Here is a 56,210-nt window from a genome sequence, read left to right on the forward strand (position 1 = left end):
GAAATCCTCTACGAACTCCGCGACCACGCCGCCGGACTCAACGCCGGCCGCTGGGACTACATCTTCTCCCTCATCAAAAACTTCCGCACCCGCGGCCCCCGCTTCGTCCTCCCGGACCGGGCCCAGGTCACCATGACGCAGCCCTTCATGCGCGCCTACACCGAACAGCTCGTCCGCGCCTGCCACAAACGCGGCGCCATGGCCATCGGCGGCATGGCCGCAGCCGTCCCCAACCGCAAAGACCCCGAAGCGAACACCAACGCCCTCGAAAAAGTCCGCGCGGACAAAACCCGCGAAGCCAACGACGGCTTCGACGGCTCCTGGGTGGCCCACCCGGACCTGGTGCCCGTCTGCCGCGAGGTGTTCGACGGCATCCTGGGCAGCAAGCCCAACCAGCTGGACCGCACCCGCGAGGACGTCACCCCCGACGACGCCGCCCTCATCAACGTCGCCGCGACCACCGGCACCATCACCGAACAAGGCATCCGGAACAACATCGAAGTAGGCATCCGCTACATCGAATCCTGGCTCCGCGGCAACGGCGCAGTAGCCATCCACAACCTCATGGAAGACGCCGCCACCGCCGAAATCTCCCGCTCCCAGCTCTGGCAATGGATCTACGCCCGCGCCATCACCGACCACGGCGAAATCATCACCCACCACTGGATCGAGGAACTCCTCGACGAGGAATTCGCACGGCTCGAACGCTTCGACGGCGACCGCTTCGAAGACGCCCGCGACATCTTCGAAGAAGTTACCCTGGCCCAGGACTTCCCGTCCTTCCTCACCCTCCCCGCCTACGCCCGCTACCTCACCGAAGCCCGCGAAAAGGCCACCGCCGAAGAACTCGCGGCAGCGTAGGTTCGAACAAGACTTCCGTCCGCCGGGCCGGCACGCCCTCCGCAACAGGCACCTCCGAAAGCCGGAGGGCCGGCCCGGCGACGGAGCACCTCCCTTACGTTTCCCGATCGCTCTCTCACTTGATGCGGGAAACCCCGGATCGCTCTCTCACTTTTCTTAGGAAAGTGAGAGAGCGATTCACTATTTCCCGCGTTAAGTGAGAGAGCGTCGGAAGGCACGGAGAGCTTACGACGACGGCGCCGCCCGCCTCAGCGGTTCTTCGGCACCTTCCGCACGGAAAGGGTGGTGGTCAGGAAGAACGTCAGCACCGACGCCAGGATCAACAGCATGGGCACGGTCCAGGAACCGGTCAGCCCGTGCAGGTACCCCAGCAGCGGAGGAGCGGCCGCACCGATTGCATAACCGGCGCCTTGGACGACGGCGGACATCTTCCCTGCCGACGCCTGGTCCCGCGCGATCTTGATGATGGCGATGAAGATCAACGTGATGCCGCCACCCTGGGCTACGCCGCCCAGGGAGCACCAAAGCCACCACCATTCGGGGGCCAGCAGCAGGCCCAAGGGGACCGTCAGCCACATCAGGCCAAGGGCCACGGCCACCGTAGTCGTACGGGCAAACCGCGCCGCCAGTGGCACACCCAGGCTGCCGGCGATCGCGAGGATCTGGAACAGCGAGGATCCGGCACCGGCCGCGGCAGGGGCCATTCCCAGCTCGTCGGCCAGGATCTTCGGCAGCCAGGCGGTTACCCCGTAATAGGAGAAGGCCTGTCCAGCGAAGCCGGCCGTCAGGCCGGCCGTGGTCCACCGCGCACCGTCGACCGGCGGCAACCGCGTGCCCTTGCCGTCGTCGGGGGCAATGAAGAAGGCGCGGCGCACGCCCACGGCGAGGGTCCAGAAAACTACCGCCACCACCGCCAGGACGGCAACCGATCCCAGCGCGAACCGCCAGCCGGCCAGGCTGGCCAGCGGTGCCGTGGCCACCGAGGTCAGGAACGAGCCAATGTTCAACGCCGCTGTGTAGATGCCCATCGCGGTCCCCTGCCGGGCCCGCCCGAAATCGCGGCGGATGATCAGCGGCACCGCGATGTTGCCCACCGTGATGGCCAGGCCAATCAGCACCGTCCCGGCCACAACCAGCACGGGCCCTCCCGCCGAACGCACCAGGACGCCGGCCAGCACGCCGAGGATGGTCAGCGTCACCGCGAACTCGGCACCGAATTTCCTCGCGGCCAGGGAGGCCAGCGGAGCGGCAAGGGAGAAGCACAGCACCGGGATGCTGGTCAGGAGCCCCAACACGACCGGCGAGAAGTTGAGTTCCGCCTGCATCAGGTCCACTACGGGGGCGACCGCCACAAAAGGGCCCCGCAGGTTCAGGGCCAGCAGGCCTATGCAGGCCAGCAGGATCCAGCTGTTGGGAATGCGGGCGAGGATCCGGCCGTTCACGGGGCCAGGAACCGGTTTGGGGGTGGTTTCATCACTCCCATTGCTATCACGCCGGAAGTGGCAGGGGTTCCAGGAAAGGCCAGGACCCGCTGCCTTACGATGAACATCACGCCAAGGTTACCCGGGACGAAGGACAACGCCATGAAGCACCGCCTCGCCATCCTCGACGACTACCAGGGCGTGGCCCATGGTTTTGCCGACTGGGCTGCCCTGGAAGCCGAGGGCGTCGCCACCATGACCTTCCGTGAACCCTTCGCCTCGCCGGAGGCCCTGGTGTCCGCGCTGGCGGATGTGACCATGGTGGTGGCCATGCGCGAGCGGACCGCCTTTCCGCGGGAGGTGCTGGAAAAACTTCCAAATCTCCAGCTCCTGGTGACCACCGGCATGGCGAATGCCGCCGTGGATGTGGCCGCCGCTGCCGAGCAGGGCATCACCGTTTGCGGCACACCGGGCTCGCCCGCCGCCGCCCCCGAACTGACGTGGGCCCTGCTGCTGGCCCTCGCCAGGAACCTGCCGGCCGAAGAGAACTCCCTGCGTGCAGGCTCCTGGCAGACCACCGTTGGCTTCGAGCTGGCCGGTAAGACCCTGGGCGTGGTGGGCCTTGGCAAGATTGGCCGACGGATCGCGGCGTACGGGCAGGCCTTTGGAATGGAGGTCCTGGCCTGGAGCCAGAACCTGACGGCCGCGGCAGCGGAGGAGGCCGGCGCCCGCCTGGTGTCCAAGGAGGAACTCTTCCGGCTCTCGGATGTTGCCACGCTCCACCTGCGGCTCTCCGAACGCTCCGAAAACATTGTGGCCGAGCCGGAACTCCGGCTGCTGGGACCTGAGGGCATCCTGGTGAATACCGCCCGGGGGCCCCTGGTCAACCAGGACGCCCTGCTGAAGGCCCTCGCCGAAGGCTGGATCCGCGGGGCGGCGCTGGATGTGTTCGACCAGGAACCGCTGCAGGCGGGGCACCCTCTGCTCGCGGCGCCCAACACCGTGTTGTCTCCGCACCTCGGCTACGTCACGCGGGAAAGCTACCGGCAGTTCTACGGCGGGGCTTTCGAGGACGTCACGGCCTGGCTGGCGGGCGCGCCTGTCCGCACGCTCACGCCTTACCCCCCGCGCCCCGGGGACGGAAACGACGACGGCGGCCCGGCCATCTAAAGGCAACCGGTCCGCCGTCGGACTTCTTTGGCAGTGCCTCAGGCGTCCTCGAGGTACCAGCCGCGCCGGGCGTTAGCCACCCCGGGTTGCTCGCGGAAGACGCCCGGCTGGGCGGCCCAGCGGACGCCGTTGGCCAGCACCTGCCGGATTTCAGCCTGGTGGTAAACCGGGTAGTCCTGGTCGCCGGGGCTGAAATAGAAAATCCGGCCCTTGCCGCGGGTGAAGGTCACGCCGGAGCGGAACACCTCGCCGCCTTCAAAGGAGCTGATGAAGATGAGGTCGTCCGGGTCCGGAATGTCAAAGAGTTCGCCGTACATCTCCTGTTTGGGAATGATCAGCGGATTGGGAACGCCCTGCGCGATGGGGTGGGACGGTTTGACCGTCCACACTGTCTCGCGTTCACCGTCGTTGCGCCACTTGAGCGAGCAGGTGGTGCCCAGGAGCCGGGTGAAGATCTTGGCGAAGTGGCCGGAGTGGAGGACCAACAGGCCCATTCCGCCCAGGACGTGGCGCTGCACCCGATCCACGACGTCGTCACTGACCTCGGCGTGGGCTTTGTGTCCCCACCACAGGAGGACGTCCGTTCCCGCCAGCGCCTCCTCGCTGAGTCCGTGCTCGGGGTCCGCAAGGGTTGCGGTGGCCACCTGCGAATCCGGCAGGTGTCCGCGCAGGCCCGCGGCAATGGCGCCGTGGATCCCGTCCGGGTACATCTCCGCCATGGAGGCTGGCGTATTCTGCGCCTCGTGGACGCCCTCGTTCCAGACCAGGATGTTGAGTTTGTCCGTCATGTCAGAGCGCAACTTCCCGGTGTTCGAGTGCGGACCGGTAGCAGGCGTCCAGGACCAGGGCCCGGCTGAGGGCCACCGAGCCGTCATGCGCGCCCCACGCCTCCGGGCCGCCGCGGACGGCGTTGACGAAGTCCTCGACGACGGCGTCGTGGGCGCGGCCGGGCTCAGCCACCACCTCGTAGTCGGCGTTTTCGCCGTCCTTCTCCTTGAAGATCCTCAGGTCCGCAACCGGTGCCATCGAAGCGCCTACAGCGCGCAGTTCGGCGCCGCCGTCGGTCCCGTACACGGTGAAGTCCAGGAGGTCCTTCTCTTCGCGGTAGGCCGCCCAGCCCGCCTCGAGGATGAGCGTGCCGCCGCCTTCGAGCCGGATGAACGCGGTGGCGAAATCCTCCACCTCGAATTTGTGGCTGGACTTCATCGCCGAGTAGCGGGCGTTGCCGCCCAGTCCGCGCGGGCCCAGTTCGGAGTGGGTGGCGGCGGAGACGGACAGGACCTTGGGTTCCCCCAGCAGGTGCAGGGAGTAGTCCAGCACGTGCACGCCGATGTCGGCCAGCGGACCGCCGCCGGCCAGCTCCGGATTGGTGAACCAGCTGCCCAGCATGGGGATGCCGGAGCGCCGGAGCCACGAGGCCTTCGCGTAGTATGGCCGGCCGAGCTCACCGTCGTCGATGATGCCCTTCAGCTTCTGGATGTCGCCGCGGCGGCGGTGGTTGAAGGCGACGTCCAGCACGCGGCCGGCCTTGCGTGCGGCGTCCACCATCGCCTGGCCTTCGACGCCGTTGCGAGCCAGCGGCTTTTCGCTCAGGACGTGCAGCCCCTTTTCCAAAGCCGCGATGGCGATGGGTGCGTGCAGGAAGGTGGGCACGGCCACGCTGACGGCGTCCAGCCCCTCCATGTCGATCAGGTCCTCCCAGCGGGCGAACGTGTGCGGGATGCCGTACTCGTCCTTCAGGTTGGCCAGGAGGTCCGCCTCCATGGCAGCGACCGCTACGAGTTCCACGCCATCCATGCCCTTGTAGGCCTTGATGTGCTGCTGGCCGGCCCATCCGATGCCAACCACCCCCACCTTCAGGGTTTCCGGCTGCTGATTGCTCACAGGTAGATCCTTCTCTTTTTCGTGCGATGGAAATGGGGTTGGGAAGTCAGCCCTTGACGGCCCCGGCGGTCATGCCCGAGACAATCCTCTTCTGGCAGACCAGGACCAGGATGACAAGGGGCAGTGTGATCAGGACGGACGCGGCGCTGATGGTGCCCATGGGCTGGTCGAACTCGCTGGCACCGTTGAAGAAGGCAATGGCAACCGGGACCGGGCGCGCGTCCGGCGACGTCGTCAGCGTGACGGCCAGGAGGAACTCGTTCCAGACGGAGATGAACACCAGGATGGCCGTGGTGGCCAGGCCCGGCACCGCAAGCGGCAGGATCACCTTTCGGAAAGCCTGGAAAGGGGAAGCTCCGTCCATGTACGCGGATTCCTCCAGCTCCCGCGGGATTTCCCGGAAGAAGGACGTCAGGGTGTAAATGGCCAGCGGCAGAGCGAAGGTCATCTTGGGGATGATGAGGCCGACGAGGGTGTCGTAGAGCCCGATCTCCCGCCAGATCGCGAACATGGGCGCTGCGATGGCGATCGCCGGAAAAGTGGTCACGGACAGGATCAGCGTCAGGATCAGCGCCTTCCGGCGCATCTTGAGCCGGGCCAGGGCGTAAGCGGCAAAGGATGCGAACACCAGCGCCAGCGTGGTGGTGACGACGGCGATAATCACCGAGTTCCGCAGCGCCAGCAGGAATTCGGCGTTCTGGAGGACCGTCAGGTAGTTATCCAGCGAGGGTTCGGCGGGGAACAGTTCCCCCTTGCCCAGGCTGGCGCCTTTCTTCAGGGACGTATTGACCAGCCAGTAGAACGGAACCAGCGAGAAGGCCATGACGGCCAGGACGAAGAGCCACGTCAGCGGGTGAAGTTTGGCTTCCCCCCGCAAACGTCGGCGAGGTGCCTTGGACCGGGCCGACGTATCGGCGGGACGGTCGGCAAGCAGGGTACCCATCAGTTCTCCTTGGCGACGGCGCGGATGTTGCTGCCTGCGAAGCGGATATAGACCATGGAGACCACCATGACCGTCAGGAACGTCAGGATGGACAGCGCTGAGCCCTCACCCACCAGTCGGTTTTCCCGCAGCTCCTTGTAGGCAAGCATCGACATTGATTCGGTACCGTTGGCGCCGCGGGTCAGGACGAACGGCAGGTCGAAGACGCGCAGGGAATCCATAGTGCGGAAGATCGCCGCCAGGACAATCGCGGGCTTCAGCAGGGGCAGGGTGACATCCCGGAAGGTCTGCCATTTGCTGGCGCCGTCCAGTTCAGCCGCCTCGTAGGTCTCATCCGGAATGACCTGCAGGCCGGCCAGGATGATGAGCGCCGCGAAGGGAGTGGTCTTCCAGACGTCAGCCAGGACAACCACGGCCATGGCGTAGCCAGGTTCACCCAGCCAGACGATGTCGCCGGCGGGCAGGCCCAGGCCGGAAAGGACCGTGGTCACCAGCCCCAGGTTTGGTTCGAACATGGTCTCCCAGGTGATGGCGCTGACCACTGTGACGATCGCGTACGGCAGCAGCACGATGGTGCGGAGCAGCGCACGGCCCCGGAAGGCAAGGTTCAGCAGCAGGGCCATGGCCGTTCCCAGCACCAGTTCCAGCGACACCGAGAGCCCGGCGAAGAGGAAGGTCTGGCCGAAGGCCGCCCACCACTCCTTGCTCGCCAATGCCGCGATGTAGTTATCGAGGCCGACGAAGCGGGACAGGCCGGCCTGGCGGACGCTGTACTGGTTCAGCGAGAGCCACAGTGCGTAGCCGATGGGCACAGCGGCCACCAGGGCCATCAGGATGAGGGACGGTGCCGTCATCCTGATGGCCAGGCGGCGTTCCGCCCGGTCGTGGCCGCTCACGCGGCCACGACCGGAAGTCAGGACAGGGGGTGCCATGGTCAGAAGGTCGCCTTGGCGGTCTTGATCTCTTCAGCCATCTGCTTGGTTGCGTCATCCGCTGTGGCCGTGCCGGACAGGACCGCGTAGACGTTCTTGTTGATGGCCTGGGAAATCTGCGGGTACACCGGGGAGACCGGCCTGGGCTTGGCACCCTTGACCGAGTCGAGCAGTTCCTTCGCGAACGGCATCTTGGCCAGGACTTCGGGGGCGGAGTAGGCGGCCTCGTTCACCGGCGCCTGGGAGTTGTCCATGGCCACGTGCTTCTGCCACTCCGGGGAGGTGGCGAACTTGATGTAGGCCACGGCTGCGCCCGGGTTGGTGGAGTGGGCGGAGATGGCGAAGTTCCAGCCGCCCAGGACGCCGCTTGGCTTGGCGGAGCCGTCAAAGGAGGGCAGCGGTGCCACGCCGAAGGTGCCTGCCAGGTTGGTGGCGTTCAGGAGGCGGTAGACGTGGGGCCAGTTGCGCTGGTATCCGAAGTTGCCGGACTCGTAGGCCAGGCGTGCGGGATCTTCGTTGTAGGTCAGCACGGCACGGTCCGCGGAACCGTTCTTGATGCCGTCGGCCATGAAGTTCAGGACCTTGCGGGTGGTGTCGTTGTCCACCGCCACTTCGCCGTTGGCATCCAGGACCTCGCCGCCGGCGCTGTAGAGGAGTTCGAGGAAGTTCACCGTCAGGCCTTCATACTGCTTGCCTTGGTAGACCAGCCCGTTGCCTGGGGCCTTGGCTGCCTCTTTGTAGAGCTGCTGCCAGGTTTCCGGCTTGGCCACCTTGTCCTTCTGGTAGTAGATCAGGCCGGCGTTCGTGTAGAAGGGTGCGGCCCAGTACTTGCCGTCGTACTTCACCGTCTCCGTCGTGGACGTGATGAGGTTGTCCTTGATTCCTTCGACCAGTTCGGTCTGGTCAAGCAGCCAGCCCTGCGAGGCGAACTCGGCCGTCCAGATCACGTCCGTCATGAAGATGTCGCACTCGGTGGACTTGCCTTCAAGGCGCTGGACGGCCTGCGTGCGGGATTCGTCCGTCGTGGCACCGATCTCCGTGTACTTCGCCGTCATGCCCGGGTTGGCGGCGTTGAAGGCCGCCGTGGTGTTCTTGTGGATGCCGCTCGCGTCTTTGCCGCCGCACAAATGGATGTTTCCCTTGGCGCCTTCTGCGCTCTTGGGATCGGCTACGGCCGCGGCCGGAGCCTGGGTCGATTCCGATTTCGACGCCGGCTGGTTTCCGCAGCCCGCGAGCATGACTCCCGCTACTACGGTTGCTGCAACACTCTGGGCAAGACGACGGCGTCTTGCTGGCATGGATGCCTTCACGAGTTTCCTTTCGGGGTGGCCTGGTCCGCCCATTCGGTCCACGGCCATAATCGGACGGCCGCAGGTACCGGACAGCGGGACGATGAAGCGGTCAGCCGCAACTTTCAACCGCTATAGGTCAAAAGTATGTAAACGAGCCGCTGTAAGCAGATTTCCATGGAGTGTGACCCATGTCAACAAGAATCGGATGGGATTTTTCGGTATCCGATTGGATCCCGGGATACATCTGCCGGTATTCGAGGGCATGCCGCGGCGAGGCCTGCGTGCTTGGGTGCTTGCGTGCCTACGCGCTTGGGTGCACGGACCGTACAGGCCTGGAATTTGGGGGGACGCGCCTAATCAGCCTGGGTGGACGTCCGGATGGCGGTTTCCACCGCTTCGGGCGAGAGGACGTGGTCAATCACCATCCGGCTGGCACCAAGTATTGCGGCGTCTGCCGGAGCTTTGGACTGCTCGATGCGGAGCCGGGACGTGGCAAGCGGCAGCGATCTGCGGTAAACCGCCTCGCGTACCCCCGCCAGCAGCTGGTCGCCGGCGCGCGCCAGGCTTCCGCCCACCACAATGACGGAAGGGTTGAGCAGGTTCACGCAAATTGCGAGTACCTCCCCCAGGTCCCGTCCGGCCTGCCGCAGCGCATGGATGGCCTGGACGTTTCCCTTGGCCGCGAGTTCCACCACGTCTGTACTGGTGGTGGCCTCGATTCCTTCCGCACGCAGCTTACCGGCCAAGGCAGGTCCGGATGCCAGGGCCTCGAGGCATCCGCTGTTGCCGCAGCGGCACAGCACGTCCTCGCCGTCGGGGACCCGGACGTGCCCAAGGTCGCCGGAAGTACCATCTGCGCCACGCTGGATTTGGCCGTTGCTGATGATGCCGGCACCGATGCCCGTGGCCACTTTGACCAGCAACACGTTCTGGAATTCCTGCCAGTAGGCGTACCGCTCACCGATCGCCATGATGTTCACGTCGTTATCCACCAGCACGACCGTGCCCAGCTGCCGGCCAACGAATCCGGCCACATCGAACCCGTCCCAGCCCGGCATGATGGGAGGTTTCACCGGCCGCCCCGTGCTGTGTTCCACAGGACCGGGGAGTCCTATCCCCACTCCGGCAAGATCGCCGACGCGGCGCCCGACGTCTTCCAACAGCTTGCGCCCTATTTCGATGACGCGGTTCAGGACGGGTTCGGGACCTTCCCCAATATCGATCGCTTCGGAGTGCCTGGCAAGGATGGTGGCATTCAGGTCCGTGGCCGCGACCGAGGCATGGGTTGCGCCTATGTCGGCGGCGAGCACCAGCCTGACCCCCGCGTTAAACGCAAATTTCGACGGCGGCCGCCCGCCGGAGGAGGCCGCTTCGCCGGCCGGACCCACCAGGCCCATGGCAAGGAGGGCATCAATCCGGGCGGCAACAGTGGTCCGGGCAAGGCCGGTCAGGTCCGCCAGTTCGGACCGCGTGCGGGGCTTGCCGTCACGGAGCAGCTGGAACAGGTCACCGGTGCGCGAAAGCAGCCCGGCTTCCTGCTGTAGACGCGGTTGTTGCCTCGGAACGATCGCCATACCTAAGGAATAGCACATTCGGAAATACTTTGGTTCGAGTAATCCTTGACTTTTGATTGACTTGCGCCAAAAGTCGCCGTAATTTGTAAAAAACCCAACTCATGTGCTGCGGCGCATGCAACATCGAGCAGCAAGGAATGGGCAGGCCATGGACTACTCGCTTCAGCTTTACACTCTTCGGCGGCCCTTGGAAGAGGACCTTCCCGGAACCATCCGCAGGGTCGCGGACATCGGTTTCACCCAGGTGGAGCCCTACAATTTCGTGGCCACCGCGAAGGAACTGGGCAGTGCCCTGAAAGAGAACGGACTGACGGCGCCGTCCGGCCATGCCCCGCTGCTCAGCCAGGACCAGGACGAAATCTTCGCAGCGGCCAGGGACCTGGGCATCACCACGGTGATCGACCCGTTCATCCCCGCCGACCGCTGGCAGACGGCCGAGGACATCCGTGCCACGGCGGAGAAGCTGAACGAAGCCGCCAAAAAGGGCGCCGAGTACGGCATCCGGGTTGGCTACCACAACCACCAGTGGGAGTTGGAGTCACTCGTCGAAGGCCGGACCGCCCTGGAATACTTCGCCGACCTGCTTGACCCGGAACTGGTCCTGGAAGTGGACACCTACTGGGTGGCCGTGGGCGGGCAGGATCCGGTGGACATCCTCGCCAGGCTTGGTGACCGGGTAAAGCTGATCCACATCAAGGACGGCCCCCTGACCACGGATACCAAGGCCCAGCAACCGGCCGGCAAGGGCAAGGTGCAGGTCCTTGACGTCATCGCCGCAGCAAAGGCCCTGGAGGTGGGCGTGGTGGAATTCGACGACTACGAGGGAGACATCTTCCAGGGCATCGCCGAGAGCCTGGCATTCCTCAACAGCGCAGGAGCCAGCGCATGAGCACCCCCTCCCCCAGCAAAGGCCCGGTGGGCGTCGGCGTCATCGGCGCGGGCAACATCAGCAAGCAGTACCTGGACAACCTCACCACGTTCCCCGACCTCAAGGTCCACGTCATCGCGGACCTCTTCGAGGAAGCCGCCGAAGCCCGGGCCAACGAATACGGCATCCCCGAGTGGGGCGGGGTGGAAAAAGCACTGCACCACCCCGACGTCGAGATCATCGTGAACCTGACCATTCCCGCAGCCCACGTCGAAGTGGCCACAGCAGCCGTACACGCCGGCAAGCACGTCTGGACCGAGAAGCCTTTTTCCCTTGACCGCGAATCAGGCCTGGGGCTCCTCAAAACCGCAGACTCCGCGGGGATTCGCCTTGGCTGCGCCCCGGACACGTTCCTGGGTGCCGGGCTCCAGACTGCACTGCGCCTGATCCAGCGCGGCGACATCGGCACGCCCCTGACCGGCATGACCACCTTCCAGACGCCGGGTCCGGAGTCCTGGCACCCCAACCCCGCCTTCCTGTTCCAGTACGGCGCCGGCCCCCTGTTCGACATGGGCCCCTACTACCTCACCACCCTGGTCCAGGCCTTCGGCTCCATCCGCAAGGTGGCCGCCGTCGGCTCCAAGGCCAAGGACATCCGCGTCATCGGTTCCGGACCCAAGGCCGGCGAGGAGTTCACCGTGGAAGTCCCCACGCACGTCTCGGCCATGGCGCAATTCGAAAGCGGCGCGTCCTCCCACAGCGTCTTCTCCTTCGAATCTCCCCGCACGCGGATGGGATTCGTGGAGATTACAGGCACGGAGGCCACTATCTCCCTGCCGGATCCCAACAACTTCGACGGCGACGTCAGGCTTTGGCGCGCGGGCGACGAAGCCTGGACCATCATCCCGGCCACGGGCCCGGCGAACGGCCGCGGCATGGGCGTCCTGGACATGGCGCGTTCGCTGCGTGCCGGCGTCCCCCACCGCGCCCCCGGCAGCCTGGCCTACCATGTGCTGGACGCCATGGTCTCCATCTCGGAATCCATGGACTCGGGCACCTTTGTGGACGTGGAAAGCTCCGCCCCGACCTCTGCTCCGCTCCCCGAGGACTGGGCACCGGAGACGCTGACCCTCGGAGGCTCCGCATGAGCCGGGAACCGGGAACCACGGCGCCACTGGGTGTGGCGATGATCGGCTACGCCTTCATGGGCAAGGCACATTCCAACGCGTGGCGGAACGTGGCCAGCTTCTTCGACGTCCCGGCGTTTGAACAAAAGGTCCTGGTTGGCCGCGATGCCGCCGCCGTCTCGGAGGCTGCCGGCAGGTACGGGTGGGCGGAAACGGCCACCGACTGGCGCACTGTCCTGGAGCGGGACGACATCCACATCATCGACGTCTGCGCCCCGGGCTGGATGCACGCCGAAATCGCCATCGCCGCCTTTGAGGCGGGCAAGCATGTGCTGCTGGAGAAGCCCCTCGCCAACACCGTGGCGGAGGCCGAGGCAATGACCGCTGCGGCGCAGGCCGCACGGGCCAGGGGCGTCCAGTCGATGGTCGGGTTCAACTACCGCAGGGTGCCTGCCCTTGCCCTTGCCAAGGAGCTGATCGCCGAGGGCAGGATCGGCACGGTACGGCACGTCCGTGCCGCCTACCTGCAGGACTGGCTGGCTGACGACCAGGCGCCCATGACCTGGCGGCTGAAGAAGGAAACAGCCGGCTCCGGCGCCCTGGGTGACATCGCCTCCCACGCCATCGACCAGGTGCTGTTCCTCCTGGGGGACCGGGTCACCGAGGTCACCGGCCGCCTGCACACCTTCGTGAACCGGCGCCCCGGCACGAGCGGTCCCGCAGGCGGCCTTGAGGATGTAACGGTCGACGACGCCGCCTGGGCAACATTGTCCCTCGCCTCGGGAGCAGTCGCCTCAGTGGAGGCCTCCAGGGTGGCCACCGGACGGAAGAACTCCCTCCAGCTTGAGGTCTACGGCGACAAGGGCGCCCTCCGGTTCGACCTGGAAAACCTCAATGAGCTTGCGTTCCTGGATGCCACCGCACCCGCCCGGGAGCAGGGCTTCCGCCGGATCCTGGTCAACGAGCCCGAGCACCCGTACCTTAAGGCGTGGTGGCCGCAGGGCCACATCATCGGCTGGGAGCACACCTTCACCCACGAAGTCCGCGACTTCCTGCTTGCCGTCAGCTCCGGAACCGCGCCGTCGCCGTCGTTCGAGGACGGGCTGGCCGTCCAGCGCATCCTGGACGCCGTGGAGGAATCCGCCGCCGCGAAGAGCGCCCTCATCCAACTGGCCCCCGCCAACCCGGCCGCCACCGCCACCCACCCGCAAGGAGACTGACATGCCCCGCCCGTTTACCCTGTTCACCGGCCAGTGGGCCGACCTGCCCTTCGAAGAGGTGGCCAAACTGGCCTCCGGCTGGGGCTACGACGGCCTGGAAATCGCCGTCTCCGGGGACCATCTGGACGCCTGGCGCTGGGACGAACCCGGCTACGTGGAGTCCAAGCTCGCCGTACTGGAAAAGTACAACCTGAAGGTTTGGGCCATTTCCAACCACCTCAAGGGCCAGGCCGTGTGCGATGACCCCATCGACTTCCGCCACCAGGACATCGTGGGCGCCAAGGTCTGGGGCGACGGCGACCCCGAAGGCGTCCGCCAGAGGGCCGCCGAGGAAATGAAGCACACCGCCCGGCTCGCCAAGGCACTCGGGGTGGACACCGTCGTCGGCTTCACCGGCTCCTCCATCTGGCAGTACGTGGCCATGTTCCCGCCCGTCCCGGAAAAGGTCATCGACGCCGGCTACCAGGACTTCGCCGACCGCTGGAACCCCATCCTGGATGTCTTCGACGAATGCGGCGTCCGGTTCGCCCACGAAGTCCACCCGTCCGAGATCGCCTACGACTACTGGACCACCGTCCGCACCCTCGAGGCGATCGGACACCGCGAAGCGTTCGGCCTGAACTGGGACCCCTCCCACATGATGTGGCAGGGAATGGACCCCGTTTCCTTCATCTGGGACTTCAAGGACCGGATCTACCACGTGGACTGCAAAGACACCAAGATCCGCCAGACCGGCCGCAACACGGTCCTGGGCTCCCACCTGCCCTGGGGCGATCCGCGCCGCGGGTGGGACTTCGTCTCCGCCGGCCGCGGCGACGTCCCCTGGGAAGCCTCGTTCCGCGCCCTGTCCGCGATCGGCTATGACGGGCCTATCTCCGTCGAATGGGAAGACGCCGGCATGGACCGCCTGCACGGCGCCCCCGAAGCCCTCGCGGCCCTCAAGAAGTTCGACTTCCCGCCATCGAGCACGTCCTTCGACGCCGCCTTCAAGCAGTAGCTCCCGGGGGCACGCACGTAGAATCCCTGCATGACCCACACCATCCGCCCGGCAACAACGGACGACGCCGGGGCGCTGGCAGCCCTGGCAACCGTCACCTTTCCGCTGGCCTGCCCTCCGTCGACGTCGCCTGAAGACATAGCCGCGCACCTGGCGAACACCCTCAGCGAACGGCACTTCCGGACGTACCTCGGTGACCCGGACGTCACCGTCCTGGTGATAGACGCGGAGGGTTCCCTCCGCGGGTACAGCCTCCTGGTGAACCGTCCCGCGGCGGACCCGGATGTCTCCTCGGCGCTCACAATCACGCCGTCCGTGGAGCTCAGCAAGTGCTACGTGCATCCCGGGCACCACGGCCTGGGCGCCGCTGCGGAGCTGATGCACGCCAGCCTCCAGGCGGCGGCCGGATCAGGCGCAGCCGGTGTGTGGCTCGGGGTCAACAGCCAAAACGCGCGGGCCATCCGCTTCTACGAGAAGTCAGGGTTCCGCAGGGTGGGAACCAAGTCTTTCCGGCTGGGAAATACCGTGGAGCACGATTTCGTGCTGGAGCGCGCCCTCCCGTGACCGGCCCCCCACTACCCTCTTACACGTACTCAGCCGGGTAAGCCAGTGGCGGGCGCGGTTCCGCCAGGAGCTTGAGGCCCGGCGGCAACCCCTCCACGGTGCCGTGGGTCCCGGACGCCCTGATGTTGATGCGGGCGGTGTCCAGCAGCACGTTTTCAGCCCGGAACTCGCCCACCTCCTCCGGAAGGATCGGCGCCAGGTGCACTACCCCGTGCGTGAAGACGGGGTCGAAGCGGAGCAGGGCCCGGACCAGTTGTATGGGCGCCGCCGCCGCCCATGCCTGCGGCGAGCAGGCGGTGGGGTATGCCACCGGTCCGGAGAACTCGCCGCGGTCGAAACCGCAGAACAGTTCGGGCAGCCTGCCGTCAAAATGCTCAGCTGCCTCGAAGATGCCGGTGGCCACCCGGCGCGCCTCTTCCACGAATCCGTAGCGCATCAGCCCGGTTGCCACCAGGGCCGTGTCATGCGGCCACACCGAGCCGTTGTGGTAGCTCACCGGGTTGTAGGCGCCCATGTCCGAGCTGAGGGTGCGGATTCCCCAGCCGGTGAACATCTGCGGGGACATCAGGTGCTCCACCACGGAAGCCGCCTTGTCCTCATCCACGATGCCCATCCAGAGGCAGTGCCCCATGTTTGAAGTACACGCGTCCACCGGCCGCTTGTCCTTATCCAGCGCCACGGCGAAGTAACCCTTGTCCGGCAGCCAGAACTTCTCGTTGAAGGCGGCCTTCAAATCCGCGGCGCGTTCAGCCCAGTGCTGTTCCAGGGCGCGGTCGCCGCTCCAGCGGGCCAGCAGTGACCGGCCCACATAGGCGGAGTAAACGTAGGCCTGGACTTCGCAGAGGGCAATGGGCGCCTCCGCCATGGTCCCGTCCGCGAAGTTGATGCCGTCCCAGGAATCCTTCCACCCCTGGTTGACGAGTCCATGGTCGTTGGGCCGGATGTACTCCACGAACCCGTCGCCGTCGCGGTCCCCGTACTTCTCGATCCACTCCAAAGCCCTGTCCACGTGGGGCACCAACGGCTCCACAATGTCCTTTGACTGCCCCCACCTGCTCAGCTCGCCAACCAGGGCCGCAAACAGCGGCGTGGCGTCAGCGGTGCCGTAGTAGGCGCTGCCCCCCAGCGCCAGCCCCGCGGTGACGCCCAACCTCACCTCGTGCGGGATGCGCCCCGGTTCTTCCTCGGAGTCCGTGTCCACCTTCGTCCCCTGGAGGCCGGCCAAGGTCTGCAACGTCCCGGCCGCCAGTTTGGGGTCCACCATCAGGCTCATGTAGGAGGAGAGGATGGAGTCGCGGCCGAAGAGCGCCATGAACCAGGGGGCGCCGGCGGCGACGGCTACCCGTTCCGGATGGTGCGGGTCGAAGATCCGCAGGGATCCCAGGTCGCTTTGGCTGCGGTTCAGCAGATCCTGCAGGTTGGCGTCCGACACGGTGATCAGCGGGACGTTCTGCTCCCAGTGCCGGTGCCGGCGGGCGCCCTCCCGGTGGTGCGGCAGCCCGTCCTCGCTGAAGGCGTCGGCGGGGGCCTGCCCGTTGATCAGGGGGACCACAATGATGCTGGTAGCCCACTTGCCGCGGGGTGGAATGGTGGCGCGGAAGCGGAGCCCGTCTGTGCTGACGGCGGCGCCGCGGGCCCGGACGGCCGTTCCCCGCCGTTGGCCGTTGCGGGCGCTTTCAATCACGAGCTGGCCGTCGCGGACCGTGCGGACGGCCTCGGCATGCTTTGACGTGCGGCCCACCTTGACGTCGAAAAGATCGTCCTGGTCTGCACCAACGAGGAGTTCGATGTCGCATTCCACAGGCTCAGCCGAGTAGTTCTCCAGCGTGATGTCGTCCTGCAGGCCGGGGCCGATGTGGCGGGTTTGACGGACCACCAGCGGGCTGTCGAACCGGCCGTCCGGCCACTGGGCCCTCCCAACGAAGGTGGCTTCGAAGGGCTTGGGCCGTTGCGCCGCCAACGGTTCACGCAAGGAGCCATTAACTCGGAGGATCCAGTGGGAAATGATGCGCGTGTCCTGGTAGAAAGCACCGTTCGTGCCGGTGTCTGAACTGATGTCCCCGGTGCCGGATGAGATGCAGAACGAGGATCCTTCCAGCACCGTCACCGAACCTGATTCGGATGCGGCGGCCTCGGTGTCGGCGTTCCATGCAGTCAAGGGAAAGGGCTCCTTCGCTAGGAGGCGGACTTACCGCGGTTCGGAAGACCGTCCCTTAAAGATTCTGGTGCAAACCGATCGCATCCGGAACCCCTGGGGGAGCCTCCCCTGCGACCAGCTTCTCGAAGAGCCGGAGGTGCTCGTTCACCATGCGTTCCTCGCTGAACCGTTCCGCGGCGGCCTTTCGGCAAGCTGCACGGCTGAGGCTCTCCGCCTCATGCACAAAGCCCGCCAGCTGCTCCGTGCTTCCCAGGTACCCGGTCCGGCCATGGTCGATAATTTCGGGTGCGGAACCTATCCGGGTGCCTATTACAGGGGTGCCTGTGGCAAGCGCCTCGATCATGACCAGCCCGAAAGGTTCAGACCACTGAATCGGGTTGAGGAAGGCCAGCGCCTCGCCCATCAGCCGATACTTGATGGCGTCGTCCACTTCGCCGACGAAGTCCTCATTGGGCCCCAGCATGGGCTCGATGACCTCACGGAAATACCGGATTTCGTCGGGGTCGCGCATCTTGACCGCTATCCGCAGCGGCAGTCCCGCCTCCCTGGCGATCATAATGGCCTCCAGCAGTCCCTTATCGGCGCAGGCCCGCCCGACGAAGCACAGGTAGCCGCCGGTCCCCGACCCCATCGGAACGGAGGAAACGTCCATCCCGTGGTGGATGACCCGCGTCACCGGCACCTCCGGTGCGCGCGAGCACTGGTCCCGGGAGATAGCGATCACAGCCGCCCTCCGGCCGATGGCACGGTAGATATCCACTGCGTCCGCACTGAGCGGGCCGTGGATTGTCGTTGCCACCGGGACCTGGTCAGGCCGCTCCACGTACAGGGGGCCGGTGAGGGTGTGGTCATGGATGATATCCACGTCCCCCATGGCTGCGTACGCCCGGACTACGTGGCTCAGCTCAGAGATGGCTAAACCGAGTCCGTCACTGTGGGCAGGCCGCATGCCCGGAGCCCGGGGGACAGCGCATGTGCTGTCCGAGGGAGCTGCCAACACGACGTCATGCCCGGCCGCCGCAAAGCCTCTGGCGAGGCTGTCCACTACTCTTTCAATGCCACCGTACGTTACCGGTGGAACAGGAATCCAAGGTCCTGCAACCAGTCCTATCCGCATTCCTGGCCTCGCCTAGAACGGGCCTGGCTCCCCAGCCGGGCCGGGCAATACTGTCCGCGGAACCTGATATGTCCCGCGGTCTAATTCAGAATCATCCGGTGGCATCTGCTTAGCCTTCAACTCAGACTATGGCGCAGGATTGGCGGCAGACAAGACCCACTGTGCGGCAACTAACACCGGGCTCCGGAATGGCGGCCCGAAATCCGCGGTTACGTCCAACATGAAGATAGAGATCTGGTCCGATGTTGCCTGCCCGTGGTGCTTTATTGGCAAGCGGCGCTTCGAAGCTGCCCTGGCCGCCTTCCCGCACCGTGATTACGTGGACGTGACCTGGCGCAGCTACCAGCTGGACCCCACCCTTCCCGAGCACTATGACGGCACGGAACTCGAGTACCTGAGTTCCCGCAAGGGCATCCCCGCAGAGCAGGTCTCGGCGATGTTCGGCCACGTTGCCGGCCAGGCGAAGGCCGAGGGCCTGAATTACCGGTTCGACTCGGTGGTGGTGGCCAACAGCTTCACCGCGCACCGCCTGATCCACCTTGCCGCTGCCCACGGCAAGCAGGATGCTGCAAAGGAACGCCTGCTCAGCGACCACTTCGAGCATGGCAAGGACATCGGCAGCCGGCAGTACCTTGCGTCGCTCGGCGTCGAACTCGGCATCGACCCCGGCGCAGTGGATGAGCTCTTCACCACGGACAAGTACGCGGACGCAGTCCGCTTCGATTTCGAGGAGGGCCGGTCCCTGGGCATCAGCGGCGTCCCGTTCTTCGTGATCGACCGGAAGTACGGACTCTCCGGGGCACAACCCGTTGGGACCTTCACTGCCGCCTTGAACCAGGCATGGCAGGAAGCCAATCCCCTTGTCATGGTCAACTCCGGCGAGGGGGAGGCCTGCGGACCGGACGGCTGCCCGGCGTAGGAAAGTACGGCAGGAAAGGGCGGGGCGTTTACTGACACATGGCGGTAAAGTGTCTGTATGCCCAGGATTTCAGCGGCCAGTAATGCCGAGCAGCGAGCGGACACCCAGCGCCGCATCCTTACGGCCTTCGGCGAACTCCTTTTCTCCCATGGCCTGCCCGGGCTGACCATGACGGACGTGGCACGGCACGCCGGGGTGGGCCGGACCGCCGTCTACAACTACTACGCGGACATCGAAGAGCTGCTGATTTCCTACGCCCTGGATGAGACTGAGAAGTTCCTCTCCGAACTGCGGGACTCCCTGGGACGACTGGACAACCCCGTGGACAGGCTCGCGCTGTACGTCCGCGCGCAGGTGGTGGACCTCAGCCGCCGCCACCTCCCGCCGGGGCCTGCCATGGGAGCGGTGCTCTCGCCGTCGTCCTTTGCCAAACTCGCCAACCACGTGGGCGAGCTAAGCGTCCTGCTGCAGGGGATCCTGCGGGACGGAATGGAGCAGGGCTACCTTCCTGTGGCGGACGTCAACCAGCAGGCACAGCTGATCCTGGGCACGCTGTCCTCCAGCGCGGCCAGGGGCAGCGATGAGCCCGCCGAACTGGAAGCCCGGGTGGCCAGGACGGTCCGCTTCATCCAGCTCGGGGCCGGGGCAAGGTTCGACGACGACGGCCGCCCCGTCCGGCTGGCCCCGCTTCCCGCGGTGGCTGGCTAAGCAGCACCACAGTGGGCGGGCGGCCAACCCCGCGTCACGGAGTGGGCGCTGCAGAGGGGATGACTGGCCATTTGTCGTCGTCGGCAACCCGGCGGCTTTCCCGCGGACAACCCAGCTTTCCGGGCGTCTGGTCAACGAGCTCGGGCGGGGCCAGCGCCTTGTAGTCCTGGGAGAGGATCACGTCCACGCTTCCGTCTGTCCTGCTGTCCTGGAAGTAGTCCGAACCCGGCAGGTTGCGCTGGACACTGAACGCAGCGGCCTGCCCGGCCGCCCCGGAAACCACGGCGGCAATGCCACGGTAGCCTGCGTCGATGTTGGACACCGCGCCCACTACGAACTTCCTGGCCAGGAACTCATCCGCCACCGAGCGGGCCAGCCCGGGCCTGCTGGTGGAGTTATAGACGTTGAGGTTGATCTGCTCGTGGGGGGTGTAGTCAAAGGTGGCGGCCGGGCAGGTGGAAACGGCCTCCTCGGCCGGCGCTGCGGCAGGAAACTTCAGCCGTTCATCGATGATGGCCAGCGCGGTGATGATGGCCGCAACGATCAGGCCGATCAGGAGGACCAGGACAACCCCGTGCAGCGCCCGGCGGCGCACGCGCGCTGTATCGTCGGCGTCGCGGGCCGCTTCAAAGGTGGCCCGCAGTTCGGGGCCGGTGACAACGTGGTGGCCGTGGAGGACACTGACGTCCTGCTGCTTTTTCCTAGCCATCTATCACCAGGACGCGAGCGTGGATTGCGGTGCGCTGGTGCAGGGCGGTGCGGACGGCGCGGTGCAGCCCGTCCTCCAGGTACAGGGTTCCCTGGTACTGCACCACGTGCGGGAAAAGGTCACCGAAAAAGGTGGAGTCCTCGGCCAGCAGCGCTTCCAGGTCAAGGGTGCGTTTGGTGGTCACCAGCTCATCCAGCCGGACGGGCCGCGGCGGGAGCGAGGCCCAGTCCTTCGGCGTCATGTAACCATGGTCGGGGTAAGGGCGGCCCTCGCCCACAGCTTTGAATATCACCTTGCCACACTAGGCATCCTGCCCGTCCAGCGAAAGTGCCCGGGCGTGCCTGTTGCAGGTTGTGGCCAAACAGTGACCATGTGTCACATGCGGTGCCCAAGGCCCGCCAGAACAGCCCGCCCCCGGCACTGCTGAGAGAATAGATGTATGACAGTATCCGAGTCCCCCGCCGTGCCCGCACCAGGAGCCCATGCACGAGCCACACCGCCTCTGGCACTCCTGCTCGACGTGGACGGGCCGGTGGCAAGTCCGGTCACCCGCGATGTGAAGCGGGAGATCATCGATGACCTGGTGGCCCTCGCCGCCGCCGGCATCCCCGTTGTTTTCAACACCGGGCGCTCTGACGCGTTCATCAGGGAACAGGTCATGGAACCCATGATCGCCGCCGGGATTCCGTCAGGCACCATCATCCACGCCGTCTGCGAGAAGGGCGCCGTCTGGTTCAGCTACACCGCGGCCGGGCCCGGCCCCATCCACGTGGACCGCGAACTCGCCGTGCCGGCAGCCTACGGGGACGACATCCGGCGGATGGTGGCAGAGGATTATGCAGCGCACATGTTCTTTGACGAAACCAAGCGGGCCATGGTGTCCGTGGAGCAGCACATCGAGGTGCCCAGCGCCGAGTACCTGGCGGAGCAAAAACTCTTCGACGCCGACGCCATGGACCTGATGGCCCGCCACGGGCTGGGAGTTGTGCGGCTGGACCACCACGCCCCCAATTCCGACGACGAGGTGGACTACCGGGTGGACCCCACCATCATTTCCACGGACATTGAATCGGTGCGGCTTGGGAAGGACCTGGGAGCCAGCCGGGCAGTGGAGCTGCTCGCGGCACAGGGCATCACCCCGGAGGCCTGGCGGACCGTTGGCGATTCGCGCACGGACTATGCCATGGCTGACTGGCTTCACCACAACGACCACCCGGTCAAGCACGTGGATGTCCGGCCCGCGGACGGCATCCCGGAAAAACCTTACGCAGTCCTGACCGCCGAGGACCTGGGGCTTCCGGCGTCCGTAATCCATGACGACGCCGGCGGTGCTTTCCTGCGCAGCTGGCGGGAGGCGCTGGGCGACTGAGCCCCTTCCGGGCATCGGCTGCCCGAACCCCTGCCGTTTTACCGGCGGGGCTATCATGCACATAGGAACGCTAACTAATACGCAGCACGGAGACCACCATTACAGAAGCACCGGTTCAAGACGAGGTCTACTACGGCGGCCAGGCATCCGTAGAGGAACAATTTCACGCAGAGATCACCTCCGCAGAAGCTGAGCAGCGACTCAACCCGCGCCCTGACGTCATTACGCACAAGGGCCGCATCGCCCTGATCAACTACAACAGGACTCCCTACCAGGCCATGGTGGAGGACCTGCTGTTCGTCAGGAATGTGCTGGCCAACGCCGGGCTGGCATACCTGCTGGTCAGGGGCAACAACGACCGCCCTGTCATTGCCTTGGACTGGAAAGACAGGAAGAAGCTCCGGGCCGCCCTGGTGGAAGCCTGCCAGGACGAACCCTTCTACTCCATGACCGTGGACGCCAAGAAGAAAACCTCCCTCCTGGTTGCGGACGGTGAACTCTCCTCCAACCGGCAGGCGCGCATCTTCCGCCTGTACCGGCCGCGGGTGGAGCCGGCCGGCGGCTTCGAGTTCGGTGCCTCCGCGGGTGTCCAGATTGAGCTTTGGTCCTTCAAGGGCGACGAGATCATCCTGCCGATCGAGAACTCCCTCACACGCAGGACCCTGCTCCGGCAGGACGCCGTCCGAGGCACCGTTGAACGCTACGGCCACACCTGGCCCACCATCGAGAACATGTTCGCGGACCACGCGAGCGACATCAGCTTCGACATCGACCTGGTGTTCTCCTGGGTGGACGGCAGCTCCCCTGAGTACATAGCCGCCCGGCGGGCCCAACAGAAGGACGTTGTCCTGGGCGAGGGCGATGACCACGAGGCCCGCTTCCGGCAGATCAACGAGCTCAAGTACGCGCTGCGGTCCGTCTACATGTTTGCGCCCTGGATCCGCCGCATTTTCATTGCCACGGATTCACCGGCACCCGCGTGGCTGGCGGAACACCCGTCCGTGACCATCGTCCGCAGTGAGGAGTTCTTCTCGGATCCCTCCGTGCTGCCCACGCACAACTCCCAGGCGGTGGAGTGCCAGCTCCACAACATCGAAGGCCTGTCCGAGCACTTCCTGTACTCCAATGACGACATGTTTTTCGGCCGGCCGGTCAGCCCGGACCTGTTCTTCACCCCGGGAGGCATCACCAAGTTCATCGAGGCCGAAACCCGGATCGGCCTGGGCGAGAACGCTGCAGAGCGCAGCGGGTTCGAGAACGCGGCCCGCGTCAACCGCAAGCTGTTGTGGAACAGGTTCGGCCGCATCACCACCCGGCACCTGGAGCACACCGCAGCGCCGCTGCGGCGCAGCGTGGTGGCGAAGATGGAGCGCGAGTTCCCGGAGGAATTCCGGAAGACGGCGGCCAGCCGCTTCAGGGCGGCGGACAACATCTCCGTGACCAACTCCTTCTACCACTACTACGCCCTGCTCACGGGCCGGGCGGTAACCCAGACGGCGGCGAAGGTCCGTTACGTGGACACCACCATGCGGACGGGACTGAACTACCTGCCCAAGCTGCTGGCCAAGCGGAACATGGATTTCTTCTGCCTGAACGATGGCAGCTTCCCCGAGGTGGATGCCGACGAGCGCGCCGCACTGGTGACGGACTTCCTGGAGAAGTACTTCCCCATCAAGGCGCCCTGGGAAAAGTAGGCGGGCGGCCTACCGGCTTGTGGGGAGCCCGAGCTTCGCGCTGTTCGGCTGCTTGAGCTTCGCGCTGTTCCGCTGCTTGGCGGTTTCCGGAATCCGGATCCCGGCTGAGGCCAGCCGGAACTCGGTCTCTTCCGGCGAGACGTACTCCCCCACTGTCGTGGACCTTCCCAGCGGAACCACCGAGTGGACGATGGTGTGCTCGTACACATGCACCAGGTTGAAGGATTGCCCGCCGTCCTGGCCCCGGGTGCCGCCAACGGGAACATTGAGGTCCTGGGTGTAACAACTGGCCGACGCCACCGATACAGGGATGCCGGCGAAGCTCGCCGTCGTCGAATAATGCAGGTGGCCCGCGAGGATGGTGCGGACATCAGAGTTCCGGACTACTGCCTCCAGCGATGCCTGGTCACGCAGCTCCACCAGGACCGAGAGATCCAGGACGGAGGGTATGGGCGGGTGGTGCAGCGCCAGGATGGTGCCGTCAGGAGCGGGCGTGTCCAGCTCCCGCGTCAGCCAGTCCAGCTGCGCCGGGCTCAGCTCGCCGTGGTGATAACCGGGAACTGAGGTGTCCATGGTGATGACGCGCAGCCCGTTGACGAAGTAGCTCTTGTCCACCGGCGCGTCATTGGGGGCTTCGTCCAACAGTCCCGCCCGGAAGTTTTCGCGGTTGTCGTGGTTCCCCATCGCCCAGATCACCTCGGCGCCGAGTTCCTCGCAGGCGGGCTCAACGATTGCCCGCAGTTTCACGTAGGCTCCCGGATCGCCCTTGTCGGCGAGGTCGCCGGTGAAGATCACGGCCTCCGGACGCGCCCCGGACGCCTTCACCTCTTCGAAGAGCTGGATAAGGCGTGCTTCGCTGTCAACGACGCCGTAAAGGGGATCCGGACCTCCCATCAAGTGGGGATCGCTCAGGTGGAGTAGGAAGTGGCGTGGCCGGGGATGTTCGGCCTCGATGTGCTCCATTGCTGCCTCTGTGGTCGGTGGGAAACGGCGCTTCCCTTGTACCCTTCAGTAATGTTTATCCAATCAGACATTTGGCAAACTTTGGGTGAATCGCCGTAGTTGATGTGAAAAAAAATGAAAGAACTGCGCTTTTCGGCCGTCCGGTTCGGCGAAGCGCCCCTTTTTCAACAGAGGGCCTCCTCGACGGCGTCGATAACCTCCGCCGAATCGGGCTCCACGGTTGGCGCGAAGCGGTTCACCACCTGGCCGTCCCTGTTGACCAGGAACTTCTCAAAGTTCCATTTCACCAATCCGGGCAGAAGCCCGCTTTTGAACTTGGTGAGCTCCGCGTAAAGGGGGTGCTGGTTCCTGCCGCGGACGTCCGCCTTGAGGGTGAGGGGGAAGGTGACCCCGAAGTTGCGCTGGCAGAATTCGGCGATTTCGCTGTCGCTGCCCGGTTCCTGCCCTGCGAACTGGTTGCACGGGACGCCGAGTACTTCAAACCCCCGGTCCCGGAACTTTTGATACAGCGTCTCCAGCCCCGTGTACTGGGGCGTGAACCCGCAGTTGGAGGCAACGTTGACCACCATCACCACTTTGCCCTTGAACCTGCCAAAATCGGTCGGGGAACCGTCGTTCAGGGTCAGCGGAACCCGGTACAGGTCAGTTACGGGCGGCTTCCCCAAGAAGTTGTCCATGCATGGAATTCGTTGCCAATGGATCACGGTATTGGTCCGGGCTTGGCGTTTCCAGCACGGATTTCCGGCGCACTTCAGGGCGCCGATGAGGAGCTGGTTGCCGATGGCGCCGGTTAGATGGGGGCCGGCTCGGTCGGGGCAGGCTCAACCGGGGCCGGCTCGGTCGGCGCAGGCTCGGTCGGGGCCGGCTCAACCGGCGCAGGCTCGGTCGGGGCCGGCTCAACCGGCGCAGGCTCAACCGGGGCCGGCTCAACCGGCGCAGGCTCAACCGGGGCCGGCTCAACCGGGGCAGGCTCAACCGGGGCAGGCTCAACCGGGGCAGGCTCAACCGGGGCAGGCTCAACCGGGGCCGGCTCAACCGGGGCAGGCTCAATCGGCGCAGGCTCGGTCGGGGCCGGCTCAACCGGGGCCGGCTCGGTCGGGGCCGGCTCAACCGGGGCGGGCTCGGTCGGGGCGGGCTCAACCGGGGCGGGCTCAACCGGGGCCGGCTCGGTCGGGGTAGGCGTCCCAGTCTCAGTCGGCGACGGCGTCCCAATCTCAGTGAGCGACGGCGTTCCAGTTTCCGTCGGCGACGGCGACGGCGACGGCGTGCCAGTTTCCGTCGGCGTGGGGGACGGCGTGCCGGTGTCGACCGTCGCCACCAACAGCGACGAGGATGCTGGCCACGCAGAGGAGCCAGCCGCCGTCGTCGGGACATTTGCCCAGGGGGCGGCCGAGGGAGCCTCGCTGCCCAGCCCCACCGGAATGGTCCAGCGTATGGGCCCCGTGGAGGCAACACCGGGGACTGGCAGGTAGGTCAGCAGCTCAGCGGGCCCGGCGCCAAGCGGGCGTACCGCCATGAGGCGCCATTTCAGCGGATTCGTGTGGCGTCCGTTGAGGATTGTTTCGAAATGCAGGTGGCATCCCGTCGACCACCCGGTAGTGCCTACCCGGGCAATGGCTTGCCCAACATTGACGAAGTCACCGCTGCGGACGGCAATGGACTCGAGATGGTTGTAGGTGGTGACGAGTCCGTTGCCGTGATCGATCTCAACCCGGTTGCCGCCGCCCCATGGATGCCATCCGGCGGCACGGACCACGCCTGAATCCGCCGCGTAGACCGGGGTCCCGCAGGGGGCCGAATAGTCCTGGCCCAGATGGAAGTCCCCTGCCAGCCCGGACAACGGGCTTACGCGGAATCCGAAGGGCGACGAGGGAATAAGCAGTTTGAGGGGCGCCATGAGATAGCCTGCCGGCGGCCTTCCCACCCCTGAGAGCCCTACCGTGACCGGCGCCGGAGCATCCTCACCGAGACTTCCTACGAGCGGGCGTGGAAAGGCAATTTCGGCTTGGGGAGCGGCCAGGACCGCGGCTGTACGGGGAGCCGCCACAAGGCTGTCCGACGGCGGTCCCGCGGCGGCAAATCCAGTGGCCTCAGTACCAGCGACGGTGCCGGCACTGAGACCAGTCGAATTCCCCGCAGCACCGGCGCCCGGACGGGCAACGGATGCCGCTGCGGTTCCCGTTTCAGGAGCGCTGCCGGAGAGGTTGAAGGCGCAGACGGAAATGGCGAGCGCCCCCGTGGCGGCCAGTGCCCGCGCTACAGGCAGGCAAAAGCCCTTGGCGTTCTTATCGTCCTTCCCGGATACCGCGTGATTGCCCACAAGACTGACTCCAGGACTTGGCCACCCGCACGCGTCTTGACGGTACCTACCATGAGAGCATATGGCCGCAGCCCTGTGAACCCCGGAGCGGGGACACTGCGGGGTTTTTTGTGGAGACTGCCGTTTCCAGCGCCGCCAGGTGGTACAGGACCAGTCGCTGCGGCTGCACTAAAAGGTGCTTACGATAAGCTCTACAGCCGAGTTCTCCACAGGAGGGCGTGCACCATCAGGAACATTCTCAGTCCCATCAAGAAGCGCCTGGTCCGAACCTTCAGCAACGGTTCCGAAGGCGTTCAGCAGTGGCAATTGGATCTTGCGGAGGGCGATGACCCGGGGTACCACCTGCCCGGTTCCGCGGTATGGGCAGTGCACGGTTCAATGTCGCCCATTGTCGCCGGAATCCGCACTCTGTTGATGCAGTCCCTGCACCCCGGCGCCCTTGCCGGCGTCCACGAACATTCAAACTTCCGCGAGGACCCGCTGGGCAGGCTGGCCAACACCATCCGCTGGATCTTCACAGTGACCTATGGCTCCAAGGAGGCCGCCGAGAACGCCTCACGGAGGGTGCGCCGGCTGCACGAGGCCGTCCAGGGCAGCTACCGCGACAGCCAGGGGGCGCAGCGCACCTACAGCGCCAACGATCCGGAACTGGCCAGCTGGATCCATCTGGCCTTCACTGACGCCTTCCTCACCGCCCACAAGCTGTGGGGAGGCACGATTCCCGGCGGACCGGACGCGTACGTCCGGGAGTGGGCCCAGGCCGGCCGGCTGATGGGAGTGGAAGACCCGCCGCTCACCGAGGCGGAATTGCACAGGCAACTGGACCGCTGGTACGAAAGCGGTGATCTCCGCGTTGACGCCCGCGTGGCAGAGACAGTGGAATTCGTCCGCAACCCGCCCTTGAACCGGGTGCTCCGGCCGGGTTACCGGATCCTGTTCGCGGGCGCCGTGTACAGCCTGGAGCCAAGGTACCGCCGGATGCTCGGGCTGGACGTTCCCCGGCTGGGTCCCCTGCCGCTGCCGGTGAGGCTCGCGACAAAGCTGGTTCTCGGCGTCGTACGCCTGGCCTTGGGACGCAGGGGTCCAAGCGAGCTGGCCGCCAGGGAACGGCTTCGCCGGCTTGGCGTGCCGTCCGCGGAGGCGGGATGATCGCTGCAACAAAAGAAAGGACCCTGCCCCCGATTGAACGGGGGCAAGGTCCTCACCGGCGGAGAATGGGGGATTTGAACCCCCGAGGGCGTTAACCCAACACGCGTTCCAGGCGTGCGCCATAGGCCGCTAGGCGAATTCTCCAGCTGCTTCTGAATCAAAAGCAGATACTAGGTTACCTGATGTTTTCCGCATCGCCCAATTGGCCGAAACCGGCTGGTCCTCCACCGGCCCTAAGGACAGCGGCCCTGCTCCTTAACCACGAAATGGACGCCCCCAACGCGCCCATTCCCCGGACACCGTTGAGCTGCCGGGTCCGGCCCGTTCAGCCAGGCCACGCACCTCACAATCTGGAGATTGCCCCAATCGGTGTATGTACCCATATTCAGGGGAGTTGCCGGGATAAGCAACGGGTGTTGTCCGTTTGCCGGCTGCATTCGGGCACGATGGAAACCATGAATAAGCTGCATGCGCTGGTGGTCTACGTCCCCCGTTCCCACACGGAACGGGTCCTTGCGGCGATCGGTGACGCCGGAGCCGGCAGGATCGGCAATTACTCGCACTGTTCGTTCGTCATGTCCGGGACGGGCCGCTTTACTCCCCTGGAAGGCTCCAAACCGTACCTTGGGCAGGTGGGGAAACCGGAGGAGGCGGCCGAGGACAAGATTGAATGCGTGGTTGACCAGGCATTGCTGGGCGCTGTCGTTGCAGCGCTGCGGGCTGCGCATCCCTATGAGGAACCAGCCTTTATGAGCTGGCCGGTGGGGGGCTGGCGCTGATCGAAGGCCGATTCGAGTCGGGCCGGAAGTTCAGGTAAAGTGTCTGACGGCCCCTCATGTGGCGTCATCCTGTTGAACTCCCCCAGGACCGGAAGGTAGCAAGGGTAAATGGGCTCTGGCGGGTGCATGGGGGGTCTTTACTATTCCCCCACAGGGCGGCAGGATGTCGGCCCGGATTGGTAGGGTTTTCTCTGTGACAGTTACTACCGCCCTCTACCGCAGATACCGTCCGGATTCGTTTGCTGACGTTATCGGGCAGGAGCATGTCACCGAGCCGCTGATGACGGCTTTGAGGAAAAACCGGGTCAACCACGCCTACCTCTTCTCCGGCCCCAGGGGCTGCGGCAAGACCACCTCGGCCCGGATCCTGGCGCGCTGCCTCAACTGCGCCCAGGGCCCCACTGACACCCCCTGCGGCACGTGCCCCAGCTGCGTTGAGCTGGCCCGCGGCGGCTCCGGTTCGCTGGATGTCATAGAGATTGACGCCGCCAGCCACGGCGGCGTCGACGATGCCCGGGACCTCCGTGAGCGGGCCACCTATGCACCTGTACGGGACCGCTACAAGATCTTCATCATTGACGAGGCCCACATGGTCACGTCCGCAGGCTTCAACGCCCTGCTGAAGATCGTGGAAGAACCACCCGAACACATCAAGTTCATCTTCGCCACCACGGAACCGGACAAGGTCATCGGCACCATCCGCTCCCGCACCCACCACTACCCGTTCCGGCTGGTGCCGCCGGAACCGCTGATGGCCTACTTGGAGCTCCTGTGCAGCCAGGAGAACGTCCCGGTGGCCCCCGGCGTCCTGTCCCTGGTGATCCGTGCCGGCGGCGGCTCCGTCCGTGATTCGCTCTCCGTCCTGGACCAGCTGATGGCGGGCGCCGGGCCGAACGGCCTGGACTACGAACTTGCCGTGGCGCTGCTCGGATACACCCACGCTTCACTGCTCGACGACGTGGTCGAGGCCGTTGCCGCTTCTGATTCCGCTACCGTTTTCCGTGCCGTGGACCGGGTGATCCAAACCGGCCATGATCCCCGCCGCTTCGTTGAGGACCTGTTGGAGCGGTTCCGCGACCTCATCATCGTCCAGGCGATGCCTGAAAGCGCCCAGACCATTCTCCGCGGCATGCCCGCGGACCAGATTGCCCGCCTGAAGAACCAGGCCCACAACCTGGGGGCGGCCGAGCTGTCTCGCGCCGCGGACGTCACCAACACCGCGTTGACCGAGATGACCGGCGCCACCTCCCCGCGGCTGCACCTTGAGCTGCTGTGCGCCCGGATCCTTTTGCCCAGCTCGGAGCAAAACGAGCGCGGCATGGCCGCCCGGATAGACCGCGTGGAGCGCAGGCTGAACTACGCCGGGAACGACGTCGGTGCTCCCGCCGGGTCAAGTGCGGACGGCTCCACACCGGCCGCCGCCCCTGCCGCTCCCCCGGCACCCCGTCTCCCGGCGTCCAATGCCCCTGCCCCTGAAACAAGGCCCTCTGCTCCTGAATCTTCAACTGGCGCCGCCGGTGCCAATGGTCCGGCTCGGGATGCCGCGAAAGCGGCGCCCGCAGCTCCGGCCGTTGCGGGCCCGGCGCCCAGCGCCCCGGCCACGCCGGCAGCTGCCGGAGCGGGCTCCGTCGGGGAGGCTTCCCCTGCGGTCGGCGGACCACGCTCTCCCTTGACCGCCCCGCGGGTCAGCACCAGCGACTGGCCGGTAGAAGATTCGGCCGGGAACCGCCCGTCGCCCGCCTCTTCGGATCGTCCAGCCGGACGCGACCCGGGCTTTGCCTCGCCGCAGCCCCAGGTGGGGCCGGACGCTGCGTCCGGCCCGGCGCAAGGTGCCATGCAGACTCCGGGTTCCGGCCCGGCGCATTCTTCCGGCAAGACGCCCGCCTCCGAGCCCAAAGAATCCCCGTCTACCGGCCAGGCGGAGACGTCGTCCGCGCCGCCGGCGCCCGCTGCTGCGCCCGGACCCATGGGGGACGTGGAGGTCTTGCGCCGCGCCTGGCCCGACGTCCTGCAGACCCTGTCCAAAATCAAGCGCAGCACCTGGGCGCTCGTTGAACCCAATGCCCAGGTTGCTGCCTTCGACGGCCACAGCCTCACCCTTGCATTCACCACGTCCGGACTTGCCGGAGCCTTCGGCCGGGCGGACCATTCGGAGAATCTGCGCCAGGCCATCCACAAGACCGTAGGCATCGACTGCCAAATCACTGCGTCGGCCGGTGGCGGCACGCAGGCGAGCTCTGACCCAAACCCAAAAGTGCCCGCCAGCCGGGTGGCGTCGGCAACTTCGGCTGACGTCGCTTGGGGGCTGGCACCGGCTTCTGCCCCGACGGGCAGCGATGCCGCACGGCAGCCGGGCCCCGCAGGCGGGCCCGTTTCCGCGAGCCCGCAGCAGTCTGTGCCGGACGCAAAATACCAGCAAAAGGCACGTCCTGGGCAGGGGCCGGCTGATCCGGGCCAGGCCGACGGCGTTGCGCCGGAAGGCGTGGCGGCCCAGGCAGCAGCCGCGGCACTTTCGGCCCCGCTTCCCGGAAGCGGCGCCGTGCGGCCCGCATCCGGACAACCCGCTGCGCAGGTCGCGGCCGGCGAAGGCTCCGCCCCGGTTTCGGTGCCCCGCGCCGCCGTGGAGGAAGACTATTCATATTCCGACGACGACTGGGGTCCGGCCAGGGACGAGGACGCTCCGCCTCTGGACGAAGAACCTCCCCTGGACTGGGCCCCGTCCAACCGGTCCCGGCCCTCGGGAGTGCCGGCCGCTTCAGGCCCGTCGGGCACCCCGGGCACCGGTTCCGGTGTAAAGGGGCCGTCGCCGGCCACCTCCGGCCCCGTTGACGTCCCGGGCGTCCAGCCTCACGGGCCTGATGCTGCCGCCAGCACGGCTGCATCACCGCATGATCCTTGGACCCGCGCCGTGGAACAGGCCCCCGGGGTCTGGGTGGTCGGCGAAGAAAGCAACGTGGGCAGGGCAGCCTCCCCGGCGGCGCCGGACGAGGCACCAACCGGGCCGGTTGCCACACCGCGCTACGAGCCCGCCACCGCCCAGGTGCCACCCTCAATCCCTGTCACGAGGGCCGGCGCCAGCCCGGAGCCGGACTGGGGCCTGGCTCCGTCTTCACCATCTCCAGGCGCCGGACGGTTTGGAACGGAGGAACCGGGCGGGGGCAATTCCTCACCGGACACCGCGCGGGCGCCGGAGTACGCCATGGCGTCAGCTTCCCCGGCTCCCGCAGCCGCTCCAACCCAGGCTGTCCCGGCCAAGGCTCCTCAGCCGTCCTCGGCTGCCGCAGCCCAGGCACGGCAAAGCCTTTACCAGCGACTCTCCAACAGCCCTGAAGCGGAAGCCGGCCGCGCCAAGGCCCCGGCCCGTGCCGTGGCAGCTGCTGCCACCTATGTCCAGGACATCCCGAGCGCAGATGATGAGACGATCGAAGAGTCCGGCGTGTTCGGCCGTGCCGCGGTGGAGCGTATTCTGGGCGGGAAGCTGATTGAGGAGCGCTCCCCCGACGGAAGTCCCATCACACCGCGATATTGACGGTTCCCGGTAAAACGGGGCCCCGCTCCAAGTCTTTGCCCTGCCCGCAATCCATCCCAAACTAAGGGGAAAACGTGTACGAAGGTGCTGTCCAGGAGCTGATTGATGAGCTCGGACGCCTTCCGGGGGTGGGCCCCAAATCCGCCCAGCGGCTTGCGTTCCACATCCTCGAAGCTGACCCCCAGGACATGAAGCGCCTGGTTGAAGCGATCACGACTGTCAAGGAACGGGTCAAGTTCTGCACCGTCTGCGGCAACGTCACAGAGCAGGAACTGTGCAACATCTGCCGTGACCCGCGCCGGGATCCGGCGGTGATCTGCGTTGTAGAAGAATCAAAGGATGTCCTGGCCGTGGAACGCACGCGGTCGTTCCGGGGCCGCTACCACGTGCTGGGCGGCGCAATTAACCCCATTGCGGGCATCGGACCCGAGCAGCTCCGCATCCGCGAGCTCCTGACCCGGCTCAATGACGGCGCCATCCAGGAAGTCATTATCGCCACCGACCCCAACCTTGAGGGCGAGGCCACTGCCACCTACCTGGCCCGTATGCTCAAGACAATCGGCATCACCGTGACCCGGCTGGCCTCCGGGCTGCCGGTGGGCGGCGACCTGGAATACGCGGATGAGGTCACCCTTGGCAGGGCGTTCGAGGGCCGCCGGAACGCCCTCACCTGACCTGGCCCTGACCCTGGCCCGGGTAAGCGCGGCACGAGGCACACGCGCGGCCTGCGTCAGGGCCGCGGACGCCGGCGCGAAACAGCCGCCCTGTTTCCGGCGGCCAGCAGCGCTCCAGCCACTATGGCCTGGCCGGCAATTCCCACCACAGGCAAGGGCATCCGGGCCGAATCCCTGGTCAGCGGTTCCCCGTTCACACAGGGGACCTGGGTGCCGTCCCCTGCTTCTTGAATGGCTGCCGGCACCCATCCCAGGACAGCCCCGGCCGGATCGGCGTCAGCGCCCAGCGCCAGGAAAACTACCGACGGGCTGATGGCAGCCAGCCACATGATGCGCTCGGTATGGTAGACCTCGGCTGCGCCGGCCGGGACTCCCGAGCACTCGTAGGCCTGGCGTGTGCCGGCGGGCCCCCACTGCACATTCATAGCGACGGTTACTGGTTCCACCGCCCGGACCAACGGCACCAGGGCGGCAGCAGCACCGGCCGAGCCAGCCACCAGGATTCCCGCTAATACCCAGCCCGCCACACGGGCCGGTCCCGATTTCCGAACCGCAGCCGCCACCCCCACTCCAACGGCGCCGAAAACGGCGCCCTCAACAGCGGTGACCCCGGCAGCAGCTGCCGCCACAGCGCCTGATCCGCCGGCCGCCAGCGACTGCAGCATCAGTACGCAGAACGTTAGGGCAGCCAGGACGAGCCCACGGAATGTGGTGGCCAGCAACGCCGGGAGGATCCTGCCGCCCACGGCCGGCTCCCGGGCTGCGGCAGCTTGTCCATGGCACTGCATGCCCCAGGCCACCGCGAGAAAGGCCGCGACGGACGGCACGAGGGTTGCGGCGAGCGCGTACACCAGCATCGGGGCGTTGTACCCGCCACTCCCCTGTCCCAGCGACGCAAACATCACTACGGCGGCGGCGGCAGCAGCCCAGGTTCCTAAGACAGCGCCGCCCGCCTGCGCCCAGAACCTGGCGGTACGGATGCTGCGGACCACATCAGCCAACGCCGGCTGCATGCCCGGCCGGCCGCCGCGCACCTGTTCCCGGCCGCCGTCGTCGTCATCCTCCCAGCTGGGGCTGCCCGTACCGCCGGGGTTCGCGCCTATCGGTTCGTAAAAGGGTTCGGGGGCTGGATGCACAGCAGGCTGGTCGTCGTCGGTCATGGGGAAGCCCCGCCTTTCCACGGACAGGCCCCAGCCCCGGCTCAGACCGGCGAACGTGCCGGCTGGGTCCTATCGTTGCCCAACACGCCAGCGCTGTCCAGAGCCGGACTAGGCGATGCGCACGCCCCTGGCCAGCTTGTGCGCTGGCGTCCGGAGCGCCCGCCAGCCCAGCCACATCAGCAGGGTGGACAGCACCAGCTGAAGCCCCAGCCCAAGCGGCCACAGCGGTGTCTTCTGCCCCAGGTATGGCGGCTGGACCAGTCCGTTGGCGCACGGGACGGTGCCGTCCGGGCCGGCCATGGCCTGCCGGGCGCCCTGGCTGATTCCTTCGATGGTCCCGACGGAGGCGAAACCCGTCTGCGCTGTGCGGTCGCGGTAGGGGATGGCATCGGCCACCACCACAAAGGGGTTCATGCCCAGCAGCCAGGCAACCCGCTCGGTACGGAGGGCAGGCTGTTCCCGGAGCGGGCCCGAGCAGGTGTACTCCGGCCCAAACGGCCCGGACTCCAGGGGTGCGTACTGGCGGTACTGCGGGTTGTTGGCCATGACGGTGCCCTGGGCCAGGCCTGTGCCAAGCCCGAAGGAAATCAGCGTGCCGAAAACCAGCCCGGCCACCGCCAGGTAAGTCACCACGATGGAGAACAAGGGCCGCCCGGCCAGAGCTGAAATCCCTACGCCCAGGGCGCATACGATACCCACTTCAACGGCCAGCATCAGCAGTGCCACCAGCACGTGACCCGGCGTCATTCCCCCAAGAGCCACACCGATGATCAGGAACGGCGCGCTGGCCACCAGGAAGGCAAGGGCTGCCAGCCAGGCGGCAAAAAACTTCCCCCACAGGATCTGGCCGGGTTCGAGCAGGGTGACCTGCAGGATCGCCAGGGTGCCGCCCGCCCGGTCCCCGGTGATGGCATTGGCGGACAAGGCGGGCGCCACCAGCAATGCGAACAACAAGACAAATGCCAGTACCACTTCAAAGATCATGGAACCCGGGCCGGCTTGCTCCGGCGGAACATAGCCTCCATACGCCCGCTGGGCAGCCTGGGAAGCGTTCCAACTGGCCCACGTCAGCAGCGTGACCACACCGGTCAGGACAAACCAGATGGCCAGCATGATGTACCAGCCGCGCGAACGCAGGCGCTGCTTCAGTTCCAGGACCACCACATTCCTGATTCCCGCAAGATAGGCGGCTGATGCGCCGCTTCCGGAGGTGTCCTGCCTGTTGTCGGTTGCCTGGCTCACTGCCGCTCCCCCTCGAGGTTCATGTAGGTCTCTTCAAGGGCCCCGCTGGCGGGGGCAAAGGAAATGATTCCGACGCCGGCCAGCACCAGGTCCCGCAGGAGGCGCTCCGCATCGCCGTCGTTATTCAGCACCAGGCTCACGCCCGGACGGCGGCCATCCTCGACGCGGAACGCCATTCCCAGCCCCGTTAGCCCTGCGGCCAGTGCTGCCGGATCCGATCCGGAAATCGCGTACCGCCGGCCCGCGGCGGCTGCTTCCGCCGTGGTCTGCTGGCGGACTGTGCGGCCCTTGTTGACGAACACTGCGCCGTCGGCGATCTCGTCAAGTTCAGCGAGGACGTGGGATGAGACCACCACGGCCTTGCCCTCCGCCGCCAGCTGCCGCAGCATAGTGCGAAGCTCCACTCGCGAGCCCGGGTCCAGGCCCGAGGCGGGCTCGTCAAGGAGCAGGACGGAAGGGTCGTGGATCAGTGCCCTGGCGAGGCTCAGCCGCTGCTGCTGCCCGCGGGACAACACCCGTGCCGGCTGGTCCGCGAGATCGTCCAGCCGCACCCTTTCCAGCATGGTGGCCACCCGTTGCCCGAGGCCTTCGGCCGGCAGCCGGTAGAAACGGGCCATCTGGGTCAGGATCTCCCGGGCGGTCAAAGACTCCCACACGCCCAACGTATCGGGCATCCAGCCCAGGCGCCTTCTGACCTGCGCGCGGTGGCGGAGTGGATCCAGGCCTGCCACGCTGATGGTCCCCTCATCCGGCGCCAGCAGCGATGCAAGCATCAGCAGGAGCGTCGTTTTGCCGGCGCCGTTGGGGCCGATCAGGGCGGTCACCTTCCCTGCCGGAGCATTGAAGTCCATGTGCTCGACGGCGCGCACCGCGCCGAAGCTTCGGCTGACACCCCGTGCCGATATTCCGTCGTCGGACACCGGCCCGCCCGAATCTCCCGGTACCTCAGAAATCATTGCCATCTATCTGCACCTGCCCCCACAGTCATTGCATTCTGACGCTCTGAGCCTACGCCGTCCCTGCCCTCCCGGGGCTGCTTAGCCGGCCGGAAATGGTCACAATTCAACCCCCGGCAGCGGGCGGCGATAAACTGTGGGGAGAAGTCGCGCCGACCAGGCGTCAGGCTGCCTGGCCTCCAAACTCCTACCGATCCAGTGAAGGTACGCGCATGAGTACGCCCACTACCGAAGTGCACAACGCAACGCAGCCGCAGGGGCTGCCCACCGGCCGTGCGGTGACAAAGCAGCTCATCGTGCAGAAGTTCGGCGGATCCTCCGTGGCAGACGCGGACGGAATCAAGCGGGTTGCCAAACGCGTGGTGGACGCCCAGGCCGCCGGCAACGAGGTGGTTGTCGTCGTCTCCGCCATGGGTGACACCACGGACGAACTCCTGGACCTTGCCGCCCAGGTGACAGACTCCGCCCCGGCCCGCGAAATGGACATGCTGCTGTCCGCCGGCGAGCGCATCTCCATGGCGCTGCTGGCCATGGCCATCAATAAACTGGGCGCCTCCGCCCAGTCCTTCACCGGTTCCCAGGCCGGCATGATCACTGACGGCATCCACGGCAAGGCCCGGATCATCGATGTGGATCCCCACCGGATCCGGACGGCGCTGGACAAGGGCAACATTGCCATTGTGGCCGGATTCCAGGGCATGAGCCGGGCCACCAACGAGATCACCACCCTCGGCCGGGGCGGGTCAGACACCACCGCCGTGGCGCTGGCGGCGGCCCTCGAGGCGGACGTGTGCGAGATCTACACGGACGTGGACGGCATCTACACCGCAGATCCCCGCGTAGTTCCCTCCGCCCAGAAAATCGAGCGGATCTCCAGTGAGGAAATGCTGGAGCTCGCAGCGTCCGGCGCCAAGATCCTCCACCTGCGCTGCGTGGAGTATGCCCGCAGGTTCGGCGTTCCCCTGCACGTCCGTTCCTCATTCAGCCAGCACGAAGGCACCTGGGTCATCCCCAGCGCCGAAGACAAGATCACCACACAAGAGGGAGTTGCCTTGGAGCAGCCAATCATCTCCGGCGTCGCGCACGACCGTTCCGAAGCCAAGGTCACGGTTGTTGGCGTTCCGGACATTCCGGGCAAGGCGGCAGCGATCTTCCAGGTCATCGCCGACGCCCACTCGAACATCGACATGATCGTGCAGAACGTCTCCACCCACGGCACGGGCCGGACGGATATCTCGTTCACGCTCCCCATCGTGGAAGGCGCCGACGCGCTGGCGGCCCTCCATGCGGCGCAGGACCAGATCGGCTTCGAGAGCATCGAGTACAACGAGCAGATCGGCAAGCTGTCGCTCATCGGTGCAGGCATGCGCTCGCACCCCGGCGTCTCGGCAACGTTCTTCAAAGCGCTCTCCGACGCCGGTATCAACATCAACATGATCTCCACTTCCGAGATCCGCATCTCCGTTGTGACCCACGCGGATCTCCTGGACGAGGCTGTGCGCGTCATCCACAAAGCCTTTGACCTGGACAGCGAAAACGAAGCGACGGTCTACGGCGGCACCGGCCGCTAGTACGGCCGGCAAGCCAGGGCCCCAAGCCGGGCCGCCGCAGGCGCGGGAAAGCCGGGCTCCTTCCGATATTCGGAGGAAGCCCGGCTTTCCTGCGTTTGGGATGCCCCGGCCTGAGCCGGCGGTTCAGCTTTCCTTCTCGAGGTCTTCCCGGCGCACAGCGTAGTGATGGCCGGTCGAATCGGTTTCCACGACGAAGTGCGAGAGGTCCTCCTCCGAGGCTTGTTCGAAAGCGTCATGCTTGTGGACCACAGGCGTATCCGGGTCCAGCCGCGTGGCCGGGCCAAAGACGAACCGCAGCCTCTCGGTGAGATTCATGAAACCACTGAGTACATGTGCCACTGTTTCCACCCCCTTCCCGGACATCGGGGAAAGCGCTCCTGCCGGCAGGAGCCAGTGCCCTTATTTTATGCCTGCGGGCCGGAAAAGGCTCCCGGCCAGGACAGCTTTGCCGGGGTCAGCGAAGGGATTTGTCCTCTGGATTCCTGGGGACCACGTAGGTGCTGCCGTCCGGCCGCTTCACGGTCTCCCACTGCTGGGTCTCAGCCTCCCGCTGGGCCAGCAGCCTGCGGTTTTCATCCGTCATGGCGTGGCCCAGGGATGAGCGGTTCGCGGGGCCGAAGATGGCCCGGAGCCTGCCGGTGGCCCGCATGAAGCGCTGCGAAGCGTTTCCCTTGCCTGCTGAGTTGCCCTTACCCATGAAACTGGCTCCTTACCTGACATGCCTACCGCTGAAAGTGTACGCTAATGATTAGTGCACTAACAATCGGAGGAGCCATGACAACGGCAACGGGCAGTGACCAGGGGCAGGACGAGGACCTGCTTCTGGAACACCAGTTGTGTTTCGCCCTGACGGTGGCGGCGCGAAGCGTTGTAGGCGCCTACCGGCCGGTGCTGGAGAAGCTGAACCTTACCCACCCCCAGTACCTGGTGATGCTGTGCCTGTGGGAAGCGAGCCCCCGGACTGTCCGCAATATCAGCGAGGCCCTCGCCCAGGAACCGGCCACCATCTCCCCGCTCCTCCGCAGGCTTGAGGCCGCGGGCCTGATTACGCGACGGCGGGCAGACGGAAATGAGCGCGCCCTTGCCGTCGAGTTGACCCCCGAAGGCGCCGCGCTCCGGCAGGAGGCGCTTAATGTTCCCGGGACCATGATGGAACGGCTGGGGTTGAGCAGGCACCAGGTCGGCGAACTGCATGCGGCCATGATGGGGCTCATTGCGGCCACCTCCAACACCGGCCAGATGCAGGACCGGCAGTAGAATAGCGGCATGAAGGGAAGGCCGCGATCCCCGGGCAGGACGCCCACGAGCATGATGTCCAGCACGATGATCTCCACAGGGGCGAGGCCCGCAGGAATGTTCTCCACCCGCAGAATTCAGGTCCAGTCGCTTGCCTTGCTCTTGGCAGCGGCGCTGCTCCCGGCCTGTTCCCCGGGCCAGGGCGGCAGCACCCCGACCGGCGGACCTTCCGCATCTCCCTCTTCCTCCGCCACCAGTTCCCCGCAGCCGTCCGGCAGCCCGTCTGCCGACGCCGAGACCTCCGTCCCTGCCCCGGCTCCCGAGCCTTCGCCGGCGCCGTCAGGACCGGGCAAGGGTAACGCCGAACTTGCCATCATCGTCGTTCCAGCCGAGGGGCAACCGGAGATCAGCTACACCCTGGTCTGCGCCGACGGTGTCCCTGCTGCTGAAAGCGTCCACCCGGCCGCTGATGCGGCCTGCGCTGCGCTGAAGGAAAACGCCGGGCTGTTAAGCCCCTCCGCTCCGGCAACGGACCAGGCCTGCACTGAACAGTACGGCGGCCCGCAGAAAGCCACCGTGACTGGTGTTGTGGACGGCGTGCCGGTAGACGCTGCCTTCTCCCGCACCAACGGATGCGAAATCAGCGCCTGGGACGCTGCGAAGGATGTCCTGGGTGCCGCCGGTGGAGCTTAAGCTTCTGGCGGCGGATGTTTGGCGGCCGCTGGAGGAGGCCCACCACCAGCGCGTCAGCCGCTACGCCGACCCCTACCTTGCCCGCAGGTCTGCGGGCAAGAAGCACCCGGTGGAAGACTTCCTGTTCACCTACTACACCCAGAAACCGGGCCAGCTGCGGCGCTGGCACCCCGGCGCCGGGTACGTCCTGGCGGGCAGGGCAGCGGCCGCACGTACGGCCTGGAAGCACTACAGGACGCTCGACGACGGCGAGCTTGCCTTCCTGGGGCTGCCGGAAGGAAGCACCGCGGTCACCTTTGACCTGGACGCCTTTCTTGCCGAACGCAGCGAGGCTGTTGCCTTTGCCGGCATCATCGTGCGGGGGACCGCCGCACGCCCGGCCCAGTTCGGCTGCTTTGGCCTGCACGAATGGGCGATGGTCTACCGCCAGGACAAGTTCGACCTGCGCCATGAATACCTCCAGCTGCGGCTGGGTTCGGCAGGCACTGACAAGGTGGTGGAGGACAACAGGATCCGCTGCACGCACTTCGATGCCTTCCGCTTTTATACGCCGGACGCCGTTCCGCTGAATGAGTTTGCGCCGAGCCGGGACAGCCAGCGCCACCAGGAACAGCCGGGCTGCCTCCACGCCAACATGGACCTGTACAAGTGGGCCTACAAGCTGCTGCCGGCCCTGTCCAGCGAACTGGTGATGGAATGCTTCGAGCTGTCCTGGCGGATCCGCGCCATGGACATGCAGGCTTCTCCCTACGACCTGGCGGAGTGGGGCTATCCGGCCATTCCCATCGAGACGCCCCAGGGGAAGGCAGCCTACGTGGAGCACCAGCGCTCCTTCGCCACCGAGGCAGCAGCCCTACGCGAGAGGCTGGCCGTTGCGCTGGACGCACTGTCCCCGACCGTTCCCGGCGTGACCGCATGATCGATCTCACTGTCAGGCTCAAGGAGGATCCGGCCGCCGTCGAGCACGTATTTCGGCTCATAGCCGACGACGGACGTAACCAGCCCGGGAGCACGCTGCCGGACCCCGAAGCTGCCCTCGCAGCCGTGGAGAAGTACGGCGAGGACATCTTTTTTCCCAAGCCCGGACCACCACGCCTGTGCACGCAGCAGTATGGCGGGCCGCAGGTGGCCGTGGTGACTGGAATCTTCCATGGCCGCCCTGTCAATTCCATTTTCAGGCGGACGGACGGCTGCGAAATCGCGCGCTGGAACGCAATGGCACCGCTGCTGGGCAGTGCCGGCGGGGCATGGGGCAACACCTAGGACCCCGATGCGGCACGGCCCTTCACACAAAGCAGGATCCCCGGACGGTTCGACCGCCCGGGGATCCTGTTTTTCCTTACAAGAAGGGGAGGTTCCTATGACGCTGGTACTGCGTCCGCGACCGCGACCTGCGGAGCCCCTGCCGGGGCAGTGGGCGCGGCGCCCACCTGGACGTTGACCCACGTCCTGATGCCGTTCCCGCCCAGGCTGAGCCGCGAAACGTAGGCACCTGCGGACAGGCCGGTCCAGGAAAGCGTGGCGGAGGTGGCGGTGCCGTTCGGGGCCACGATCGGATTCGGGTCCACCGCGAGGTTGCCGGCATCGCCCGCGAAGGTCACTGCCTGGACGGAAGCGGTGGCCGGTCCATTGTCCGGCGTGGAGTACAGGTTGGCCACCACGTAGTACGTGCCTGCCCGGGGCGATTCAAGGTCCAAAAACTCGCTGGCCGAAGCTGTCGCCACCTGGGTGGCCGTCAGGCCGCCCGAAGCATTCGGTGCGTAGACCACCATGTCCCAGTCGACGTCGTCCGATTGCGCCTGGACGCCCAGGCGGGCGAAAGAGGCTCCCTCCGGGACTGCCACCTGAAGCAGCGCGTTGTGGGCGTCGTTCCGGGGGGCGTACGCGCCGGGAGTCTTGGAAATGGCCGTTTGGCTCAGCGGAGCAAGCCCTTCCACCCCGACGTTGATCGGGCTGTCCGAACCGGACACCAGTTCCATCGTGCCGGTCCCGCTGCCTGAAGCGGAGCTGAAAGAGAAGGACGGGGCGATCTGCGCATCAACAGGTCGGATTGCGATGGGAGAGCTCACGGTACGCGGGCCCTTCCAGGTCAGGGTGCCGCTGCTGAACTTGCCCACCGGAGCGCTGACGTTCCGGATGGTCAGCGTGACATCGCGGGTCTGGCCGGCCTTGGCGAAGTTCAGTGCGTTCGGCTCAACCTGGACGTTGAATCCCGGCATGTTGACTTCCGGGCGGTAGATTCCTGGAACCAGGGCAGTGAGCTGTCGCTTGACCTGTACTTCCCCAACCAGGCTGCCGAGCGCGATCGACGGAACGTTCAGGTCGCGGGCCGCAATGGAGCCGGCCTGCGGAGCACCGGTGTCCACGCCCTGGCCGTTGAGGAAGCCAAGCCAGTCCTTGATGCCTGAGTTGTAGACCAGGCCCGGATCCAGGACCCGGGTGGAGTCGATGTGGCCGGCGCCGCCCTGGAACGGATCCGTATTGGGCGTACCGTCGGCTTTCACCAGCGGGTAAGCGGTGGTCATCATGGCCGATTTGACCATCGCGGGCGTCCATTTGGGCTGCTTGCTGAGCACCAGGGCGCCGAATCCGGCGATGTGCGGCGCAGCCATGGAGGTTCCGGACATAAAGCCGAACTGGTCACCGTTGTTGCCGATAGTGGAGACGCCGGCAAGGACGTTCACGCCGGGAGCCGCAATGTCCGGCTTCAGCAGGTCACCGCCGGCGGCGAGGGTAGGTCCACGGGAGGAGAACCCGGCGATCTGGGGCGCAGGCGCCGCCGGCAGGCCCGTGAGGTCGCCCTTGACGAGGCTGACTGTCAAGGCGGGGTTGGACTCCAGTTTGGCTTTCAGTTCCAGGCTCTTGGGTGCGTTGACATGAACGGTGGGGAGCACATGGTTGTCCGCATCCTCGGAGCTACTGGTGAGGTTCACCAGGATCATGCCGACGCCGCCCTTGTCCTGGACTTCCTGGCTCTTGGCCGTCCGGTCCACCACGCCGCGGTCGCAGACCACCACTTTGCCTGCAACCTTGGCCGCGTCGAGGGAGCCCGGGGCGCACAGGTTGGCGTTGGTGGCTCCGGCTGCTGCCGCGGCCGAGGCGACGATAACCGCTTTGTCCGCAACCTCGGATTTCATGATCGAAGCTCCGCGGTAGAGCGAGCCGTCCGAGACCTTGACGGTGCCCAGCAGGTCACTGGGGAATGTGGATGCGGCAACCGTGGTCAGCCAGGGTGAGGCGTGGTTGACCGTGGACACCGTGGGCCCGGAGTTGCCGGCTGATGCGGACACGAAGACGCCTGCAGCGGCAGCATTGAGGAACGCCAACGCGACGGGATCGGTGGTGTTGTTGTTGTTGCCGGAAATGGAGTAGTTCAGGACATCCACGCCGTCCTTGATTGCGGCCTCCACCGCCTCCACGGAAGCGGAGGAATAGCAGCCGCCGGTGTCCGGGTTGGTGTCCTCCCAGCAGACTTTGTATACCGAGACCTTCGCGGCGGGGGCAACGCCGGAGCTCCTGCCGAAGTTTGCGCCGTCAATCACCTGCTCCACATTCGCGTTACCCGCAGCGGTGGTGGCCGTGTGGGTTCCGTGGCTTCCGACGTCGACCGGGGAGATGAGTTCCTCCGGGGCCCGGTTCTGCGGGGCTACGTATTGCAGGAACGAATCGGCGAAGTACCTCGCGCCAACGACCTTGGAGTTGCACAGGGAGCCGTCGAACGACGCTCCGGTGCCCTGGCCCTTTTGGCATTCACCCTCGAAGGTGGTGCCGTCAGCCTTGAGCATGGCGATCCGGCCTTCCGCGGTGCGGTACGGTACGCCCACCTGGGCCGGGCCGCTCAGGGGCTGGACCGGTTCGCCCTGGAGGAACGGGTTGTCCGGTGCATAGCCCGAGTCGATGACGCCAACCACCACGCCCTTGCCGGCGTTGGCTTCGCCGCCGAACTGCTTGGCCCAGACGCCGTCGGGGCCCGTCAGCTTGAGGAAGTCGGTGGTGGTGTAGTCAGGAGCGTTTTCCACGTCGGGCGCAACCACCATCACGCGCTCATCCTTGGAAAGTTCCATGGCCTGGGCGGCAGTAAGCTCGGCGGTGAAGCCGTTCAGGGCGGCCGTGTACTGCTTTCCCGGGGTCACCCCCTGGCTTGCCGCCACCTCCCGCTGCTGCTTGCGCAGGTGTGCGTCGTAGGCCCTGTAGCTGGCGCTGCCGGAGTCCAGCTTCCGCCCGTTATCGGGCTTAGTTGCGCCCAGCCCGGGGGTGCCGCCCTCGTACGCGGCGGCCGCTGCTTCCGCCAGGACCACAATGTAGCGGCCGTCCTTGAATTCGGCAGGTGCAGTTTCCTTGGCAGCGACTGCCTGATCCAGCCCGGCAGGCGCCGCGGTGGCGGGACTGATGGCCATCGAGGTGAGGAGAAGCGGCAAGCCCACGGCAAGCGCCGCTGCCTTCCGGAATCCCCCGCCCCGGATGGGGCTCTTTCCAGTAGATCTCACGTGCAAACCTTTCACGATGTACCGGCCCAGCCACGGTTGGGGGCCCGAAACGACTGACTTGGCACATGGAATTACAGATCTTGTCATTCCATGAGACCAGTCGATTCAAAGAGTACAGAGTGATAGCTGAATATGACATAGGACACAAAACCAATATTTTGGCCAGTCACACGGGAGACGGGAGACTGCGGCGGAGCATCAAAAAGGGCGCCGCGAAGACGCCCTTACAAGTTCTCAGATGGCAAACGCCTCCCGCTACTGGCGCGGGGTGCGGACCACCTCGCTGATCCACTGCCTGGTCTTTTCATCCACGGGACCTGCCACCCGGTTCTCCCGGGCGAACCGGTCAGCCTTGATCTTCTGGAGCACCATCCGGCCCAGCCCGGCGAACACTGCTGCGGCAACCACTGGCAACAGCAGGGATTTCGAATTCTCAGCCATCCAGCAATCCTAGTGACGCAGGACGCACAACTCCAGAACTCCCGCCGATACCTGTAGTCACGCCGAAATCAACCCCGGAACCACCGTCAATCGCCCGAATACAGGGTGGGGCGCTGCGGCCGGTAGAATGGGCTAGCAAGCTCGCGGAGCGCCCGTCCACAAGGTCTAGGAAACAGTGCCTGGCACAGCATGTCCCAGACACCCCGGTACGGCGTGAGACGGCACCACTCCGCTGCGCCCTTACCCAAGCTCACGCACAGGAGTTACCGGATGCCCCGGATCGTTGTTGACGTCATGCCCAAGCCCGAGATTCTGGACCCGCAGGGGAAGGCGATCGTCGGCGCTCTCCCCCGTCTGGGCTTCACCAGCTTCAGCGCTGTCCGCCAGGGCAAGCGGTTCGAACTGACCGTCGACGGCGAGGTGACCGAGGAAATCCTGGCCCAGGCACGCAATGCCGCAGAGACCCTCCTGTCCAACCCCGTCATCGAGGACGTCGTCAACGTCGAGGTCGTCGAGGCCTGACATGACTGAACTTCCCCTGATCGGCGGCGCAACCGCCGTCGCCGCAGATGCGCGCCTCGCGGACGCGAAGATCGGCGTCGTCACCTTCCCGGGAACGCTCGATGACCGCGACGCTGCCCGCGCAATCCGCCTGGCCGGCGGCACCGCCGTCGAACTCTGGCATGGCGACTCCCAGCTTGGTGACGTGGACGCCGTGGTGATTCCCGGCGGTTTCTCTTACGGCGACTACCTCCGCGCCGGCGCCATTGCCCGCTTCGCGCCGCTGATGTCCAAAATCATCGACGCCGCCAACTCCGACGCCAAGCTGCCGGTCCTCGGCATCTGCAACGGCTTCCAGATCCTCACCGAGTCGCACCTGCTGCCCGGCTCGATGATCAAGAACGACCACCTGAAGTTCCTCTGCCGCGACCAGGTGCTGCGCGTCGAGAACAGCAACACGGCGTGGACCCTGGACTACCAGGCGGGCCAGGAAATCACCATCCCGCTCAAGAACCAGGATGGCCAGTACATCGCGGACGAAAAGACCCTGGACGCCCTTGAGGCTGAGGGCCGCGTGGTGTTCCGCTATGTGGGCTTCAACCCGAACGGCTCACGCCGCGACATCGCCGGCATCTCCAACGCCGCCGGCAACGTGGTGGGCCTCATGCCGCACCCCGAGCACGCCGTTGAGGTCGGCTTCGGCCCCGAGACTGTTGTGTCCCGTGAGACGGGTATCGCCGGGTCCGACACCGACGGCCTCGGTTTCTTCACCTCCGTCCTGAACAAGATTGTGGGAGGCGACAAGTGACCACGGAAACCACCAAGAAGTTCAATATCGACACGGTCGAGCACGCCGCGAAGACGCCGGACACGGAGCTGCCCTGGGCCGAGCTGGGCCTGAAGCAGAACGAGTTCGACGAGATCGTCAAGGTCCTGGGCCGCCGCCCCACCGGCGCGGAACTGGCCATGTACTCCGTCATGTGGAGCGAGCACTGCTCCTACAAGTCCTCCAAGAACCACCTGCGCCAGTTCGGCCAGAAGGTCACCGAGGAAATGAAGAAGGACATGCTGGTGGGCATCGGCGAAAACGCCGGCGTGACCAACCTTGGGGACGGCTGGGCCGTGACCTTCAAGATCGAATCGCACAACTCGCCGTCGTTCGTTGAGCCCTACCAGGGCGCAGCCACCGGCATTGGCGGCATTGTCCGCGACATCATCTCCATGGGTGCCCGCCCCGTGGCCGTCATGGACCCGCTGCGCTTCGGCGCCATCGACCACCCGGACACCGCCCGCGTCATGCATGGTGCAGTGGCCGGCATCGGCGGCTACGGCAACTCCCTGGGCCTGCCCAACATCGGCGGCGAAATGGTGTTCGACTCCGTCTACCAGGGCAACCCGCTGGTCAACGCCCTGGCCGTCGGCGTCATGCGGCACGAGGACATCCGCCTGGCCAACGCCTCCGGCAAGGGCAACAAAGTGGTCCTGTTCGGTGCGCGCACCGGCGGCGACGGCATCGGCGGCGCCTCGGTGCTGGCCTCCGAGTCCTTCGACGACACCAAGCCCTCCAAGCGCCCCGCGGTGCAGGTGGGCGACCCGTTCGCCGAGAAGGTCCTCATCGAATGCTGCCTGGAGCTCTTCAAGGGCTCGCTGGTGGAGGGCATCCAGGACCTTGGCGCCGCGGGCATCTCCTGCGCCACGTCCGAGCTGGCCTCCAACGGCGACGGCGGCATGCAGGTTGAGCTGACCTCCGTTCTACTGCGCGACCCCACGCTGACCCCGGGCGAGATCCTGATGTCCGAGTCGCAGGAACGCATGATGGCCGTGGTCACGCCCGAGAACGTGAAGGCGTTCGAGGCCGTGATGGACAAGTGGGCCGTGGAGTACTCCTGGCTGGGCGAGGTGACCGACACCGGCCGCCTGATCATCACCTGGGAAGGCGAGGTGATCGTCGACGTCGATCCCCGCACCGTGGCGCACGACGGCCCGGTCTACGACCGCCCGTTCGCCCGCCCCGAGTGGCAGGACGCCGTGCAGGCGGACACCTTCACCGGTTCCGTTCAGGACGCCGGACGGCCCGCTGCCCCCGCTGAGCTGGCCGCGGCCGTCACCGAACTGGTGGCGTCCCCGAACATGTGCTCCAAGTCCTGGATCACCAACCAGTACGACCGCTACGTGGGCGGCAACACCGCCATGGCATTCCCCGACGACGCCGGCGTGGTGCGCGTGGACGAGGAGACCGGCCTGGGCGTTGCCCTGGCCACCGACGCCAACGGCCGCTACACCTACCTCGATCCGTACCACGGCGCGCAGCTGGCGCTGGCTGAGGCCTACCGCAACGTTGCCACCGCGGGTGCCGTCCCCATGGCCGTCAGTGACTGCCTGAACTTCGGTTCCCCCGAGGACCCGGATGTCATGTGGCAGCTCGCCGAGGCAATCCGCGGCCTGTCCGACGCCTGCATGGTGCTGGGCATCCCGGTGACCGGCGGCAACGTCTCCCTGTACAACCAGACGGGCACCACGCCCATCCATCCCTCCCCGGTGGTGGCAGTGCTGGGCAAGCTCGACGACGTCGCCCGCCGCACGCCGTCGGGCTGGCGTGAGGATGGCCAGGCGATCTACCTGCTGGGCACCACCGGCGCGGAACTTGACGGTTCCGAGTGGGCCAACATGCGCGGACACCTGGGCGGCCAGCCGCCCAAGGTGGACCTCGAGGCCGAACGCGCCCTGGGCGAGATCCTGATCAACGCGTCCCGCGACGGCATGATCGACTCCGCGCACGACCTCTCCGAGGGCGGCCTCGCAGCTGCCCTGGTGGAGTCCTCACTGCGCTACGGCGTGGGTGCCCGGATCGCGCTGCAGGATGTCCTGGACCGGGACGGCGTGGACCTGTTCACGGCGCTCTTCTCCGAGTCCCAGGGCCGCGCCGTTGTGGGCGTCCCGCGCTCCGAGGAAGTCCGCTTCACGGACATGTGCACCGCCCGCGGCTTCGCCCACACGCGTATCGGCGTGGTGGACGCGGCCAGCGGCAAGCTGGAGATCAACGGCGTGGAGTCCCTGTCCCTGGACGCCCTCCGTGAAGCCCACGAGGGGACCCTGCCGAAGTACTTCGGCTGACCCTCCCCTCCGATCGATTGCTCCGTATTTGTCGTTTTGAACCCTCAGAACGACAAATACGGAGCAGTCGTTTTTAATCGCCTCGACGCCAGCCAGCCTGGATCAACGCCGTCCGGATCTTGGCGACCGCAGGTTTCGCATCGTTGAACATGTGGCGCTTCGAGATCCTTACCTCGGTCCAGCCCAGGGCTGCGTAGCGCTCGGACCGGTCGATGTCCCGCACAATCTGTCCCTCTTCGCCGTGGTGTTCGCCCTCGTATTCGATCCCGATCCGGTACTTCCGGTAGGAGAGATCCGGCTCGTGGTGCCTCATGCCGTCCTCCGAGATGACGGGAACGTTCAGCTCGGGTTCGGGCAGCCCGGCCCGTGCCACGGCCAGCCGAAGCACGGTTTCCTGGGGCGAATCCGAGCCCACCCGGATGAGCTCTATGGCTTCTTTGGCCTTGCGGAGTCCCCGCTTGCCTTTGTGCCGGTTGATCATCCGCTGAAGATCGCCGATGGAACACAACGGCATGTCCCGGCCCTCGAGCTCCGGCCTGGGCACCCGCACACAGCTGTCCCCCATGACCACGAGTTCGTCCACCGTCAGCATCTCCGCCATGTCCAGCCAGGTGCGCTCCGGAGTGGTCACGGGAATTCCATCGATTACCGTCACCTCGTCGCTGTAAAGCTTCATTCTGTGCACGATGACATGCGGCCTGTTGAGGTGGGCCGCACCCTCCGGCCTGATGACGTGAAACATTTCCGGATTCCCTTTCTGCCGGCGTCGCGGCAGGACCAGGATCTCCGCCGCAGTGAGGTGCGAGGCGGCACATCGCACATTGACCTCAAGGAAGGGCCGCACCCTGGCACTCAAGGGGAGCGCCGCCGTCGTGCGTTCCATGCGGATGCCCCTGCCATGGCGCACCAACGACCCGTGACGCCAGCGCCGCGGGGATACTCCTGCGAGCGCCGCCTCTGCAAGGGTGAAGGGGCCGGTCCGGAGTTCGTCCGGCAACGGGCGGGGCGTCTTCATCGGTCCATGAGACCAGAATCGGGGAAAGGCCGCAGAAGTTATCCACACCCCTCATCGACTGCTGAGTACTTGTCGTTTTCGCGCGTGAAAACGACAAGTACTCAGCAGTCGATGAGGTTAGTCTTCGCTGTGGTGGTCACGCTGCCGGGCACTGAGCAATTCCAACTCGGGCCGGGCTGCCACGAAGCGTTCGACGGCGTCCAGCACCTCAATGAGGTGGGCGCGGTCTGCTGCCACCAGGCCGACGCCCACCTGGGAGCGCCGGTACTGGTCGTGATCACCCACCTCGGCAACCGAGACGTCGAAACGCCTCCTGATCTCGGCAAGCAGCGGCCTGATCACGGAGCGCTTTTCCTTAAGGCTTTGGACGTCGCCCAGGAGGATGTCGAATTCGATCCAGCCGATCCACATGCCTTCATGCTATCGAGTGCTCCGTAACTGCCGTTTAGGAGGGCCAGAACGGCAGGTACGGAGCAATCGATGGAGGTTAGATGGCGAGCTCGCCCATCTGGTCCCAGCCCTCGCCGTCTAGCTGGCGGCTGATGATCCGGGGTGTTTCGGCAAGCGCCTGGGGCATGTCCGCCATGGCCTGCTTGAAGTGCGGGCTGTTGACGTGGTCTCCGGCGGCGTCGTCCTTGAAGGCTTCCACCAGGACGAACTCGTTGGGGTCGTCCACGCTGCGGGACCAGTCGAACCACAGGTTGCCCGGCTCCTCCCTGGTGGCTTGGGTAAAGTCGGCAACCAGGTCGAGCCACCGCCCGGACCATTCAGGCTTGACCTTGAACTTAACGACAATGAAGATCACGTTGGTGTTCCTTCCGCGGCGAGAGTGCGTGCCCCTTCAATGTACCGGGACGTGACATAGCGCTGCGCCGCGCGCGTGACGATGCCGCCGGCCGCGTAGAACCAGTTGGCAGGTTTGCTGAACGCCCGGATCCGCAGAAACACCTCCCCGCGGGCGCTGATTTCCACCTCGAAGGATTCCTCGCCCTTTGCCGGATGCCCGGGCAGCGTTCCGTACCCGAATCCGGCGGACTGCGGCATGTCCTCCCCGGCCGGTGCCCGGACCCACACCACCTGGCATGGCGCGTCCAGCCGGAAGGGCCCGGCGCCGAAGCCGCTCACCACCCGCGCCCCCGGCACCGCCACGGGGGAATCGGCACGGACGCGGAGCCCTGCCCTCCGCTGCAGCTCCCAGCCCAGGATGCCGTCCGCAATGCGCCGGTACACGGCAAGGCCCGTGCCCACCCTGACCTCCTTCAGCACGGTGGGGTAGCCCGCAGGCGCGGTGCCCTGCTCCGTGCTTCCGATGCCGGGATAGTTGAGCGCTCCGGCCGCCCCGCCCTTACTGCCCATCCGCGCCGTCCAGGCGGGCCCAGCCCAGCTGCTCCTGCTGCTTCCTGGTGAGGCCTGCCACCACCAGGTCATAGGAGTCCTCCACCATGTCCCTGATCATGCCGTCCGGCAATGCCCCGTCCAGCTGCACCCCGTTCCAGTGGGTCTTGTTCATGTGCCAGGCCCCGTTAATTTCAGGGTGCGCGGCGCGGAGCTGAACCGCCAGGCCCGGCTCGCACTTGAGGTTCACGTACCCGTCCTTCGTGTCCATTGAGGAGAGCGCGAAAACCTTGCCCCCGTTCCGGCCGCTGCCGGCAACATCGGCGCGGACTTTGAAGACGGCGGTCTCAGGCCCGAAAGGATAATCCTCGTACGCGCCGGGGAAGGAGAGGCAGATTTTCCTCAGAGCGTCCGGGTCCATGGAGGAAGCCTATAAAGCCATCGCGTCCGGTGCTAGTCTGCGAAGATGTCACACGATCAGGGGGCCATACCTGTTCTGGACCTGGCGACGGCGCGGCAGGCCGACGGGTCATTCCACCCGGACTTCATCGAGCAGCTGCGTTATGCCACCCATAACGTGGGCTTCTTCCAGATCACCGGCTACGGTGCGGCCAGCGGGCAGGCTGAACACCTCCTGGACGTCATCAGGCGGTTCTTCGACTTGCCGCTGGAAGAACGCATGAAGCTGGACAACCGGCTTTCGCCACATTTTCGCGGCTACACGCGGATGGGCACCGAAGTGACCCAGGGAAGGGCTGACGCCCGGGAGCAGATCGACTACTCGCCCGAACGGACGCCGGTAGCTGAGTATCCGGAGGACCAGCCGTACTGGCTGCTGCAGGGCCCCAACCTCTGGCCTGACGAATCCTTTCCCGAACTCCGGCCCGCCGCCATGGCGTGGGCGGAATTGATGTCCCGGGTGGGGATGGAACTGCTCAGGGCGATCGCCGTTTCCCTGCAGCTTCCGGAGGACTACTTCGACGAGCCGTTCCAGGGGTCGCCGGCCTGGATGGGCAAGCTGGTGCACTACGTGGGAGGAGTGGTGGAGGCCGCCGGCGACCAGGGCGTGGGCTCGCACGCGGACTACGGGTTCGTCACCCTGCTGCTCCAGGACGGCGTGGGCGGGTTGGAGGTCCTGCCTCCCGGAGCCACCGAATGGGTTCCTGTGGAGCCGGTACCCGGAGCGTTGGTGGTGAACCTTGGCGAGATGCTGGAAGTGGCTACGGAAGGGTATCTGGCGGCCACCATCCATCGCGTGCAGGCTCCCCCGCCAGGGGTGGACCGCTATTCCGTGCCCTTTTTCTGGTCGCCGCGGCTTGATGCCGTGATCGATCCTGTCCCGCTGCCACCAGAGCTGAAGGCGGCCGCGAGGGGAATCACCGATGATCCGGCCAATCCCCTGCTGTCGTCATTCGGCCTCAATATGCTCAAGGGCAGGATGCGCGCACACCCGGACGTCACCGAGCGGCACTATCCGGAGTTCATGAAGGGCTGAAATTTTCCCCTGTCAGAGGTTGAACTTCCAGGCCTGCTGGGCCGGGCAGCTGTCCATCACGACGTCCAGCCCCGCCGCCTTGGCCCGCTCCGCCGCAGCCTCATCAATGACTCCCAGCTGCATCCACACTGCTTTTGCTCCCACCGCGATCGCCTGGTCCACCACGGCCCCCACCTTTTGGGAGTTAACAAAGCAGTCGACGACGTCGATGGGCTGCTTTGACGCCGGAATGTCCAGGAGGCTGCGGTACCCGGTTTCGCCGTGGACGGCGTCTCCGGGGAGGTTGACCGGGATGATTTCCATGCCCAGGCGGTCCCTGATGAACAGCGCGGTATCGAAGGCGGCCCGCCACTCGTTGGTGCTGAGGCCAACGATGGCCCAGCGCCCTTTGGTGCGCATCAGGCGTTCAATGACTGCGGGATCGTTAGTGTGGCCCATGGGCCCAGCCTACGCGGAGAAGCAGGCGGTAAGGCCAACACCCCGCCAACCAGGGACCGCCTAGCGAATGAACTTTTCCAGCCACTTGGCCCCCGGCAGGACCTTTGCGACAGTGGAATCAGCGCCTCGCTGTGCTGCTGCCAGCTGCCCGGATTCGGCAAGAATTCCGGATGCAGGGCCAACCCCGCGCCCGGATTCTTCTTCGCCTGCATCCGGTGCGTTGCCAGGGCCGGTGCCCGGGTCCGCCCTGTCCGGCGAAGCAGCATTTGACCCGCCGTTTTGAGCGGCCTCGCCGCCGTTCTTCCCCGATTCCTTCTTCGCCAGGCCCGGTCCGTTGACGCCGGAAGGTACCCCCGAACCGTTCCGGACCTGCCCGGGCGATTGAGGCGAGGAAAGCTGCCCGGATCGCTGTGACTCCAGGGCCAGCGGAGAATCCTCGGCTGGCGGGGCTTCGTTGCCGGCCAGCCCGGCGTCACGCTGCGCAGGGACGTCGGTGCCGTCATCGTGATTGCCCTTCTGCAGGAACCCTGAGGTGGTGGCCTGGGGCGTGCGGATGGTCCAGGACGGCGCCCAGTCCTTGAGCATCTGCTGTATCGAGAGGCTGCCGGCAGGGGCGGAGCCGGCCGGGCTGGCCGCAACAGTACCCACACCCATGCCCATTCCAGCCACGAGCGCCAACCCGACGATCGTCGGACGGTGTGAACGGAGCCGGCGGCGCCTGCCGAGCTCGTCACCCGGGCCGTCCGCTGTGTCATGGCGGCGCCGGCCGGGGGCATCATCCAGTGCCGCATGAACGGGGGCGCCCAGCAGCGCTGCCAGCCGTCCCGATGGAACCGGCACAGGCAGGTCCGCCAACTGGCCTATGGCGAGGAGCGCGCGGCGAAGTTCCGCGTCCTGTGCCAGCCCTGCGTCGAGGAGCATCTCCTCCGCAACGGCGGCGAGGTGACGCGCTTGTGGTTTCATGGCTTCAGGTACTCCTTCACTTCCGCAAGGTCCCGCAGTTTGAGGAGCGCCCGGCGCTGGAGCTGCTTCACGGACCCCTCGCTCTTGCCCATGGCGTCCGCTGCCTGCTCGACGGTAAGTCCGGCCACAAGGCGGAGGGACAGTACGTCGCGCTGGTCCTGCGGCAAGGAATCAAGCAGTCCGAGGACTTCCTGCGGCGAAATACGCTCAAGGGCTTCTGATTCAGCCGACGAATCTTCCCGCTGGTCCAGCTCCGGCTCAAACGGCAGTTTGGCGGGCATCCGGCTTTGGCGCCGGTGGTCGTCCACCATCCTGGCGTGGGCCACCGAAAAAATGAATGTGCGGAGTCCTGCGGCTCCCCCGTGCACAGAGTCGAGGCGCGGCAGGATGGAAAGGAACACTTCCTGCATGGCCGCCTCCGGATCTTCGACTCCCCGGGCTGTCAGGTAGCCCAGGACCTGTGATGCATACGTCCGGTAGACAAGGCTGAAGACGGCTGCCCCGGCGGGCCCGTCCCGCAGGTCCTCGTCTGTCAGGGCATCAGTCACGGACGTAGTGCTTTCAGTCAAAAAGGGGTTCGTGTGAGCGGAGAAGCTGTCCGGCCTGCATAAGGCTCGGTTCCCCGCACAACTTTACCCCTCAGTAATCACCGTCCCGGACCGCCACGCGTACTCCGCCGGTCCCACACGGCAGCTGCCCCTGCCCTCGGAAAGTGAAAGAGCCGGCCTGGAACGTGATGGGGGACAAGTTCCAGACCGGCGCTACATAGGGGTAATCGCCCGGAAGGGCGGAAGGGTTACGCGTTTCCGAAAAAACTTTTGGAACTTTTTTGACGGCGGCCCGGCTGGAGGTTCAGCGGGCTGCTGCCGTGGTCCAGCGCGGCGGGTTTGCCTGCCGGCGGGACCCCTGAACGATGGCAAAAGGGTGCGTCCTGGCCGGGACACGCTGGTCTTCGCAGTCGGGCTGCGGCTTTGCGGGGACCGGTGCCGGCGCCGCGGCGGGGGCGGGCCTGGTGACCGCCCCGGCAGGGCAAAGATCGGTGACCAGTCCGGTGCCCGCGCATTCGCGGACGGCGGAGATTCCGGCCGCGAGGGCGGACTTGTCCTCAAAGGGCCCGGATACGGCCATCACCGTTCCATCCGGGGCCAGAAGCCTGAACCTGAAAAACAACTCTGAGTCAACAAAAGCTTCGAACTTTCCGGCCATGATAAATCCTCCCGGTTTGCGGGATCCTGTCCAGCGACGTCTTTGTCACGAACCGGTCCATGCACATCGCTGCGCCTGTGCCCGCGGGTTTGGTCGAACGAATTGGTGATCGCATCACGTGGTGCTGATAAGTCTGTCGTCCAGGTGCCCCGCCCCACAAGAGCTACCGCGTAAACCCTGTGTAAATTGCCGGACTTTTGGAAAAACAAAAGCGGCGGGCACCCGTGTGGGTGGCCCGCCGCCGTCGTAATTCCTGCCCCGGTCAGTCGTTGATGAGGTCGTTCACCACGATGGTCTGGTCCCGGTCCGGTCCCACGCCGATTGCGGAGAAGCGCGTGCCGGACAGCTTCTCAAGGGCGAGCACGTAGTTGCGCGCGTTTTCCGGCAGGTCAGCCAACGTACGGGCGCCGGTGATGTCCTCGGTCCAGCCCTCGAAGTACTCGAAGATGGGCTTGGCGTGGTGGAATTCGGTCTGCGTCATGGGCATTTCATCGTGCCGGACGCCGTCCACGTCGTAGGCCACGCACACAGGGATCTGCTCGATGCCCGTGAGCACGTCCAGCTTGGTGACAAAGTAGTCCGTGAAGCCGTTGACGCGGGAGGCGTGGCGGGCCAGGACGGCGTCGTACCAGCCGCAGCGGCGGGGACGGCCGGTGTTGACGCCGAACTCGCCGCCTGTCTTCTGCAGGTACATGCCCATCTCGTCAAAGAGTTCCGTGGGGAACGGGCCGGCGCCAACGCGGGTGGTGTACGCCTTGATGATGCCGATGGAGCGGGAGATGCGGGTGGGCCCGATGCCCGAGCCAACGGAGGCGCCTCCTGCCGTGGGGTTGGAGGAGGTGACGAACGGGTACGTCCCGTGGTCCACGTCCAGGAACGTCGCCTGGCCGCCTTCCATCAGGACAACCTTGCCCTCGTCCAACGCCGAGTTCAGGACCAGCGTGCTGTCGATGACCAGCGGGCGGAGCCGTTCGGCGAAGGACAGGAAGTACTCCACGATCTCGTCCACCACCACGCCGCGGCGGTTGTAGACCTTGACCAGGAGTTCATTCTTTTGGCGCAGCGACCCTTCCACCTTCTGGCGGAGGATGGACTCGTCGAAGACGTCCTGCACGCGGATGCCCAGGCGGGCCACCTTGTCCATGTAGGCCGGGCCAATGCCGCGGCCGGTGGTGCCGATGGCACGGCTGCCGAGGAAGCGTTCGGTGACCTTGTCCAGCACCTGGTGGTACGGGGCCACCAGGTGGGCGTTGGCCGAGACGCGGAGCTTGGAGGTATCGGCCCCGCGGGCCTGCAGGCCGTCAATTTCCTGGAAGAGGGCCTCGAGGTTGACCACGCAGCCATTACCGATAATGGGGACAGCGTTGGGGCTGAGAATGCCTGCCGGCAGCAGCTTGAGTTCGTACTTTTCACCGC

54 protein-coding genes, 1 tRNA gene, 1 other RNA gene and 1 pseudogene (1 of these 57 running past the window's edge) are annotated in these 56,210 nt (G+C 66.0%); 25 read left to right on the plus strand and 32 right to left on the minus strand.

The annotated features are described in order from the left end of the window. Positions 1–861, plus strand: a pseudogene (locus tag PV768_RS10555) (malate synthase A); the annotation flags it as partial. A 248-nt stretch (positions 862–1,109) separates the two neighbouring features. Here PV768_RS10555 and PV768_RS10560 read toward each other — a convergent pair. Next, positions 1,110–2,303, minus strand: coding sequence for a CynX/NimT family MFS transporter (locus PV768_RS10560; RefSeq protein WP_321215279.1), 1,194 nt, complete (start codon positions 2,301–2,303; stop codon positions 1,110–1,112). 141 nt (positions 2,304–2,444) lie between these two features. Between PV768_RS10560 and PV768_RS10565 the strand changes: the two genes are divergently transcribed. After that, a complete protein-coding gene (locus tag PV768_RS10565; protein ID WP_421092991.1) occupies positions 2,445–3,452 on the plus strand; it encodes a D-2-hydroxyacid dehydrogenase family protein in 1,008 nt (335 codons plus the stop codon). Positions 3,453–3,490: 38 nt separating this feature from the next. Here PV768_RS10565 and PV768_RS10570 read toward each other — a convergent pair whose 3' ends face one another. From PV768_RS10570 to PV768_RS10595, 6 genes are all read right to left on the minus strand, one after another. Further along, entirely contained in the window at positions 3,491–4,240 is a 750-nt protein-coding gene (locus PV768_RS10570) for a ThuA domain-containing protein (RefSeq protein ID WP_421092992.1), read from the minus strand. A gap of 1 nt (position 4,241) precedes the next feature. Continuing rightward, a complete protein-coding gene (locus tag PV768_RS10575) occupies positions 4,242–5,336 on the minus strand; it encodes a Gfo/Idh/MocA family protein (protein ID WP_321215276.1) in 1,095 nt (364 codons plus the stop codon). A gap of 46 nt (positions 5,337–5,382) precedes the next feature. Further along, positions 5,383–6,279: a carbohydrate ABC transporter permease gene (locus PV768_RS10580; RefSeq protein ID WP_321215275.1), complete on the minus strand. Its 897-nt coding sequence runs from the start codon at positions 6,277–6,279 to the stop codon at positions 5,383–5,385. Beyond that, positions 6,279–7,211, minus strand: a complete 933-nt coding sequence (locus tag PV768_RS10585) for a carbohydrate ABC transporter permease (RefSeq protein ID WP_421092993.1) — start codon at positions 7,209–7,211, stop codon at positions 6,279–6,281. Before PV768_RS10585 ends, PV768_RS10580 begins: the two co-directional genes overlap by 1 nt. A 2-nt stretch (positions 7,212–7,213) precedes the next feature. Beyond that, complete coding sequence (locus tag PV768_RS10590; protein ID WP_157239291.1) at positions 7,214–8,509, minus strand: ABC transporter substrate-binding protein; 1,296 nt, start codon at positions 8,507–8,509, stop codon at positions 7,214–7,216. 347 nt (positions 8,510–8,856) lie between these two features. Beyond that, positions 8,857–10,077, minus strand: a complete 1,221-nt coding sequence (locus PV768_RS10595) for an ROK family protein (RefSeq protein ID WP_421092994.1) — start codon at positions 10,075–10,077, stop codon at positions 8,857–8,859. Between the two features lie 148 nt (positions 10,078–10,225). Between PV768_RS10595 and PV768_RS10600 the strand changes: the two genes are divergently transcribed. Genes PV768_RS10600 through PV768_RS10620 form a run of 5 tightly spaced genes read left to right on the plus strand, consistent with a single transcriptional unit; the run spans position 10,226 to position 14,853 of the window. After that, positions 10,226–10,966, plus strand: coding sequence for a sugar phosphate isomerase/epimerase family protein (locus tag PV768_RS10600; protein WP_421092995.1), 741 nt, complete (start codon positions 10,226–10,228; stop codon positions 10,964–10,966). Then, positions 10,963–12,093 (plus strand): Gfo/Idh/MocA family protein, encoded by a 1,131-nt coding sequence (locus PV768_RS10605; protein ID WP_421092996.1) that lies wholly within the window; start codon positions 10,963–10,965, stop codon positions 12,091–12,093. The genes PV768_RS10600 and PV768_RS10605 overlap by 4 nt, the downstream gene beginning before the upstream one ends. Next, entirely contained in the window at positions 12,090–13,292 is a 1,203-nt protein-coding gene (locus PV768_RS10610) for a Gfo/Idh/MocA family protein (protein WP_421092997.1), read from the plus strand. Before PV768_RS10605 ends, PV768_RS10610 begins: the two co-directional genes overlap by 4 nt. Before the next feature lies 1 nt (position 13,293). Further along, positions 13,294–14,289 carry a sugar phosphate isomerase/epimerase family protein gene (locus PV768_RS10615; RefSeq protein ID WP_321215269.1) on the plus strand — a complete coding sequence of 332 codons (996 nt, stop codon included), beginning with the start codon at positions 13,294–13,296 and terminating at the stop codon, positions 14,287–14,289. Positions 14,290–14,319: 30 nt separating this feature from the next. Continuing rightward, a complete protein-coding gene (locus PV768_RS10620) occupies positions 14,320–14,853 on the plus strand; it encodes a GNAT family N-acetyltransferase (RefSeq protein ID WP_421092998.1) in 534 nt (177 codons plus the stop codon). Between the two features lie 19 nt (positions 14,854–14,872). Here PV768_RS10620 and PV768_RS10625 read toward each other — a convergent pair whose 3' ends face one another. Next, on the minus strand, positions 14,873–17,011 hold the full coding sequence (locus PV768_RS10625) for a glycogen debranching N-terminal domain-containing protein (RefSeq protein ID WP_157239305.1): 2,139 nt from the start codon (positions 17,009–17,011) through the stop codon (positions 14,873–14,875). A 55-nt stretch (positions 17,012–17,066) separates the two neighbouring features. Continuing rightward, a complete protein-coding gene (locus PV768_RS10630) occupies positions 17,067–18,128 on the minus strand; it encodes a glycosyltransferase family 4 protein (protein WP_321215267.1) in 1,062 nt (353 codons plus the stop codon). Positions 18,129–18,348: 220 nt separating this feature from the next. On the opposite strand from PV768_RS10630, the gene PV768_RS10635 reads away from it, so the two are divergent. Continuing rightward, positions 18,349–19,047 (plus strand): DsbA family oxidoreductase, encoded by a 699-nt coding sequence (locus PV768_RS10635; RefSeq protein ID WP_421092999.1) that lies wholly within the window; start codon positions 18,349–18,351, stop codon positions 19,045–19,047. A gap of 57 nt (positions 19,048–19,104) precedes the next feature. After that, complete coding sequence (locus tag PV768_RS10640) at positions 19,105–19,755, plus strand: TetR/AcrR family transcriptional regulator (protein WP_157239310.1); 651 nt, start codon at positions 19,105–19,107, stop codon at positions 19,753–19,755. Positions 19,756–19,789: 34 nt separating this feature from the next. On the opposite strand, the gene PV768_RS10645 is transcribed toward PV768_RS10640, so the two are convergent. Together PV768_RS10645 and PV768_RS10650 are read right to left on the minus strand one after the other, a co-directional pair. Then, positions 19,790–20,464 (minus strand): LytR C-terminal domain-containing protein, encoded by a 675-nt coding sequence (locus tag PV768_RS10645; RefSeq protein WP_321215266.1) that lies wholly within the window; start codon positions 20,462–20,464, stop codon positions 19,790–19,792. Then, a complete protein-coding gene (locus PV768_RS10650) occupies positions 20,457–20,756 on the minus strand; it encodes a type II toxin-antitoxin system VapB family antitoxin (RefSeq protein WP_199775313.1) in 300 nt (99 codons plus the stop codon). Before PV768_RS10650 ends, PV768_RS10645 begins: the two co-directional genes overlap by 8 nt. Positions 20,757–20,903: 147 nt before the next feature. Here PV768_RS10650 and PV768_RS10655 point away from each other — a divergent pair, with 147 nt between their 5' ends. After that, on the plus strand, positions 20,904–21,833 hold the full coding sequence (locus PV768_RS10655; protein ID WP_421093000.1) for a hypothetical protein: 930 nt from the start codon (positions 20,904–20,906) through the stop codon (positions 21,831–21,833). A gap of 278 nt (positions 21,834–22,111) precedes the next feature. Further along, the gene (locus PV768_RS10660; protein ID WP_409339704.1) at positions 22,112–23,527 is read left to right on the plus strand and encodes a stealth family protein; all 1,416 of its coding nucleotides are present in this window, start codon (positions 22,112–22,114) and stop codon (positions 23,525–23,527) included. A 9-nt stretch (positions 23,528–23,536) separates the two neighbouring features. Here the strand turns inward: PV768_RS10660 and PV768_RS10665 are convergent, their stop codons facing one another. The 3 genes from PV768_RS10665 to PV768_RS10675 form a co-directional block, all read right to left on the minus strand. Next, positions 23,537–24,490, minus strand: coding sequence for a phosphodiesterase (locus PV768_RS10665; protein WP_321215264.1), 954 nt, complete (start codon positions 24,488–24,490; stop codon positions 23,537–23,539). 164 nt (positions 24,491–24,654) lie between these two features. Then, positions 24,655–25,167: a glutathione peroxidase gene (locus PV768_RS10670; protein WP_321215263.1), complete on the minus strand. Its 513-nt coding sequence runs from the start codon at positions 25,165–25,167 to the stop codon at positions 24,655–24,657. 113 nt (positions 25,168–25,280) lie between these two features. Then, a complete protein-coding gene (locus PV768_RS10675; RefSeq protein ID WP_421093001.1) occupies positions 25,281–26,387 on the minus strand; it encodes a peptidoglycan DD-metalloendopeptidase family protein in 1,107 nt (368 codons plus the stop codon). 681 nt (positions 26,388–27,068) lie between these two features. On the opposite strand from PV768_RS10675, the gene PV768_RS10680 reads away from it, so the two are divergent. Next, positions 27,069–27,959, plus strand: a complete 891-nt coding sequence (locus PV768_RS10680) for an oxygenase MpaB family protein (RefSeq protein WP_323057794.1) — start codon at positions 27,069–27,071, stop codon at positions 27,957–27,959. Between the two features lie 59 nt (positions 27,960–28,018). On the opposite strand, the gene PV768_RS10685 is transcribed toward PV768_RS10680, so the two are convergent. Then, positions 28,019–28,103 (minus strand) — tRNA-Ser (locus PV768_RS10685). A gap of 311 nt (positions 28,104–28,414) precedes the next feature. Between PV768_RS10685 and PV768_RS10690 the strand changes: the two genes are divergently transcribed. The 4 genes from PV768_RS10690 (at position 28,415) to recR (ending at position 32,941) form a co-directional block, all read left to right on the plus strand. Further along, positions 28,415–28,738, plus strand: a complete 324-nt coding sequence (locus tag PV768_RS10690; protein WP_157239325.1) for a hypothetical protein — start codon at positions 28,415–28,417, stop codon at positions 28,736–28,738. A 45-nt stretch (positions 28,739–28,783) separates the two neighbouring features. Then, positions 28,784–28,880, plus strand: an RNA gene (gene ffs, locus PV768_RS10695) — signal recognition particle sRNA small type. Positions 28,881–28,901: 21 nt separating this feature from the next. Further along, complete coding sequence (locus tag PV768_RS10700; RefSeq protein ID WP_421093002.1) at positions 28,902–32,267, plus strand: DNA polymerase III subunit gamma and tau; 3,366 nt, start codon at positions 28,902–28,904, stop codon at positions 32,265–32,267. A gap of 74 nt (positions 32,268–32,341) precedes the next feature. After that, positions 32,342–32,941 carry a recombination mediator RecR gene (recR, locus tag PV768_RS10705; protein WP_050056466.1) on the plus strand — a complete coding sequence of 200 codons (600 nt, stop codon included), beginning with the start codon at positions 32,342–32,344 and terminating at the stop codon, positions 32,939–32,941. A gap of 56 nt (positions 32,942–32,997) precedes the next feature. Here recR and PV768_RS10710 read toward each other — a convergent pair whose 3' ends face one another. From PV768_RS10710 to PV768_RS10720, 3 genes are all read right to left on the minus strand, one after another. Beyond that, positions 32,998–34,101, minus strand: coding sequence for a hypothetical protein (locus PV768_RS10710; RefSeq protein WP_421093003.1), 1,104 nt, complete (start codon positions 34,099–34,101; stop codon positions 32,998–33,000). Positions 34,102–34,209: 108 nt separating this feature from the next. Next, the gene (locus PV768_RS10715) at positions 34,210–35,343 is read right to left on the minus strand and encodes an ABC transporter permease (protein WP_323057718.1); all 1,134 of its coding nucleotides are present in this window, start codon (positions 35,341–35,343) and stop codon (positions 34,210–34,212) included. Beyond that, positions 35,340–36,305, minus strand: coding sequence for an ABC transporter ATP-binding protein (locus PV768_RS10720; protein ID WP_321215255.1), 966 nt, complete (start codon positions 36,303–36,305; stop codon positions 35,340–35,342). The genes PV768_RS10715 and PV768_RS10720 overlap by 4 nt, the downstream gene beginning before the upstream one ends. Before the next feature lie 206 nt (positions 36,306–36,511). Here PV768_RS10720 and PV768_RS10725 point away from each other — a divergent pair, with 206 nt between their 5' ends. Then, the gene (locus tag PV768_RS10725; RefSeq protein WP_157239329.1) at positions 36,512–37,870 is read left to right on the plus strand and encodes an aspartate kinase; all 1,359 of its coding nucleotides are present in this window, start codon (positions 36,512–36,514) and stop codon (positions 37,868–37,870) included. 123 nt (positions 37,871–37,993) lie between these two features. On the opposite strand, the gene PV768_RS10730 is transcribed toward PV768_RS10725, so the two are convergent. Both PV768_RS10730 and PV768_RS10735 read right to left on the minus strand, forming a co-directional pair. After that, a complete protein-coding gene (locus PV768_RS10730; RefSeq protein WP_104999594.1) occupies positions 37,994–38,209 on the minus strand; it encodes a hypothetical protein in 216 nt (71 codons plus the stop codon). Positions 38,210–38,324: 115 nt separating this feature from the next. After that, complete coding sequence (locus tag PV768_RS10735) at positions 38,325–38,567, minus strand: hypothetical protein (protein ID WP_323057719.1); 243 nt, start codon at positions 38,565–38,567, stop codon at positions 38,325–38,327. Positions 38,568–38,644: 77 nt separating this feature from the next. Between PV768_RS10735 and PV768_RS10740 the strand changes: the two genes are divergently transcribed. From PV768_RS10740 to PV768_RS10755, 4 genes are all read left to right on the plus strand, one after another. After that, the gene (locus tag PV768_RS10740; protein ID WP_421093004.1) at positions 38,645–39,127 is read left to right on the plus strand and encodes a MarR family winged helix-turn-helix transcriptional regulator; all 483 of its coding nucleotides are present in this window, start codon (positions 38,645–38,647) and stop codon (positions 39,125–39,127) included. Positions 39,128–39,223: 96 nt separating this feature from the next. Further along, positions 39,224–39,799 carry an SSI family serine proteinase inhibitor gene (locus PV768_RS10745; protein ID WP_421093057.1) on the plus strand — a complete coding sequence of 192 codons (576 nt, stop codon included), beginning with the start codon at positions 39,224–39,226 and terminating at the stop codon, positions 39,797–39,799. After that, positions 39,771–40,718 carry a 3-methyladenine DNA glycosylase gene (locus tag PV768_RS10750; protein WP_421093005.1) on the plus strand — a complete coding sequence of 316 codons (948 nt, stop codon included), beginning with the start codon at positions 39,771–39,773 and terminating at the stop codon, positions 40,716–40,718. The genes PV768_RS10745 and PV768_RS10750 overlap by 29 nt, the downstream gene beginning before the upstream one ends. Beyond that, positions 40,715–41,062, plus strand: a complete 348-nt coding sequence (locus PV768_RS10755) for a serine protease inhibitor (protein ID WP_157239338.1) — start codon at positions 40,715–40,717, stop codon at positions 41,060–41,062. The genes PV768_RS10750 and PV768_RS10755 overlap by 4 nt, the downstream gene beginning before the upstream one ends. 95 nt (positions 41,063–41,157) lie before the next feature. Here the strand turns inward: PV768_RS10755 and PV768_RS10760 are convergent, their stop codons facing one another. After that, on the minus strand, positions 41,158–44,262 hold the full coding sequence (locus tag PV768_RS10760; RefSeq protein WP_421093058.1) for a S8 family serine peptidase: 3,105 nt from the start codon (positions 44,260–44,262) through the stop codon (positions 41,158–41,160). Between the two features lie 279 nt (positions 44,263–44,541). Beyond that, positions 44,542–44,727, minus strand: coding sequence for a hypothetical protein (locus tag PV768_RS10765; protein ID WP_323057724.1), 186 nt, complete (start codon positions 44,725–44,727; stop codon positions 44,542–44,544). Between the two features lie 270 nt (positions 44,728–44,997). On the opposite strand from PV768_RS10765, the gene purS reads away from it, so the two are divergent. From purS to purL, 3 genes are read left to right on the plus strand one after another with little or no spacing between them, the layout of a single operon-like run. Next, a complete protein-coding gene (gene purS / locus PV768_RS10770; RefSeq protein WP_157239345.1) occupies positions 44,998–45,249 on the plus strand; it encodes a phosphoribosylformylglycinamidine synthase subunit PurS in 252 nt (83 codons plus the stop codon). A gap of 1 nt (position 45,250) precedes the next feature. Next, positions 45,251–46,036: a phosphoribosylformylglycinamidine synthase subunit PurQ gene (purQ, locus tag PV768_RS10775; protein ID WP_323057725.1), complete on the plus strand. Its 786-nt coding sequence runs from the start codon at positions 45,251–45,253 to the stop codon at positions 46,034–46,036. Beyond that, positions 46,033–48,342 (plus strand): phosphoribosylformylglycinamidine synthase subunit PurL, encoded by a 2,310-nt coding sequence (purL, locus tag PV768_RS10780; protein WP_370460449.1) that lies wholly within the window; start codon positions 46,033–46,035, stop codon positions 48,340–48,342. The genes purQ and purL overlap by 4 nt, the downstream gene beginning before the upstream one ends. A gap of 73 nt (positions 48,343–48,415) precedes the next feature. Here the strand turns inward: purL and PV768_RS10785 are convergent, their stop codons facing one another. The 5 genes from PV768_RS10785 to PV768_RS10805 form a co-directional block, all read right to left on the minus strand. Continuing rightward, entirely contained in the window at positions 48,416–49,225 is an 810-nt protein-coding gene (locus tag PV768_RS10785) for a hypothetical protein (RefSeq protein WP_421093006.1), read from the minus strand. Between the two features lie 249 nt (positions 49,226–49,474). Next, a complete protein-coding gene (locus PV768_RS10790) occupies positions 49,475–49,768 on the minus strand; it encodes a DUF503 domain-containing protein (protein WP_321215245.1) in 294 nt (97 codons plus the stop codon). Positions 49,769–49,844: 76 nt separating this feature from the next. Further along, on the minus strand, positions 49,845–50,162 hold the full coding sequence (locus PV768_RS10795) for a putative quinol monooxygenase (protein ID WP_421093007.1): 318 nt from the start codon (positions 50,160–50,162) through the stop codon (positions 49,845–49,847). Beyond that, positions 50,159–50,713: a DUF1990 family protein gene (locus PV768_RS10800; RefSeq protein ID WP_421093008.1), complete on the minus strand. Its 555-nt coding sequence runs from the start codon at positions 50,711–50,713 to the stop codon at positions 50,159–50,161. The genes PV768_RS10795 and PV768_RS10800 overlap by 4 nt, the downstream gene beginning before the upstream one ends. Next, complete coding sequence (locus PV768_RS10805) at positions 50,703–51,113, minus strand: MmcQ/YjbR family DNA-binding protein (protein WP_421093009.1); 411 nt, start codon at positions 51,111–51,113, stop codon at positions 50,703–50,705. Before PV768_RS10805 ends, PV768_RS10800 begins: the two co-directional genes overlap by 11 nt. 45 nt (positions 51,114–51,158) lie before the next feature. Between PV768_RS10805 and PV768_RS10810 the strand changes: the two genes are divergently transcribed. After that, positions 51,159–52,187, plus strand: coding sequence for an isopenicillin N synthase family dioxygenase (locus PV768_RS10810; protein ID WP_421093010.1), 1,029 nt, complete (start codon positions 51,159–51,161; stop codon positions 52,185–52,187). Positions 52,188–52,199: 12 nt separating this feature from the next. On the opposite strand, the gene PV768_RS10815 is transcribed toward PV768_RS10810, so the two are convergent. The 5 genes from PV768_RS10815 to PV768_RS10835 form a co-directional block, all read right to left on the minus strand. Next, on the minus strand, positions 52,200–52,625 hold the full coding sequence (locus PV768_RS10815; RefSeq protein ID WP_157239357.1) for a CoA-binding protein: 426 nt from the start codon (positions 52,623–52,625) through the stop codon (positions 52,200–52,202). 60 nt (positions 52,626–52,685) lie between these two features. Further along, positions 52,686–53,588, minus strand: coding sequence for a hypothetical protein (locus PV768_RS10820; protein ID WP_421093011.1), 903 nt, complete (start codon positions 53,586–53,588; stop codon positions 52,686–52,688). Then, entirely contained in the window at positions 53,585–54,136 is a 552-nt protein-coding gene (locus PV768_RS10825) for an RNA polymerase sigma factor (protein ID WP_370460451.1), read from the minus strand. The genes PV768_RS10820 and PV768_RS10825 overlap by 4 nt, the downstream gene beginning before the upstream one ends. A gap of 304 nt (positions 54,137–54,440) precedes the next feature. Next, positions 54,441–54,794, minus strand: coding sequence for a YegP family protein (locus PV768_RS10830; protein WP_157239376.1), 354 nt, complete (start codon positions 54,792–54,794; stop codon positions 54,441–54,443). Positions 54,795–55,056: 262 nt separating this feature from the next. Next, positions 55,057–56,210, minus strand: the 3' portion of a protein-coding gene (locus PV768_RS10835) for an adenylosuccinate synthase (RefSeq protein ID WP_157239378.1). 136 nt of this gene lie beyond the right edge of the window; the window shows 1,154 of its 1,290 coding nt (coding positions 137–1,290); the start codon falls outside the window, past its right edge — the gene reads right to left on this strand; the stop codon is at positions 55,057–55,059.

Origin of the sequence: Pseudarthrobacter sp. CC4, assembly GCF_048957775.1 — a bacterium.
Lineage (GTDB): Bacteria > Actinomycetota > Actinomycetes > Actinomycetales > Micrococcaceae > Arthrobacter.

Bases quoted from the DNA above. Each gene is read 5' to 3' on its own strand.
- PV768_RS10565 (WP_421092991.1), top strand. From the start codon at position 2,445: ATGAAGCACCGCCTCGCCATCCTCGACGACTACCAGGGCGTGGCCCAT.
- PV768_RS10570 (WP_421092992.1), bottom strand. From the start codon at position 4,240: ATGACGGACAAACTCAACATCCTGGTCTGGAACGAGGGCGTCCACGAG.
- PV768_RS10580 (WP_321215275.1), bottom strand. From the start codon at position 6,279: ATGGGTACCCTGCTTGCCGACCGTCCCGCCGATACGTCGGCCCGGTCC.
- PV768_RS10585 (WP_421092993.1), bottom strand. From the start codon at position 7,211: ATGGCACCCCCTGTCCTGACTTCCGGTCGTGGCCGCGTGAGCGGCCAC.
- PV768_RS10590 (WP_157239291.1), bottom strand. From the start codon at position 8,509: ATGCCAGCAAGACGCCGTCGTCTTGCCCAGAGTGTTGCAGCAACCGTA.
- PV768_RS10595 (WP_421092994.1), bottom strand. From the start codon at position 10,077: ATGGCGATCGTTCCGAGGCAACAACCGCGTCTACAGCAGGAAGCCGGG.
- PV768_RS10600 (WP_421092995.1), top strand. From the start codon at position 10,226: ATGGACTACTCGCTTCAGCTTTACACTCTTCGGCGGCCCTTGGAAGAG.
- PV768_RS10605 (WP_421092996.1), top strand. From the start codon at position 10,963: ATGAGCACCCCCTCCCCCAGCAAAGGCCCGGTGGGCGTCGGCGTCATC.
- PV768_RS10610 (WP_421092997.1), top strand. From the start codon at position 12,090: ATGAGCCGGGAACCGGGAACCACGGCGCCACTGGGTGTGGCGATGATC.
- PV768_RS10615 (WP_321215269.1), top strand. From the start codon at position 13,294: ATGCCCCGCCCGTTTACCCTGTTCACCGGCCAGTGGGCCGACCTGCCC.
- PV768_RS10620 (WP_421092998.1), top strand. From the start codon at position 14,320: ATGACCCACACCATCCGCCCGGCAACAACGGACGACGCCGGGGCGCTG.
- PV768_RS10630 (WP_321215267.1), bottom strand. From the start codon at position 18,128: ATGCGGATAGGACTGGTTGCAGGACCTTGGATTCCTGTTCCACCGGTA.
- PV768_RS10635 (WP_421092999.1), top strand. From the start codon at position 18,349: ATGAAGATAGAGATCTGGTCCGATGTTGCCTGCCCGTGGTGCTTTATT.
- PV768_RS10640 (WP_157239310.1), top strand. From the start codon at position 19,105: ATGCCCAGGATTTCAGCGGCCAGTAATGCCGAGCAGCGAGCGGACACC.
- PV768_RS10645 (WP_321215266.1), bottom strand. From the start codon at position 20,464: ATGGCTAGGAAAAAGCAGCAGGACGTCAGTGTCCTCCACGGCCACCAC.
- PV768_RS10655 (WP_421093000.1), top strand. From the start codon at position 20,904: ATGACAGTATCCGAGTCCCCCGCCGTGCCCGCACCAGGAGCCCATGCA.
- PV768_RS10660 (WP_409339704.1), top strand. From the start codon at position 22,112: ATGGTGGAGGACCTGCTGTTCGTCAGGAATGTGCTGGCCAACGCCGGG.
- PV768_RS10665 (WP_321215264.1), bottom strand. From the start codon at position 24,490: ATGGAGCACATCGAGGCCGAACATCCCCGGCCACGCCACTTCCTACTC.
- PV768_RS10670 (WP_321215263.1), bottom strand. From the start codon at position 25,167: ATGGACAACTTCTTGGGGAAGCCGCCCGTAACTGACCTGTACCGGGTT.
- PV768_RS10675 (WP_421093001.1), bottom strand. From the start codon at position 26,387: ATGGCGCCCCTCAAACTGCTTATTCCCTCGTCGCCCTTCGGATTCCGC.
- PV768_RS10690 (WP_157239325.1), top strand. From the start codon at position 28,415: ATGAATAAGCTGCATGCGCTGGTGGTCTACGTCCCCCGTTCCCACACG.
- PV768_RS10700 (WP_421093002.1), top strand. From the start codon at position 28,902: ATGTCGGCCCGGATTGGTAGGGTTTTCTCTGTGACAGTTACTACCGCC.
- PV768_RS10710 (WP_421093003.1), bottom strand. From the start codon at position 34,101: ATGACCGACGACGACCAGCCTGCTGTGCATCCAGCCCCCGAACCCTTT.
- PV768_RS10720 (WP_321215255.1), bottom strand. From the start codon at position 36,305: ATGGCAATGATTTCTGAGGTACCGGGAGATTCGGGCGGGCCGGTGTCC.
- PV768_RS10725 (WP_157239329.1), top strand. From the start codon at position 36,512: ATGAGTACGCCCACTACCGAAGTGCACAACGCAACGCAGCCGCAGGGG.
- PV768_RS10735 (WP_323057719.1), bottom strand. From the start codon at position 38,567: ATGGGTAAGGGCAACTCAGCAGGCAAGGGAAACGCTTCGCAGCGCTTC.
- PV768_RS10740 (WP_421093004.1), top strand. From the start codon at position 38,645: ATGACAACGGCAACGGGCAGTGACCAGGGGCAGGACGAGGACCTGCTT.
- PV768_RS10745 (WP_421093057.1), top strand. From the start codon at position 39,224: ATGTTCTCCACCCGCAGAATTCAGGTCCAGTCGCTTGCCTTGCTCTTG.
- PV768_RS10750 (WP_421093005.1), top strand. From the start codon at position 39,771: ATGTCCTGGGTGCCGCCGGTGGAGCTTAAGCTTCTGGCGGCGGATGTT.
- PV768_RS10755 (WP_157239338.1), top strand. From the start codon at position 40,715: ATGATCGATCTCACTGTCAGGCTCAAGGAGGATCCGGCCGCCGTCGAG.
- PV768_RS10765 (WP_323057724.1), bottom strand. From the start codon at position 44,727: ATGGCTGAGAATTCGAAATCCCTGCTGTTGCCAGTGGTTGCCGCAGCA.
- purS (WP_157239345.1), top strand. From the start codon at position 44,998: ATGCCCCGGATCGTTGTTGACGTCATGCCCAAGCCCGAGATTCTGGAC.
- purQ (WP_323057725.1), top strand. From the start codon at position 45,251: ATGACTGAACTTCCCCTGATCGGCGGCGCAACCGCCGTCGCCGCAGAT.
- PV768_RS10785 (WP_421093006.1), bottom strand. From the start codon at position 49,225: ATGGAACGCACGACGGCGGCGCTCCCCTTGAGTGCCAGGGTGCGGCCC.
- PV768_RS10790 (WP_321215245.1), bottom strand. From the start codon at position 49,768: ATGTGGATCGGCTGGATCGAATTCGACATCCTCCTGGGCGACGTCCAA.
- PV768_RS10800 (WP_421093008.1), bottom strand. From the start codon at position 50,713: ATGGGCAGTAAGGGCGGGGCGGCCGGAGCGCTCAACTATCCCGGCATC.
- PV768_RS10805 (WP_421093009.1), bottom strand. From the start codon at position 51,113: ATGGACCCGGACGCTCTGAGGAAAATCTGCCTCTCCTTCCCCGGCGCG.
- PV768_RS10810 (WP_421093010.1), top strand. From the start codon at position 51,159: ATGTCACACGATCAGGGGGCCATACCTGTTCTGGACCTGGCGACGGCG.
- PV768_RS10815 (WP_157239357.1), bottom strand. From the start codon at position 52,625: ATGGGCCACACTAACGATCCCGCAGTCATTGAACGCCTGATGCGCACC.
- PV768_RS10820 (WP_421093011.1), bottom strand. From the start codon at position 53,588: ATGAAACCACAAGCGCGTCACCTCGCCGCCGTTGCGGAGGAGATGCTC.
- PV768_RS10830 (WP_157239376.1), bottom strand. From the start codon at position 54,794: ATGGCCGGAAAGTTCGAAGCTTTTGTTGACTCAGAGTTGTTTTTCAGG.